Genomic DNA, 41,241 nt, shown 5'->3' with positions numbered 1-41,241 from the left:
CCTCCGGCGAGAGCCTGCAGGGCCTGTCGCCGGGCTCCGCGCCGCCGTCGGTCCCGACGTCCGGCGCCGGTCCGGCCACCGTCGCGCTCAGCGACGACGCGGCCGGTCACCCGGCCGCCACACTGGTGCTCGAGCAGATCCAGCTGTACTTCAACGCGATCAACAACCGGGACTACCCGACGTGGACCCAGGTCGTCACCGACGAGCGGGCGGCCCAGCAGCCCCGCGACGAGTGGCTGCGCGGCGTCGGCTCGACGACGGACGGCACGATCCGGGTGGACCGGATCACCGACCTCTCCCAGGGCCGCGTGCTCGCGCTGGTCCGGTTCGTCAGCGTGCAGAACCCCGCCGACGGCCCGGACGGGCTCAAGGTCGGCCGGATCTGCTGGCGAGCCTCGCTGCCGATGGCCGGCTCGCCGCCGCGCCTGGAGGTCGGCGAGGCCGGCAGCACCCTGGGCGCGCCCTGCTGAAACGCCGTGCGCGGACACCGCTGCCGCAGCAGAGATGTCCGCGCACGAGACGCCGGGCCCTCTAGACCTTGGTGAACAGCAGCGACGCGTTGTGCCCGCCGAAGCCGAACGAGTTGTTGATCGCCGCGGTGGCCTCGGTGGGACGCGGCTCCCCGGCCACGACGTCGAGCTCCACACCCGGGTCGAGGTTCTCCAGGTTCAGCGTCGCCGGGATCAGCCCCTGCGAGAGCGAGAGCATCGTGATGATCCCCTCGACCGCCCCGGCCCCGCCGACCAGGTGGCCGAGCGCCGACTTGGGCGCGGTCAGCACCGGGTGGTCGCCCAGGGCCTTGCGGATCGCCACCGTCTCCCCGACGTCACCGGCGACCGTCGACGTCGCGTGGCAGTTGACGTGGCCCACGTCGGCCGGCTCGAGACCGGCCGTGCGGACCGCCGCCTTCATCGCCCGGGACTGTCCCACGCCCTCCGGGTCGGGCCCGGTGATGTGGTACGCGTCCGAGGTGAGACCGACGCCGGCGAGCCGGCCGTGGATCGTCGCGCCGCGGGCCTTCGCGAACTCCTCCCGCTCCAGCACGACCACGCCGGCACCCTCGCCGAGCACGAAACCGTCCCGCCCGGTGTCGAACGGCCGGGACGCCTTCGACGGGTCGTCGTTGCGCTGCGAGAGCGTCCGGGCCTGCACGAAGCCGGCCACGGTGATCGGCACGATGCAGGACTCGGCACCGCCGGCCAGGATCACGTCGACCTCGCCGGCCTGCAGCAGCCGGTAGGCCCAGACCATGGCCTCGGCCCCGGTCGCGCACGCCGACGCGGGGGAGTGCACCCCGCCCTTCGCGCCCCACTCGAGGCTGACCATCGCGGCCGGGCCGTTCGGCATCAGCATCGGGACGGTCAGCGGGGAGACCTTACGCAGGCCGTGCTCCTCGAGCAGGTCGTCCTGCGCGAGCAGGGTCGGTGCCCCGCCGATCCCGGCGCCGATCACGATCGCCAGGCGCTCGCCCTCGACCTGCGGGCTCCCGCCCTCGGCGTTCGGGGCGTCACCGAGACCGGCGTGCGCCCACGCCTCGCGCGCCGCGACGACCGCCACCTGCTCGCAACGGTCCATCCGGCGGGCCTGCACCCGGGCCAGCACGTCGGTGGGCTCCACCGCGAGCTGTGCCGAGATGTGCACCGGCAGGTCGAAGCGTTCGGTCCACTCCGCCTTGGTGGTGCCGACCCCGGACCGGCCGGAGAGCATGCCCTCCCAGGTCGAGGCGACGTCGCCGCCGAGCGGGGTGGTCGCCCCGAACCCGGTGACGACGACTCCGGAACCGTCGCTCATGATGTCTCCTTCCCGGCTCCGCGCGGAGGAACGAACCGCAGACGCGTGCTCCGCGGGGGCGCCGCCGCGCCGGCGCCGGTCGGGCTCACTGGTGCTTGGAGATGAAGTCGACGGCGTCGCCGACCGTCTTGAGCTCGGCCAGCTGGTCGTCCGGGATCTTCGCGCCGAACTTGTCCTCGGCCTGCACGGCGATCTCGACCATGGACAGCGAGTCGATGTCGAGGTCGTCGACGAAGGACTTCTCGGAGGTCACCTCGGCGGTGTCGATGCCGGCGACCTCCTCCACGATCTCGGCCAGGCCGGAGAGGATCTCAGCGTTGTCAGCCACGGTGGTGCGCTCCTAGCGTTGTCGGGTAGTGCGTTCGTGTCTCGTACAGATGGTGGTGCGTGGGCTACGGGCAGATGACGACCTGTCCCGCGTAGGACAGCCCCGCGCCGAAGCCTACGAGCAACATCGTGTCGCCGGAACGTACCCGTCCGGCGGTGCGCATGTGATCCAGCGCCACCGGGATCGAGGCCGACGAGGTGTTGCCGGTCGTCACGATGTCGTCGGCGACGACCATGTCCTCGCGGGCGCCCTTGGCGCGCAGGCGCTTGGCGATCGCCTCGACGATCCGCAGGTTCGCCTGGTGCGGGATCAGCACGTCGATGTCGGCGGGTTCGAGGCCGGACCGGGCGATCGCGTCCAGGGCGATGGGGGCGATCTCGCCGGTGGCCCAGCGGAACACCGTCTGCCCCTCCTGGTGCAGCTTGTTCGTCGTCTCGCCGAGGATCCGGATCGTGGTGGCGTGGTCGCCCGCGCTGCCCCAGGACACCGGGCCGATGCCGATGTCGGCCTCGGACGCCGGTCCGACGACGGCCGCACCGGCCGCGTCGGCGAAGATGATGCAGGTCGAGCGGTCGTCCCAGTCGACCCAGTCGGACAGCTTCTCCGCGCCGATCACCAGCACGTACCGGGCCGTACCGGCCCGCACCATGTCGTTCGCGAGGCCCAGGCCGTAGCAGAACCCGGCGCAGGCGGTGTTGACGTCGAACGCCCCGACGCCGACCGCCCCGAGCCGGTCCGCGACCTGCGCCGCGGCGTTCGGGATCGGGTTGGGCATCGTGCAGGTGGCGACGACGACGGCGTCGAGGTCGGCGGGGTCCAGCCCGGCGTCGGTGAGCGCGGCCCGCCCGGCGGCGACCGCCATGTCCGGCAGCGAGGTGTCGGGCCCCGCGATGTGGCGCTCGGCGATCCCGACGCGGGACCGGATCCACGCGTCGTCGGTCTGTACCCGCTCGGCCAGGTCGTCGTTGGTCACGACCTGCTCGGGGCGGAAGCTCCCGAGGCCCAGCAGCCGTGCCCCGGGGCTCGTCGGCGGCGTCCGCAGCCCGGCGCTCACTTCTCGCCCCGGTGCTCGGCGACGAGCTCGGCGGCCTGGTCGAGCTGCTCGGGCGTCTTCACGGCCAGGGTCGGGGTGCCCTTGAGCGCGCGTTTGACCATCCCGACGAGGGTGGCGCCGGGCGGGAGCTCGAGCGCGGCGGAGACCCCGTCGCGGCCGAGCGTGGCCATGCAGGAGTCCCAGCGGACCGGGCGGGTGACCTGGGCGACCAGACGCTCCAGGGCCTGCGCGCCGCTCGTCACGGGCTCGCCGTCGGCGTTGGAGAGCAGGGTGCGGGTCGGGTCGGCGACGGTGACCGACCGGGCGTGCTCGGCCATCGCCTCGCCCGCGGCCGCCATGTAGCGGGTGTGGAACGCCCCGGCGACCGGCAGCGACCTGACCCGCGCCCCCTCCGGCGGGGTCGCCACCAGCTCCTCGATCGCGGGGGTCGCGCCGGCGGCGACGATCTGGCCCGCGCCGTTGCGGTTGGCCGGGTCGAGACCCAGCTCGGACAGGCGCGCCAGCACGGTGTCCTCGTCCCCGCCGAGCACGGCGGCCATCGACGACGGTTCGGCCGCGCAGGCGGCGGCCATCTCGCGGCCCCGGACGCCGGCCAGGGCGACGGCGTCGTCGTCGGTCAGGACGCCGGCGATCGCGCACGCGGTGAGCTCGCCGATCGAGTGCCCGGCCAGCACGACGTCGTCGGGCAGCTCGACGTGGGCGAGCAGCCGGCGTGCGGCCAGCAGCCCGAGCGCCACGATGAGGGGCTGGGTGACCGCGGTGTCGGTGATCTCGTCGGCCTCGGCGGTGGTGCCCAGCCGGACGAGGTCGAGCCCCACGGCGTCGGACCAGCCGGCGACGGTCTTCTCGGCGTCCGGGTCCTCGAGCCAGGGCGAGAGCATGCCGGGGGTCTGCGCCCCCTGGCCGGGTGCGAGCAGGGCGATCACCGGGACATCACACACCCCTGGGTGGTCGTGGCGGCATACCGGCACGCACGAACTCCGGCACCGATAATTGGAGGGATCCTCCAACGATACGGGTGTGACGTAGCGGACAACACCGAACCACCTGCCCTGGTCTTTGTAGGGTTCATCAAACTCTTGCCGTCTCGGAGTCGGCCCCGGGACCGTTCGTGGCCGGGGCCCCGGGCGTGTCGCGCGGCGTCGACGCCGGTTCGCCGGACCCCGGGACGGGGGCCGGCGCCGTCTCGATCGTGCGGTCGGCGACCAGCGCCGTCCGCAGCACGAACGCCTGCCGCGGGTCCGACGGTGTCCGGCCGGTGATCTCGCCGACCCGCTTGAGGCGGTACCGGACGGTGTTCGGGTGCACGAACAGCGTCCGCGCGCACCCCTCGAGCGCGCCGCCGCCCTCCAGGTAGACGGCCAGGGTGTGCAGCAGCTCGCCGCCGGCCGCGCGCAGCGGACCGACGACGTCGGTCACCAGCCGGGTCCGGGCCGCCGCGTCCCCGCACAGCGCGCGTTCGGGCAGCAGCTCCTCGCTGCCGACCGGCCGGGGCGCGGTGGGCCAGCCCGGCGCGGCGCGCAGCCCGTCGAGGGCCTCGGCGACCGCGGCACTCGCCCGGGCCAGGTCGGGGCTCGACGGCCCGGCGACGACGGCACCCGGCCCGAACTCGCCGGCGATCGTCTCCAGCACGGTGGCCGGGTCGACGCCGGCGCGACCGTGCCCGGACTCGTGCAGCAGGACGACCAGGCGCCGGCCCTGCACGCCGACCAGGATCTGGTGGCCCAGCCGCGCGGCCTGCCGGCGCAGGTCGGTGAGCAGCTCGGGCGACTCCGCGGGGGTCGACGGCGCCGGTGTCGACGGCGCCGGTGTCGAGGACGGGTCCGGGCTGCCACCGGTCTCGGGCGGGCTGCCGACCAGGCAACGGACCGGGGCGTCGGGGTCCCAGCCGAGGGCGGCCGCGCGGGAGACGAGCGCGCCGTCGGTGTCGCCGCGCACCACCCCGTCGACGACCAGTGCCTCCAGCCGGGCGTCCCAGGCGCCGCGGGACTCGGCCGCCCCGGCGTAGACGGTGGCCGCGGCGAAGGCGATCTCGCGACCGAAGCGCAGCACGGACTCGGTGAGCACGCGTCGCTCGCGGGTGTCGGCGGCCAACGGGGGGAGGTGCTGTTCGAACACGTCGGCCGCGATCCGCACCAGCTCGACGGTCTGGCGCAGGCTGATCCGCCGGGTCAGGTCGCGCGGGGCGATCCGGAAGGCCTCGGCGGTGAGCCGGATGGTCGCGCCCGGCTCGGCGAGCCAGGCCACGAAGTTGCTCACCCCGGTCTGGGTGACCAGCGCCACGGCGGCGCGCTGGTCCGCGGTCAGCCGCGCGAACCACGGCTGGCGCTGCTCCATCGCGGCCATGCACGCCGCGGCGAGCCCGCCCGCCGCCAGCTCCAGGCGGCGCAGGGTCGTCGCCGCGACCGGCAGTTCGGTGGCCACGTGCGGCAGCATGTCACGCCGCGAGGTTCCGGGGGAGGACCGGCGAACGCCGATGCCCCCGGCGAGGCACGGACCGGCTCAGGGCCGCTCCGTGCGGTGCTCCGGTCGACCTAGACGAGCGGTTCGACCTTGCTGGCCTGCGGCCCCTTCTGGCCCTGTTCGACGTCGAAGGTCACGCGCTGGCCCTCGTCGAGGGTCTTGTAGCCGTTGACCTGGATCGCCGAGTAGTGCACGAACACGTCCGCGCCACCACCGTCGGGAGCGAGGAAGCCGTAGCCCTTCTCGCTGTTGAACCACTTGACGGTGCCCTCTGCCATTCTTGCTCTCCTCGTGCCTGAACCCCGCAGCGCCTCGCCCCGGGTTCCACACCGGCCCTGCGCAACGGTCCGCGCCCCGGCCGGGAGGCCGGCCACGAGACCACGTGACCAGCATCGCAGCGGAGCCTATCGTGATCTGCGTCGCTCGATAAGACTCTTCGACGTGCGGATTCTCCGAAGCCGGGACGAACAACGCGGCCCGCCGGGGGCGCCGGCGGGCCGCGATGCTATGTCGTCGGGCGTGTGGTCGGGGATGCCGACTCAGGCGTCGCCGGACTCGCTCGTCTGCGGACCGGCGGCCCGCGGGTCGTCGATCCGGTAGCCGGCGGCGGCCTCCGCGGCGAGCTTGGTCGGCACCGCGCCCTGCTTGCCCAGCGCGGCCAGCGCCGCCACGGTGATCGACTCGGCGTCGACGGCGAAGTGCCGGCGCACGGCCGGGCGGGTGTCGGACAGGCCGAACCCGTCGGTGCCCAGCGAGCTGAACGGCGAGGGCACCCACTGCCGGATCTGGTCCGGCACCGCGCGCATCCAGTCCGACACCGCGACCACGGGCGCCTCCGAGCCGCCCAGCGCCGTGCTCACGTACGGCACCACCGGCTCGTCACCGGGGTGCAGCAGGTTGTGGTGCTCGGCCTCCACGCCGTCACGGCGCAGCTCGCCCCAGGACGTCACCGACCAGACCTCGGCGCCGACGTCCCACTCGTCGGCCAGCATCTTCTGCGCGGTCAGGGCCCACGGCACCGAGACACCGGAGGCGAGCAGCCGCACCTGCGGGCCGCCGGTCTTCGGCGCCTGCGCGTAGCGGTGGATGCCGCGCAGGATGCCCTCGGTGTCCACGCCCTCGGGCTCGGCCGGCTGGACGTAGGGCTCGTTGTAGACCGTCAGGTAGTACATGACGTTCTCCGGCGACTCGCCCACCATCCGGCGCAGGCCGTCCCGCACGATGTGCGCGATCTCGAAGGAGAACGCCGGGTCGTACGCCATGATCGCGGTGTTCGTGCTGGCCAGCAGCAGCGAGTGCCCGTCGTTGTGCTGCAGGCCCTCACCGGTCAGCGTGGTCCGCCCCGCGGTGGCGCCGACGAGGAAGCCGCGGGCCATCTGGTCGGCCGCGGCCCAGATCGAGTCGCCGGTGCGCTGGAAGCCGAACATCGAGTAGAACACGTAGACCGGGATCATCGGCTCGTCGTGCGTCGCGTACGAGGTGCCCGCCGCGGTGAACGACCCGACCGAGCCGGCCTCGTTGATCCCCTCGTGCAGGATCTGGCCCTGCTCGGACTCCTTGTAGGCCAGCATCAGCTCCGCGTCGACGGAGGTGTACTGCTGCCCGTGCGGGTTGTAGATCTTCTGCGTCGGGAACATCGAGTCCATCCCGAACGTGCGCGCCTCGTCCGGGATGATCGGCACGAACCGGCCGCCGATCTCCTTGTCCTTGATCAGCTCCCGGAGCAGCCGGACGAACGCCATCGTGGTGGCGACCTCCTGCTTGCCCGACCCCTTCTTGATGAAGTCGTAGACCTTGTCGCCGGGCAGCACCAGCGGCTTCGACGTCGTGCGGCGCGCCGGCAGCGGGCCGCCGAGGGCGCGGCGGCGCTCCTGCAGGTACTGGATCTCCGGGGCGTCCTGGCCGGGGTGGTAGTACGGCGGCAGGTACGGGTCCTTCTCCAGCGCCGCGTCGGTGATCGGGATGCGCTGCTCGTCGCGGAACTGCTTGAGGTCGTCGAGCGAGAGCTTCTTCATCTGGTGCGTGGCGTTGCGGCCGGCGAAGTGCGAACCGAGCCCGTAACCCTTGATCGTCTTGGCCAGGATGACCGTCGGCTGGCCGTGGTGCGCCGTCGCCGCGGCGTAGGCCGCGTGCACCTTGCGGTAGTCGTGCCCGCCGCGCTTGAGGTTCCAGATCTCGGCGTCCGACATCGGGTCGACCATGGCCTTGGTCCGCGGGTCGCGGCCGAAGAAGTGGTCGCGGACGTAGGCGCCGTCGTTGGCCTTGTAGGTCTGGAAGTCGCCGTCCGGGGTGGTGTTCATCAGGTTGATCAGGGCGCCGTCGCGGTCGGCGTGCAGCAGGGAGTCCCACTCCCGCCCCCAGACCACCTTGATCACGTTCCAGCCGGCGCCGCGGAAGAACGACTCCAGCTCCTGGACGATCTTGCCGTTGCCGCGCACCGGCCCGTCCAGGCGCTGCAGGTTGCAGTTCACCACGAACGTCAGGTTGTCCAGGTTGTCGGTGGCCGCGACGTGAATCAGCCCGCGCGACTCCGGCTCGTCCATCTCGCCGTCGCCGAGGAACGCCCACACGTGCTGGTCGGCGGTGTTCGAGATGCCGCGGTCGCCCAGGTAGCGGTTGAACCGCGCCTGCATGATCGCGTTCATCGGGCCGATGCCCATGGACACCGTGGGGAACTCCCAGAAGTCCGGCATCAGCCGCGGGTGCGGGTAGGACGGCAGCCCGGCGCCCTTGCCGCCGTGGCTGAGCTCCTGGCGGAACCCGTCCAGGCGGTCCTCGCTCAGCCGGCCCTCGAGGTAGGCGCGGGCGTAGACGCCGGGGGAGGCGTGGCCCTGGATGTAGATCTGGTCGCCGCCGCCCGGGTGCTGCTTGCCGCGGAAGAAGTGGTTGAAGCCGACCTCGTAGAGCGTCGCCGAGGACGCGTAGGACGAGATGTGCCCGCCCACGCCGATGCCGGGCCGCTGCGCGCGGTGCACGGTCATCGCCGCGTTCCAGCGGATCCAGCGGCGGTAGGCGCGCTCGGCCTCCTCGTCGCCGGGGAACCACGGCTCACGTTCGGTCGGGATCGTGTTCACGTAGTCGGTGCTGGTCAGCGACGGGACGCCGACGTGCCGTTCGCGCGCGCGCTGGAGCATGGTGAGCATCAGGTACCGGGCCCGCTGCTGACCGGCGTTGTCGAGGACCGAGTCGAACGACTCCAGCCACTCGGCGGTCTCCTCCGGGTCGATGTCCGGCAGGTGCGCGGCGAGTCCGTCGCGGATGATGTTCACGCGTCGTGGTCCGTCGCCGGCCTGGCTGCTCTGGGCGGTCAAGGGTTCTCCCTGCCTTCGATCGTGGTGGCCGGGTGTCCGGCCGTGCGTGGTCGTCGCGTCCCGGCCGTCCACCCGCCCGGCCACGGTCGTGGCGGGCGGTGATCCCCGGGGCCCGGTCCCATCGTGCCTGTTCCGCGCCGCGCTCGAAACTTCAGCTCGGTCACCGACGTGTCTGTCGTGTCTCCCGCGTCGTCGGCCGGTCGGGTGTGCACACTGCCCCGGACAGGACCTTCCGACTATGGTGGCGCGGAGTGTCGGGCAGGTGAGTGTTGCGCGCGGTCCGTCCCGCGTGTTCGGATTCCGCATCCGAACCGGCGGCTCGCGCGAGCCTCGCAGCCGGACGGCGAAGCGATGGTTGTGTGAGAGGGGAACGAGTGGTGGCCGCGGAAGATGCCGGACGCACGTCCGACATCGCGGGCAAGCTCGGCGTCGAGCCGGGCATGGTCGTTCAGGAACTGGGATATGACTCCGACGTCGACGACGCGATCCGTGCGGCCGTCGAGGAACGGAGCGGCGAGGAACTCCTCGACGAGGACGCGCAGGAGGTCATCGACGTCGTTCTGTTGTGGTTCCGGGAAGGTGACGGCGATCTCGTCGACACCCTCGTCGACGCGCGCACGCCGCTCGCCGACAACGGTGTGGTCTGGGTGCTGACACCGAAGACGGGCCGCGACGGGCACCTCGAACCGTCCGAGATCGCCGAGGCGGCGCCCACCGCCGGGCTGTCCCAGACCTCCAACGCGAGTGTCGGCGACGATTGGGCGGGCGCCCGGCTGGTCGCACCGAAGGCGGGCAAGGGCCAGAAGCGCTGAGCGTCGGGCCCCTCGGGGTGATCTAGGCTCGGGACGCGGTCGATACCGGCCGGATCCCGAGCGAGGAGATGCACCACGTGGCACCCGAGGTAGGAACCGACGCCCCCGACTTCACCCTGCCGGACCAGAACAAGCAGCAGGTGAGCCTGTCGTCGTTCCGCGGCGACAAGGCCGTCCTGGTGGTGTTCTACCCGTTCGCGTTCTCCGGGGTCTGCACCGGCGAGCTCAACGAGATCCGTGAGGACCTCGCGACGTTCCAGAACGACGACGTCCAGGTCCTGCCGGTCTCGGTGGACCACCCGTTCGCCCTCAAGGCGTGGGCCGAGGCGCGCGGCTACGACTTCCCGCTGCTCTCGGACTTCTGGCCGCACGGCGCCGTCGCCGAGTCGTACGGGGTGTTCAACTCCGACGCCGGCTTCGCCCTGCGCGGGACGTTCCTGATCGGCAAGGACGGCGTCGTGTCGTTCGCCGAGGTGAACGGACCGGGCGAGGCCCGGGACCAGGACGGCTGGCGCAAGGCCCTCGCGGCCCTGTAGAAACCCCTCCGAGGACGCCGGTCGGGTGACCACGATCTGATCGGCGACGGGCGCGTAGCTCAGCGGGAGAGCACTCGGTTTACACCCGAGCGGTCGCAGGTTCGAACCCTGCCGCGCCCACCACCTGACCAGCGCTCTCGCTCTTGCCAACAGCGCCCCGTCGGGGGTGCCGCAGCGTGACGGTTGGGGCCGGCGAGTCCTACGGGACGACTTCGCGAACTGTTGTTGCTGGGCGGAGCGGGGTGCGTGGCGCGCCGGTGGACAGTGGTCGGCGGGCCTGCTTCGACACGGATGGATCCGACGACGCCGCCTCCCACCCGCAGCGGGTGTCGGAGCGGCAGTGTCCGCGTGGCTCCCCAGACACGCGTACGAACCGGATCAGATCCTCGAGGGCCCGTTGCGACGGCGCTCCCGGGCCCGCCGACCACCTGTCCTCCTTCCTACCGCCGGGGGTCGAGGGACGGTGCGGATCGGGCGACATCGTCAGGCAGTCGTCAGGGGAGTGACGGCAGGTGGGCGTCGGTGGCCGGCCTCGGTCGTCAAGGGGTGCGATCGTCAGCGGATTGCCAGGTCCGCCGGCTCGTCCGTTCGGGAGAATCCATCGGCGTGGGAATCGAGATGAAGGCGACGACGGACGCGTCCGCGACGACCCGACCGTGCGGCGAGGCGATGCCGGCGATGGCGGCCATGCTCGTTCGCGAGTTCATGACCTCGGCCTCGCCCCAGGAGGTCTGTTCCGAGGTGCGCAACGCAGCCCGGGACCTGCACGGGCAGATCGCTCCGGAGTCGCTTCCCGAGATGGCGTATCGGCTCGTCCGGGGCCGGCTCCTGCGTCGCGTCCGGGGCGGGGACACGATGACGGCGCGGGGTGCGTGAACCGGGCGCCGTGAGCAGCCGACGGCGTCGTCCGCACGACACCGGTCAGCTGCCGGGGCCGGTGGGTGGCGGACGAGCTCCCGGCGTCGTCCCGGGGCCCGGTGTCCGAGCGGGGGTGCTCTCCGGCCTCACCGTCTGCGGCACGGGCGGACCTGTGGAGCTGTCGGGTACGACGGTGACCGTCGGTGTCGGCGGCGGTGCCGACGTCGGATCGATCCTCTCCGGTTCGTCCTCGGAGGTGACACCGCATGCGGCGAGCAACGGCGGGCACAGGAGCACGATGGCGACAGCGGCCGCGACCATGATCGGTGAACGGCGCCCGGTCATGCCGGGGCCCCGGGCAGCTCGATGATCACGCGCGCGCCGCCGCCGGGGCGTTGCTCGATCCATACCTCTCCTCCGTGGGACCGGATGTGGCGGGCGACCAGCGCGAGCCCGAGACCGCTTCCGCCGTCGTCGGCCCGTTGACCGGCCGACAGGCCACGCGCGAAGCGTTCGAACACCTCCTCGCGCAGCTCCGGCGGGATGCCGGGGCCTGCGTCGTCGACCTCCAGCCGGGCCCGCCCGTCCTGGCCGCTCACCGTGATCCGGACGACCCCGCCGGCGTGGGCGTCGGCGTTGTCGAGCACGTTGCCGATCGCGTGATCGATGCGCCGGCGATCGGCACGGATCGACGGAGGCCGGCCCAGCACCTCGACGGGAACGCGACCGCGACGTTCGAGGACGGCACGACGAACCAGATCGACGAAATCACAGAGATCGAGATCGCGTTCGTCGAGGCCGGATTCGTTGCGGGAGATCTCCAGGAGATCCACGACCATCCGGTGGAAACGGTGGATGTCTCCGTCGAGCAGGTCGACGGCCTGCCGTGCCGGCTCCGACAGCTCGCCGCGTCGCCGACGCAGCACGGCGACGGCGTTGATGAGGGTGGTGAGCGGGGACCGCAGTTCGTGGCTGACGTCGGCGGCGAAACGTGCATCGCGTCGGACGCGCTGCTCCAGGGCGTCGGCGGTGCGGTTGAAGGTGGTGGCCAGTGGTGCGAGGTCACCGTCACCGCCCTCGGGCAGGCGGGTCCCGAGATCACCGGCGGCGACGCGTCCGGCGGCAGCGTTGAGCTCGGTGAGCGGACGAAGGGCCTGCCGTGCGGCCCACCACCCGATCCCGAGACCGAGAACGGTGCTCGCCGCGACACCGCCGAGAAGGACGGCGCTGAGGAACCGCAGGGTGCGGTCGAGCTCGACGAGGGGGAACAGCTCCACGTAGAGGGCGTTCTGGGTGGAGATCGGCAGCCCCACGGCGAGAACCGGGATCCCGCCGGAGACGATGCGTTGACGGACCGCGGTGCCCGACCCCGCGAGCTCGACCAGCTCCGAGGGGAGCGAGTCGGGATCGAGCTGCCGGCCGCTGGTGGTCCAGTTGCCCTGCCTCCGGAGGGCGATGGTCGTGTCGGGGCCGCCGGCGATCCCGGTGAGGAGGTCGCCCAGACCCGCCGGCGCCCCGTCGGTGAGTGACTGCTCCACCAGCCGGACGTTCACCATGGCCTGACGGGTCGCGCTCTGCTCGCGCTGTGAGAGCAGGTAGTTCGAGGCCAGGTTCCACGTCGCGACGCCCAGGAGCCCGGTGACGGTCATCGAGACCAGCGCGAACGCGGCTCCCACTCGTCGGCGCAGGGTGAACCGGGGCGGCCGCATCAGCGGGGGGCGACCTTGTATCCGGCTCCCCGGACGGTGAGCACGACGGTCGGCGTGTCCGGGTCGGGCTCGATCTTGCGTCGGAGCCGACGGACGTGGACGTCGAGCAGCCGCGTGTCGCCGAGGTAGTCATAACCCCAGACACGCTGCAGCAGCTCCTCCCGCGTCACGACCCGGCCCTGCGCGGCGGCGAGCTCCACGAGCAGCCGGAACTCGGTGCGGGTCAGATGGATCTCCGCGTCCGAGCGGCGCACGGTCCCCTCCTCCGGGTACACCGCGATGTCGCCGAGTACGAAGCGCACCGTCGAGCTGCCGTCGCTCGGGCGCCGCCGGCGCAGCAACGCGCGGATGCGCGCGGTGAGCTCGCCGGCGACCAGCGGTTTGGTGACGTAGTCGTCCGCTCCGGCCTCGAGCCCGTCGATGACCTCGCCGGTGTCCGACCGGGCGGTCACGATGATGATGGGCAGGTCGCCCCGGGTCCGTAGCGTGCGGCAGACCGACAGCCCGTCGATGCCGGGAAGCATCAGGTCCAGCAGCACGAGATCGACCGGCGCGCCGTCCAGCCCGGCGAGTGCCTCCTCCCCGGACACGGCCGTGCGCACCGCGAAACCCTCGTCGTCCAGGGCGAGCGCGAGTGCCTGACGGATACGGGGGTCGTCCTCGACCAGCAGCACCCGGATACGCCCGGAGCGCGGAACCGTCGTGCTCGACCCTCGGCCGCTGTCGGGGCCTGAGGTCATGTCGTCGTCACCACGCGCGCCATCGTGCCCCGATCCGCGTTCCTACGATGCGCGACATCGCGGCGGTCGTCGTCGCGGTGGCCGTCACAGCTGTCGCACGCTGAGCAGGGTCCACAACAGGACCACGAAGGCGAGCACGCAGAGGACCGCCACCAGCTCCCTCTTCGTCTTCCCGCTCACGCCGTGCGCTCGGCGCCGGCGCGCACGATGCCCAGGAACACGGCAACGCCAAGCCCGAGCGCGCAGAGGGCTGCTGCCCTGTCCCGATGATCGAGGGCCGCCGCGCGGAGGGCCGGGCCCGCGTACGGCCCCGGTCGGTGGAACCGATCGGTGCGCGAGGGCAGCAGCAGTGGGTCGTACTGCGGGCCGGAACTGTGCACAGGTGTCCCCTCGTCTGCGATGCGGCGTCACCCGGCTGATCGGCGTGCAGCGGGACGGGGTTAGCGCTCGTTCCTGATCTGTCAGGCATTCGCAAGGTCGGGGCCGAGGCTCGCAGCCGTGGAGCAGGTCGGTCAGCGTCCGGGGGGTCTCAGCCGCAGCTCGACCATCGGCGGTGGGGCCCCGCCCGGTTCGATCGGCCCTCCGAGGGTGCGCTCGAGTACGGGCCCGAACCAGGCCCACGCCCGGCGATGCCGTTCGACGTAGCCGGCGAGCACGTACCGCGCCTCGGAGGCCTCGAGCGCCCGTGCGGTCGCCGGGAGCGCCCGGTCCCCGGACACCGACACCCGGACGTTCGGGTCCGCCCGCACGTTGCGGAACCACTGCGCCCGGCCGCCGAAGCCGGACACCACGACGTACCGGTCGCCGGCCGGCCTGCCGACGACCTCCAGGACGACCTCCCGACGGAGCCCGGAGCGGCGCCCGGTGTGCTCGAGCAGCAGCATGCGCGAGCCGAACACCCTCCCGAGCCCGAGCCGGTAGACGAGGATCGGCGCGCGCACCAGCGTCCGGGAGCGCAGCAGCCGCTCTCCGGCGCCGACGACCGCCCGGAACACCGGGGACGTGGTGACGGGCATCGGTCACCTCTTTCTCGCTCGTGCCGGCGGCCGGGGCGGCGTCCGGACAAGTCCGCAGGTAGCCTGCGCACTGCAGCAGAGTATGCAGGTAGCCTGCGGGAATGCAAGGGGAGCGAAGCGCGAGAGCGCACCAGTACGGCGACGAGCCGGTGCCGACCCTGATCTCGCTGTTCCGGCGCAGTGCCCGGATGATGGTCGACGAGCTGGTTCGACGACTCGACGCGGTCGGGTACCGCGGGATCACGCCGTCGGCCCATCTGCTGTTCGAGTCGCTGCCCCCCGACGGTGCCCGGCTCACGGCGCTGGCCACGCGGATGGGGATGACCCACCAGGCCGCCGGCGAACTCGTCTCCGATCTGGAGCGGCGGGGGTACCTCGTCCGACATGTGGACCCCGATGATCGCCGTGCCCGTCTGGTCACGCTCAGCGCCGCCGGCGCGGACCTGGTCCGGGTCGCGCTGCGGGAGATCGGCGAGATCGAACGCTCGTGGTCGGCCCGGCTCGCCGACGCCGGGCTGTCCGGCGACCTGCAGGCCGCCCTGCGCGGGGTCCTCGAACCGCCGGGCGGATCTTCCGCCGTCGGACGCCGGCCGACCGGACGTGCGACGACGGCGCGCCGGTGACCCAGCGCCGGGCTTCATTGTCTTCAAAATTGTTAACAATACGGCTACCATGGCGAGGGACCTGTTCGACGGAGCACCGCTCCGTGCCCGGAGGACTTCATGATCATCGATTGCCATGGCCATTTCACCACCGCGCCGCAGGCGCACACGTCGTGGAGGCAGGACCAGCTCCAGGCGTTCCTCGACGGACGCTCCGCGCCGGCGCGTCCGCGGATCGGTGACGACGAGCTCCGGGAGAGCGTGGAGGCGAACCAGCTCCGTCTCATGCAGGAGCGGGGCGCCGATCTGACGATCTTCTCGCCACGGGCGTCGGCGATGGCCCACCACGAGGGTGACCTCGCGGTCGGCGTCGAGTGGGCCCGCGCGTGCAACGACCTGATCGCCCGCGTGGTGGCGCTGTTCCCGGGGCGCTTCGCGGGGGTCTGCCAGCTCCCGCAGACTGCGGGTGAGCCGCTCGAGGCGGCGGTCGCGGAGCTGCGCCGGTGCGTGACCGAGCTCGGCTTCGTCGGCCTGAACCTGAACCCGGACCCGAGCGGGGGCCGGTGGACGTCGCCACCGCTGACCGACCCGTACTGGTTCCCGCTCTACGAGGCGATGTGTGAGCTCGACGTGCCGGCGATGGTGCACGTGTCGGCGAGCTGCACGCCGGTGTTCCACGCGACCGGTGCGCACTACCTCAACGCGGACACGACGGCGTTCATGCAGCTGCTGCAGGGCGACCTGTTCGGGCGGTTCCCCTCGCTGCGGCTGGTGATCCCGCACGGAGGGGGTGCGGTGCCCTATCACTGGGGCCGCTACCGGGGGCTGGCCGACATGCTCGGTAAGCCACCGCTGGAGGAGCACCTGATGCGCAACGTCTTCTTCGACACCTGCGTCTACCACCAGCCGGGGGTCGACCTGCTGCTCGCGGTCGTCGACACCGCCAACGTGCTCTTCGGCTCGGAGATGGTGGGCGCGGTGCGCGGCATCGACCCGCGGACCGGGCACCACTTCGACGACACCAAACGCTACGTCGACGCCGCCGCGCTCACCGACGAGCAGCGCAGGGCGGTCTACTCCGGCAACGCACTGACCGTGTACCCGCGGCTGCGGGCCGCACTGCCGGTGCGATCGGCCTGAGCCTGCGGGCCGGGCGTCAACCGCGGCGCCCGGCCCGGGGGCCGGGGTCCACCCGGGACAGCGCCTCGACGACGCTCTGCAGGTGCACCCGCATCGCCTGCTCGGCGGCGTCCGGGTCGCCGGCGCACAGCGCCTCGATGATGGCCAGGTGCTGGGGGAGTGATACCGACGGGCGGCCGGGCTGCATGGCGAGCCGGAACTGGTGGCGGACGTTCTGTCCGCGCAGCCGCTCGAGGAGCAGGCCCGCGGTGCGCTGGTCCGCGCTCTCCCGGACGAAGGTGTGCAGCTCGCTGTTGAGGCCGGAGTACCCGAGCAGGTCGCCCGAGGCGACGGCGTCCTGCATGGACGCCCCGATCTGTCGGAGGCGGGCGCGGTCGTCGTCGGAGAGCCGGGTGGCGGCCTTGGCGGCGAGGAGGCCCTCGAGGACCATGCGGACCTCGGTGATCTCGACGGCCTCCTCGACGGACACGGCCCGGACCCGGGCGCCCCGGTTCTGTACCCGCTCGACCAGACCCTCGCTGGTGAGCTCGACCAGCGCGGCGCGCACCGCGGCCCGGCTGGCACCGAACTGCTCGGACAGGTCCGCCTCGACGAGTCGCTGGTTGGGCGCGAAGTCGCCGCCGGCGATGGCGTCGCGGAGCGCGTCGGCGACCGTCCCGGCCGGCGCCGTGGTGTCCCGGCGCTCTGCTGAACTCATTGTCGACAACCTCCACGCCAGAACCGGCAACACTCGGGGACAACGATAGTCGCGGCGCCCGCGGAACCCGGCTCCCCGTTACGCCCGGGGCAGCGCGACACCGTCGAACAGTGCGCGTGCCGTGCGGACGACGGTCGAGCGCACCACGCGCGGCGGGTCACCCGCGTCGAGGTCGACGTCCACGTCGAGCGAGCCGGTCGGGTGCTCCACGGCGAGGGGCCCACCCGCACGACCCCCCGCACGACCGGCGAGGAGGTCGTGTCCCACGGTGCCCTCGAGCAGCGCCGAGGTCACGACGCTGACGGCACCGAGCACGCCGATCGCGGGGTGCGGCCGCACCGGGATGAAGGTGCGGGTGCTGATCGCGCCACCGTGCGCCGCCGGTGCCACGACGGTCGTCTTGGGGACCGGGGCCGAGCGGACGTCGCCGAGGCCCATGAGCTCTCCGGCGCGCACACGCAACGCGTCGACCCGGGACGCGAGCCCGGGGTCGGCGCCCAGCTCGCCCGGTGTCTCGTACCCGCTGAGGCCGAGGTCGGCCGCGCGGACGACGACGACCGGCATCCCGTTGTCGACGCAGGTCACCTCGACGCCGTCGATCCGGTCCACGGTCCGGCCGGTGGGCAGCAGGGCTCCGGTCGTGGACCCCTCGGTGTCGAGGAAGTCCAGCAGGACCGGTGCGGCCGTTCCGGGGACCCCGGCGATCGCGGTGTCGCCGGCGTAGTCGACCTGCCCGCCCGGCGTGGCGAACCGGGACACGGCGGTCGAGCCGCTGTTGACCATGCGGATGCGGACCTCGGTCCGCTCCGGGCCTGCGGTGACCAGCCCGCGCCCGACCGCGAACTGGCCGACCGCCGCGAGCAGGTTGCCGCAGTTCTGCCGGTCGGACACGGTCGCGGTCTCGACGCCGACCTGCAGGAACAGATAGTCGACGTCGTGGCCGGGGGTCTGCGACGGCGCGATCACGGCCACCTTGCTGGTCACCGGGGCCGCGCCGCCGAGCCCGTCGATCTGGGCGGGGTCCGGGCTGCCCATCAACCGCAGCAGCAGGTCGTCCCGGTCGCCCGCGTCGGCGGGCAGGTCGGAGGCGAGCAGGAACAACCCCTTCGAGGTCCCGCCCCGCATCAGCGTCGCGGGTACGCCGCTCATCGCGTCGCCTCGTTCCCGGCGGCGCTGACATAGCGGACACCCAGCCCGGCGAGCGTCTCGCGCAGGCCGTACCGGTCCAGGCTCAGCTCGCCGTCGGCGAACGCCTGCCGGGCCGCCTCCTCCTTGTCGAGCCGGGCCCGACCCGCGGCGACCGCCTCGCCGACCCGTTCCCGGGCGACGACGACGGCTCCGTCGTCGTCGGCGAGGACCGCGTCGCCGGGGTGCACGACCTCACCGCCGAGGACGACCGGCACGTTGACCGCTCCGGCGCTGGCCTTCACCGACCCCTGCGCGCTGACCGCGGCCGACCACACCGGGAACGCCATCGCGCGCAGCTCGGCCACGTCCCGGACGCCGGTGCCGGTGACCAGGCCGCGCACACCGCGGTGGGCCAGCGCGGTGGCGAACAGCTCGCCGAACAGCCCGTCGACGCAGGGCGAGGTCGTGGTGACCACCAGCATGTCGCCGGGGCGGCACTGCTCCACCGCGGCGTGGATCATCAGGTTGTCCCCGGGACGGCACAGCACGGTCACGGCGGTCCCGCCGGTGCGCACGCCGTCCTGGCGGGCGCGCAGGTCCGGACCCAGGTAGCCGATCCGGCCCATCGCCTCGTGGACGGTGGCCACGCCGTAGCCCGCCAGGGCCGTGACGGCGTCGTGGTCGGCACGCGGCGGATCGGTGACGATCACTCCGGTGCGGGGGGTCGTGCTCACATCGTTCCTTCCTGTCGGGGCCGGCGGCACCGGCGGGTCACGTTCCCGATCCCGCGGTCGCCGGACGGCGACGCGCGGCGGAGGGCCGGGTCCGGGCACCGAACACGGCGAGGACCAACGCCCCGACGGTCCAGGTCCCGGCGATGAAGAAGAAGACGCTCTGGTAGCCGGTCCCGGTGTAGAGCGCGACGATCACCAGGGGGCCGACCGCGTTGGACAGGCGCCCGATCCCGTAGGCCACGCCGGTGCCCAGCGAGCGACCACGGATGTCGAACAGCTCGGGGGAGTAGGCGTAGGCGAGCGCGGTGTATCCGCGTTCGAGCATGTTGACCAGGAAACCGAAGGCCACGATGAACACCGGGTCGAACGTCAGCCCGTAGAGCAGGCCGGACACCGCGATCGCCAGCCCGAACGCGACGAGCAGCCACTTGCGCTCGAACCGGTCGGTGACCAGTGCGGCGAGCAGCGATCCGAGCGGTGCGCCGACCGTGGTGAGCGCCACGTAGAAGATCGACTTCTCGACGCTGAGCCCCTCGGAGGCGAGCAGGGTCGGTGCCCAGCTGGAGTACCCGAAGAAGCCGATGGTCTGGGTCACCCACAGCACGGTGAGCACCGCGGTCGGCGCCAGGTAGCGGGGCTGCAGCAGCAGCCGCAACGGTGCCTTCGACGGTGGCCCGGCCGCGTCCGGCGGCGGGGCCGCGACGGGGGCGGGCAGCGTTCCGTGCTCCGCCTCGATCTCGCGCTCGAGGCGGTCGAGCACCTCCTCGGCCCGGGCGTACTCGCCGCGGCTCTCGTACCACCGGGGCGACTCGACCATCCGGCGGGAGAAGAACAGGAACACGATCCCCAGCGCGCCCCACACGTAGACGATCCGCCAGGACCAGTCGTTGATCGGGACCACGGCGCTGGCGATCAGGTTGGTCATCGGGGTGCCGCAGATGCCGAGCACGATCGCGTAGGCCTGGTACCGCCCCCGGACGGCGGCGGGATAGATCTCGTTGACGTAGATGACCGCGACGACGGTCATGGCGGCCAGACCCGCCGAGGTGAGTACGCGGCAGACCCCCATCGAGACGATGTCCCAGGTGAGGGCCGAGGCCATCGAGAACACCGAGAACCAGATCGTGGTGCCGATCAGCGTCGTGCGGCGTCCCCAGCGGTCCGCCAGGCGCCCGGCGACGACCGACCCGACGAACATGCCCACGAACGACAGCGACGTGACGTAGGCGACCTGGTTGACGGTGACACCCCACAGCCGGATCAGCTGGGGTGCGGTGGTCGCGAACGTGTTGATGTCGGCGAACTCGAAGAAGTACGCGAACGCCACCCCGATAAGAGTGATCTTGTGGAAGCGGCTGACCGGCAGCCGGTCCAGCCGGTTCGTGGCGTTGCTGTGCGCGACGGCGTCGGTGCCGCCGGGTTGGGTGCTCATGCGGACTCCTCCGGCCAGTAGAGGGCCATGGGGTTGTCGACGAGGAGCCGGCGCCGCAGGTCCGCGGTGCCGGCGACGTGCGCGACGTGGTCGACCAGGAGCCCGTCGTCGGGCATGTGGTCGGTCAGGTTCGGGTGCGGCCAGTCGGTGCCCCACAGCACCCGGTCCCCGAACTCCTCGACCACCCTGCGGGCGAACGGGACGACGTCGGCGTAGGCGTGGCGTTCGCCGTCGAGCGCGGCCGGTCCGGTGACGCTCAGGCGCTCCGAGCAGCTGACCTTCACCCAGCACCGGTTCCGGTCGGCGAAGCGCAGGAAGCGGTCGAACTCCGGGCCGTCGGGGTCACGCGTGACGTCCGGCCGTCCCATGTGGTCGATGACCAGCGGCACCGGCAGCGTCGCGAAGAAGTCCTCCAGGTCCGGTAGGTCCGCGGCCTCGAAGTAGACGACGACGTGCCAGCCCATCGGTGCGATGCGGGCGGCGATCCGGGCCAGCTCGTCGGTGGGTGCGGCGTCGACCAGGCGCTTGACGAAGTTGAAGCGCACGCCCCGGACACCGGCCTCGTGCAGGGCCGCGAGCTCGGCGTCGCCGATGTCCGGGCGGACGGTGGCGACACCGCGGGCCCGGCCGGCTGCGGACCGGACCGCGTCGACCATCGCACTGTTGTCGGCGCCGTGGCAGGTGGCCTGCACGACGACCCGCCGGGCGATCCCGAGCTGCTCGTGCAGCGACTCCAGTCGGTCCCGGCCGGCGTCGCACGGTGTGTACTTGCGCTCCGGCGCGAACGGGAACCGGTCGCCCGGGCCGAACACGTGGCAGTGGGCGTCGACGGTGCCCGCGGGCAGTTCGAGCGTGGGTGTCGACGGCGCCGGGTGCGGCGCCAGCCAGCCCGGGGTGACGGCGGGAACCGCCGTGGTGCTGTCGGTGGGCAACTCTGGCCTCCTCCTGCGAACTCCGACGTCTCGAGGACGTCCGGCGCGCAGGACGCTACGTGCCACCAGTCTGACGCACAAGATACGAACCAAAATTGTCAACAATGTGGGCGTGACGCGATCGGGCGGTCGGCCACGGCCGGTGTCGGCGCGATACGACCGGTGTCGTCGCGGAGGGAGCAACCTCGTCGCACTCCGGTCGTTGATCAGGATGCGGCGGCGAGGTAGCCGGCGCAGGGGAGGGGAACCGATGCGCCACCGCGGCGGGATCGTCGTCATCGCCGCGGTCGCGGTCGCCGTCCTGTTGCCGGCCACCGCGCTGGCGGCTCCGGGGGACCTCTTCGGGCCTTCCGGCACGACGGTGGTGACGCCCGAGGCGTCCAACCAGTTCGCCGGCACCTTCGACCGCGGTACCGGGTCCCGCGAGTTCTCCGATCGCCTCGGCGCCCCGCCGGACGGCGGGACCGGAGCGCTGGAACTGCGCACCCCCGCCGACGGCGACAAGGTCCAGTTCATCACCGACGAGGTCGCCGGACCGCTCGCGCGGTTCGCCGAGAGCAGCTACTGGGCCGTGCGGGACCCGGCGTCGACGGCGCAGGAGGGCCGTGCGCCGTCGTTCCAGATCGCGGCCGACGTCAACGGCGGCGAGCTGGGTCCGCAGGAGCTCTATCTGCTCACCTATCTGCCGGACGCCGGCCCGGCCGGCGAGTGGACCCGCTACGACCTGGGTGCGGGTCGCTGGTGCGTGACACAGCAGGTCGGCGCGGTCGACGCCTACCAGGACTGCCGCGCGGGCGGCGAGCGGCGGTCCCTCGACGAGATCATGGACAGCTACCCGGACATGTCGGCCTACGCCGCCGGGGCCAACCAGGGCGCCGGCGACGGCGGGCTGGTCGGCGCCGTCGACCTGATCCGGGTCGGCGACCGGACCTATGACCTGGAGCCGTCCGCCCCGTGACCGTCGGGGCCCGCCGACCCATGACGCGGCGTGGAGTCAGTCGCCGGACGGCACGGCACGGCCCTGCTGCACGGTGCTCGGACGGGCGAGACGCGCGGTGACCGACTCCATCTCCGTGGCGAACAGCTCGTCGGCGTCGACGTCCATCGCCGCGTAGGTGCCGCCGATCTCGAGACTGACGATGCCGTGCAGGCGTGACCACACGCGCACGACGTGGTCGACGTCCTCCGGGCGCGCGTCGAGGCGACTGCGGGTTCCCCCGTCGCCGAGCAGGCCGAGCGCGGGGCCGATGAGCATGGCGGACGCCTCGGCGATCGGTTCGCCGTGCGCGTCGTACCCGGGGAAGAGCGGCTTGAACAACAGCTCGTACCGATGGGGGTGCTCGAGGGCCCAGCGCCGGTAGGCGCGGGCCAGCTCGCGCATCCGCTCGGCCGGGTCCGGCAGGTCGGTGGTGGCGACCACCGCCTGGTCCATCGCGTCGCGCAGGTCGTGATAGGCGTCGATCACGATGTCGTCGAGCAGGTCGTCGCGCTTGGCGTAGTACCGGTACAGCGCCGGGCCGGAGACCCCGAGCTCCTTGGCGATGGCGTTCAGCGAGATCGACTGCGGTCCGCCCGCGGCCAGCTGCGAGAGGGCCACGCCCTTCACGTCGCCGCGGACCTGCTCGCGGAATCTCTCGTGCGTCGAGGAGCGGCGCTGTTCAGCGGTGATCACGGCCTCCTCCGTCCACGGTCATGCAGACCGGAAGTTACCACCGCACGCAGGCATTGACGGAGGGCTTGAACGTGAGCGATGCTCTACGAAGTTAGAGCTTCTAATTTATGGGATCGCTGCTCTCGATCGTGGAAGGACGACAGATGACCCACACGACGCCCCCCACTCCGACGCCCCCCGTCCCGGCAGGCACCACCTCGACGACCGCACCGCGGCAGGCTCCGCGCTGGCTGGCCATGTCGGGCCTGGCCGCCTCGCTGTTCCTGGTGGTCCTCGACGCCGCGATGGCGAACCTCGCCGGGCCGTCGATCCGCGAGGGCCTCGATCTCACCGCCGCCCAGCTGGCGGTCGTCGTCAACAGCTACCTGGTGGCGTTCGCCGGGCTGCTGCTGCTCGGCGGCCGTCTCGCCGACACGCTCGGGGGCCGGACGGTCTTCCTGTCCGGCCTGGGGATCTACCTGACGGCCTCGATCGTCTGTGCGCTCGCGGGCGGTGTCGAGGTGCTCGTCGCCGGACGGATCCTGCAGGGGATCGGTGCCGCGGTGGTGACCCCGGCCGCGCTCTCGCTCGTGCTGCGCCTCTACACCTCGGCCGGCGAGCGCACCCGGGCGATGGGCATCTGGGGGGCGGTGACCGGCTTCGCCAGCCTGCTCGGAGTCTTCCTCGGCGGCGCGGTCACGCAGGTACTGGGCTGGCAGGCGGTCTTCTGGGCCCCGGTGCCGATCGGCCTGCTGGCGGCGGTCGTCGTGTGGCGTACGGCGCCGCGGACCCGGGCCCGGCGGGGGCGCTTCGACCTCACGGGCGCCGCACTCATCACGGCCGGGATCTCCTCGCTCGCGCTGAGCATGCTCTCCGCCCCCGAGTCCGGGTGGACCTCGCCGACCACGCTCGGCGGCGTCGTGGTCGGGCTCGCCTGCATGGTCGCGTTCGTGGTCGTCGAGCGGCGGTCGGCGCAGCCCCTGGTGCCGCTCGGCGTCTTCCGCCGCAAGCCGGTCGTCGTGGCGAACCTCGTGATGCTCCTGGTCGGCGGGACCGTGACCAGCCTGTTCTTCTTCCTCCCGCAGTTTCAGCAGCAGGTGCTCGGGATGAGCCCCCTGACCGCAGGCCTCTCCCAGCTCCCGATCGCCGTCATGATCATCGTCGGCAGTGCCGTGGCGCCCCTCCTCGCAAAGTTGCTGGGGCTCTCCCGTGCGGTCCCGACCGGCCTGGCGGTCCTGCTCGCCGGCCTGCTCTGGCTCGCCACCGACCCCACCACCGGCGCGTTCTCCCTCACGCTCCTCGGCGCCTTCCTGCTGATCGGCGTCGGTCTCGGCCTCGGCCTGGTCAACGCCACCGCACTCGCGCTGCGCGACACCGGAGACGGGGAGGGCGGGCTGCTCAGCGGCCTGATCAACGCCACCCAGCAGCTGGGTGGGGCGATCGGGCTCGCCGCACTCGCCGGTCTGGCGATCGGCGCCGCCGGAGCCGGCACCGACGTGTCCTTCACGACCGCGTTCCTCGGTGCCGCCGCCCTCGTCCTGCTCGCCCTGGTGGTCTCGCTCGTGCCGACGTCGGACCGGGACCCGGCTCCCGCCGGCGCGCAGGCCCCCTGAGCGGTCCGGGCCTCCCGGCTCCGCCCGCAACCTCCCACCAGCCACCTCCCGCCCGGCTCGCTCCGGGCGGCCCCGAGAACGGACGACGACGATGACCACCACGACCCCCACCGTGCTCGTGACCGGCGCGACCGGCACCGTCGGGACCTCCCTGGTCCCCGCCCTGCGATCGCGCGGCGTCGACGTGCGCGCCATGACCCGCTCGCCCGAGCGCACGGTTCCCGATGCCACGAACGTCGTGGCCGACCTGCACGACCCCGACGCGCTCACCGCGGCCCTCACCGGCGTCGACGCCGTCTTCCTCAACAGCCCGTCGGCCGCGGACGCCGCCGAGCTCCAGATCCGGTTCGCCGACCTGGCCCGGCGCGCCGGCGTCACCCGGCTCGTGCTGCTCTCGCAGTACGCCGCGCGCGCCGAGTCACCGGTGCGCTTCCTGCGCTGGCACGCCGAGGTCGAGGCGCACGCGGCGACGCTCGGCATCGATGTCACGGTGCTGCGCCCCAACCTGTTCATGCAGGGGACGCTCGCCTTCGCCGCGACGACCGCCGCCCACGACTGGTTCGGAGCCCCGATCGGCGACGCCGCGATCAGCCTCGTCGACACCCGCGACATCGCCGACGCGGCCGCGACCGTGCTCACCGAGCCGGGACACGCCGGACGGACCTACACCCTGACCGGTCCCGACGCGCTCACCCACCACGACCTGGCCCGCGCGCTGTCGGTGGCCACCGCACGCGAGATCGCGTTCACCGAGGTCCCCGCCGAGCAGTTCGCCGCCATGGCGTCCGGCCTGCTGCCGCCGTGGCAGCTCGACGGCTTCCTGGAGGACTACGCGCACTACGCGCGCGGCGAGGCGGCCGAGGTGCACTCGAGCGTGCCCGACCTGACCGGGCGCCCCGCACGCGGCTTCCGCGCCTTCGCCCACGACCACGCCGCGGCGTTCGCGGTCGACCCGGCGCTCCGGTGACGGTCGGTCCGTCGAGCCGTCGAGCCGTCGAGCTACCGGGCGTCCGGTGGCTGGACGAACGCCCCGCCGATGGCGACCTCGTTCTCGCCGACCTCGAGGAACCTGATGCGCGTCCGCTCCGGGGTCGCTCCCAGGTGTGTCTCGGCGGCCTCGGTGACGGCTTCGGCGAAGGCCCGTCGTTGCTCGACCGTGCGGCCGCGCAAGATCTCGACGGTGATGTTCGGCATGGGGTCCTCCGGGGTCGTGGTGGCGTGCCGTCCGGTCCCGGTCGCCGCGGCAGGCTCACCGTCGGGCGGTGACGGTGTACGGGACGAACACGGTGTGATGCGATTTTCGTCCATGGACGCGAGAGAGTGCGCCACCGACACTCGACCGGTGGCAACCCGCCACCGCTTCCGCCGGAACCGCTGCTCTCCCCGCTGTCGAGACGGCGTCATCCGGTCGACCACCGATCGAAGGACGACGATGCTCCACCACGAAGGCCGGCCGAGCCGGTTCCACATCAGGGCGCAGGACCAGCCGGTCGTCGACCAGGGCGATGCCGCCGACGAGACCTGGATGGCGGCCGGGGGTGACCCGCGGGACCAGGGGCGGCTGGTGGAGCTCGTCTCGCAGGACCTGGTGGGATCGGAGCGCCTCATGGTCGGGTTGGCCTGGTTGCGCCCCGGCGAGGTGCACCTGCTGCACCACCATCCGCACGCCGACGAGTGGTACTACGTCATCCGCGGATCGGCGCAGTTCACGATCGGGGACGAGGTCGTCCGCGGCTCGCCCGGCTCGGCGTTGTGGATCCCGACCGGGACACCGCACGGCATCCACAACGACGATCCCGACGAGACCGTCGAGTTCCTGTGGGGGTTCGACAAGCCGCGTCTGGACGCGGTCGGCATCGTCTGGGACGCCTGACGGGCTGCATGGGCGTTCGCCGTCCGACGGAAGTAGGTACCGGCCCTGACGCAGGTCGGGACTGCGGGCGCGAAGGAAGTCGAGAGCCGGGACGACCCGGTTTTTGGTAGTACAGTCGCACTAGCAAAAGGGGAGTGATCCACCGACCGCGGGCTCCGCGGTGAAAGGAAGGTGCTCGGTGAGCGGCTATGTCTTCGGCACGACCGACCTCGTCGACGAGCAGCGCGAGTCCATGCAGCGGTGCCTGGACCCGATCACGTTCGCGCGGCTGGAGGACCTCGGAGTGGGGCCGGGCTGGCGCTGCCTCGACGTGGGAGGCGGTGGCGGCTCGGTCGCGGACCGGCTGGGCCGGATGGTCGGGGAGACCGGCTCGGTGCTGGTCACCGACACCGCGCCGGACGGCCTGTGCACCAGGGGGAACGTCGAGGTACGGCACCATGACATCGTCACCGACGAGCTTCCCGAGGCTGAGTTCGACCTGGTCCATGCCCGGCTGGTGCTGCTGCACCTGCCCGAGCGCCGTCGCGCGCTCGACCGGATGGTCCGGGCGTTGAAACCGGGCGGGTGGCTGCTGCTCGGGGAGTTCGACTGCACCTGGCTCCGGGTTCTGGCGGCACCGTCCGCGCAGGACGGCGCGGCGTTCTCGCGGTTCCACCGCGCGCTGTGCGCCGTGCTGGAGCAGGCCGGCGCCGACGTCGAGTGGGGTGTGCACGCCTACCGGGCGGTGCAGGAGCTCGGACTGGTCGAGATCGGATCGCTCGCCCATGCGGAGCCCTGGCCCGGGGGCGGCGACGGCGCACGCTGGCTGGAGATCAACTCTCGCCAGCTCGAGGAGCGGCTGCTCGGGACGGGACCGGTGACCGCCGGCGACCTCGACGGCGTGCGCGCCTCGCTGGGCGATCCGGCGTTCGTCGTGAGCTCCTACCTGACGATCTCGACCTGGGGCAGGCGCCCGGTCGACGGCTGGCAGGGGAGGGCCGGACGATGACCGGTACCGGTCACGGACCCGTGCCGCCGCCGCTGCGGCTCGCCGGGGTCTGTCTGGTCGCGCTGCTGGTTGTTCTGGCGGCGCTACCGGTGCTGATGGCGCTCGACCCCGCCGGCACCGCCGCCTCCGTCGTGCGCCAGGAGCCGTCGCTGAGCCCCGCCGACGTCGAGTTCGGTGTCTCGGCGGCGATCGCGTACGCGGCGGTGCTGCACCTGCTCTACGGCGCCGTCCTGTCGTGGCTGTGGTTCATGGTGCTGAGGCGGCGTCGCTGGGCCCGTATCGCGCTCACCGTCGCGCTGGTCCTGGCCACCCTCAACAGCATCGACTCGGCGACGGCCGGCCCGGAGTACCTCTGGTGGGCCGTCGCGGGCGACGTGCTCCACGTCGGAGTCATCGCCTTGCTGTGGTGGCCACGACCGGCCCGCGAGTACTTCGCCCCCACCCGGCCGACCAGCGTGACGGCGCAGTGACGTGCCCAAGCTGATCGACCACGACGAACGCAGGAGGCAGCTGGCCGAGGCGACGTGGCGGGTGATCGTCCGGGACGGGGTCGCCGCGGCATCGGTCCGCACCGTCGCGGCAGAGGCCGGCGTGTCCGCGGGGTCGCTGCGGCACCTGTTCGGCACCCACTCGGACCTCCTCGTCTTCGCGCTGCAGTTGGTGATCGACCGCGCCGTCGCGCGGGTGGCGTCGATGCCGCCGCAGCCGGATGCGGTGCGGGAGGTGGAGGCCGTCGCCGCGGAGCTGTTGCCCCTGGACCGGGAGCGCCGTGCCGAGACCGAGGTCTACCTCGCCCTGTTCACCGCAGCCGGCACCGACGACGACCTGCGCAGTACCCGCGACATGGCCCGACGGCAGATGCAGGACGCCTGCCGTTGGATGGTCGGGCGGCTCGCCGAGGGGGCCGCCCTCGACGCCGGGGCCGATCGGGAGCTCGAGGCACTCCGGCTCTACGCCCTGCTCGACGGCCTCGCCGCGCACCTGACCTACGACGCCGCCGACGCGGATCCGGAGTGGGCGCGCCGGGTACTCCGGCGTCACATCGGGTCGCTCGCGACGTCCGGTCCGCAGCCGTCCGCCGCCCCAGGGCCGCCGACACCGCCACCCACGACCGGGGATCGAGACCGATGAGACGCCGTCCGCGCAGTCCATGGCTGCTGGCCGTACCGGCGCTCGCGTTGAGCGCGGCCCTGCTCGCGGTGATGCCCGCCGCGACGCCCGCCGCGACGCCCGCCGCGACACCCACCGGGGCGGCCGGTCACCGGCCGCAGGTCGACGACGAGACCCTCGGCGCCCTCGTGGACGACATCGTCACGCGTCAGCTCGCCGAGGACCGGATCCCCGGCGCGGTCGTCACCGTCGTCGCCGACGGGAGGACGGTGTTCGGCAAGGGGTACGGCGTGGCCGACGTCGAGCGGCGCACGCCGGTCGACGTGCACGGCACCGGGTTCTTCCCCGCATCGACGGTGAAGCTGTTCACCGCCACGGCCGCGAGCCAGCTGATCGTGGCGGGAAGGATCGACCCGGACGCCGACGTGAACGAGTACCTGAGCTCGTTCCGGATCCACGACGTGTTCCCCGGCCGTCCCGTCACGATGAACCACCTGCTCACCCACACCGCGGGGTTCGACCAGGACTTCGTCGGGCTCAACAGCGCGACCGGCGACGACCTCGCCACGCTCGGGGGCACCCTCGCCGACCTGCAACCCGCGCGGGTGCGTCCACCGGGGACGACGGTGGCCTACGACAACTACGGGTTCGCCCTCGCCGGACACGTCGTCGAGGAGGTCTCGGGCGTGCCTTTCGAGCAGTACGTACGTCAGCACGTCCTCGAACCACTGGAGATGACCGCGACGACGCTGCAGCAGCCCCACCCCGACGGGGTCGATACGGGCCTGGCCACCGGGTACCGCCCGGCGGGGGCGGGCTACACGGCCGCCCGCGGCCAGTACGGCCCGTGGACGCCGACCGGCGCCGGCGCCGTGACCACCGCGGCCGACATGACCCGCTTCGTCACCGCGCAGCTCGACGGGGACGCCCGCCTCGGCCAGGGGGTGACCGACCTGATGCAGCTCAGGCACTTCGCGCAGGATCCGCGCGTGCCCGGCATGGGCTATGCCTTCGCGGAAGGCCGGCGCGGCGGTGAACGCCTCCTGCTCAAGGACGGCGACCTGCCGGGTTTCCACAGCAACCTGGCGCTGGTGCCCGAACGCGGCATCGGGGTCCTCGTCGTCTACAACGGCGACGGTGCCGACGGTGCGGCGTTCGGCGACGCGAAGGACCTGACGCTGCGGATCGTCGATCACTACGTCCCGCCGTCACGACCGGGGCCGGCCACGGCCGCGGCGAGCGACCCGACCGTCCACACCGGGACCTACTGCGCATCGACCACGAGCCGGCACTCGCTGATGAAGGTCGCCGCGTTGACCTCGCCGGTCACCGTCGAGGCCGACGCCGACGGCGGGCTCGTCACCCGCGGACTGGCGCCGGACCCGGCAACCGGTGCCCAGCACTGGGTACAGCAGGGACCCGGCCTGTTCGTCTCCGACGGCGGGCAGGAACGGCTCGCCTTCGACAGGAACGGGATGCTGATCGGCCCCGGCCCCGAAGCCACCGCCTACGAACCGATGGCGTGGTACCAGGATCCCGCCGTGCACCTGGGCGTCCTGGGCCTCGGTGCGGCCGTCCTGATGATCTCGTTCGCGTGGTTCCCGGTCGCGGCGCTGATCCGGCGCCACCGGCACCCGCGCCCTCCCCGTGGGCTCCGGTTCGCGCGAGCGTGCGGCTGGGCCAGTGCCGCCCTCGCGGTCGCCTTCACCGGCGGCTTCGCCGTGGTGACCGCGGACGGGAACGCGATGATGGAGGCGGGCGTGATGGGGTCGCCGCTGCTCACCGTCCTCCCGTTCGTGTCCTCCGCGATGATCCTGACCGGCGCCGGCGTGGTCGTCGCGACACCGATCGCCTGGCGCCGGAGATGGTGGTCGACGCCCGGGCTCCTCGGGTACTCCGCGCTCGCCGTCGCCTCGATCGCCTTCCTCTCCGTCGTGATCACCTACAACCTCGCCGCCCTCGGTGACCTACGGGGCTCGTGAGGCGGCGCGCCGCGGTCACCCGGGTGCAGAATGCACGCACGGCGTGCACGGAGGTGGAGTCGATGGCGATCGACACGAAGGAGCTCGGGCGGTGCCTCGGGCACTTCACGGCCGGCCCCTCCGGCGACGGCCCGGTCAGCGTCGCGTTCCACGCCGGGGCGGGGGACGGTCGATGAGCGAGCTGGAGCAGAGGCTCGCCCGGCTGGAGGCGCGGGAGGCGATCCGCGACCTGGACGCCCGCTACTGCCGGGTCCTCGACGACGGCGACTGGGACGCCCTGGTCTCGCTGTTCACCGACGACGGCGAGTTCGTCGGCCTGTCCCGCGCCCGCGGGCACGCGGAGCTGCGCGCGTTCTTCGCCGGGCTCGCCGGGGCCGGTCTCACCGCGTTCTGGCACCACGTGACCAACCTCGAGATCACCCTCGACGGCCCGGACACCGCGAGCGCGCGATCGTTCCTGTGGCAGCCCTGCGTGCAGGGCGGCGTGCCGCACATCGCCGCGGGCCGCTACACCGACGCACTGCGCCGCGTCGACGGCGTCTGGCGCTACGTCACCAAGCAGGTCTCCTTCGACTACTTCGTGCCCCTGGCCGACGGCTGGGACCACGGTCGTTTCACCGTCGCCTCGGCCGCCGCCACCTACCCCGGGAGGCCGTTCGCCTGACCCCGGATCGCGTCGATCAGGGTGCGCACGAGTTCTTCGCTGCCGACCTGCCACTTCTCCTTCGACAGGTGACCGCTGAGCTCCATCCCCGCTATCCCGTGCGCGCTCGACATCACCAGTGCGCCGTAGTGCAGGGCGCCCGGTTCGCCGACCACGTCGGCGACGAGGGCGAGGAACTCGTTCTCCAGACGGCCGGCGGACCCGGCGGCCTCCGGGTCGTCCGCCGGCGTGCCGAACATCAGCGCGTACCGGTGCGGATGCCGACGACCGACCTCGATCAGCGCCAGGACGGCCCGCTCGAGCCGCGCGTCCGGTGTGCAGCCCGGGTCGGCCCGCAGCCGTTCCACCTCGTCGGCCAGTGAGGTCCACGTGTCGATGGCCAGGCGGGTCAGCAGGTGTTCCTTGTTCTCGAAGTGCCCGTAGGGCGCACCGCGCGAGACTCCGGCCCGGGCTCCCACGGCGCGCAGGGTCACCGCGTCCGGTCCCCCCTCGTCGAGCAGCTCGGTCGCGGCACGGACGAGTGCCCGCCGGGTCCCTGCAGCAGCTTCGGTCCGCGTCACCACGGCGCCAGTCTACTTGACAGCGTCACATGGAAGCGGCACCGTAGTTCACATGACACAGTCATATGAAATTGCCACGACGGACGACCGCGTTCGACGCCTGCTGGACCGCGCCGAGATCAGCGACGTCCAGCTCCGCTACGCCACGGGCACCGACTCCCGTGACTGGGAGCTGTTCGGCAGCTGCTTCACCGACGAGATCGAGGTCGACTTCAGCGACGGGTTCGGCATACCGGTCTCCCGCATGTCCGTCGACGAGTGGGTCCGGGCCACGGCGCCGAGGATGGAGTCCTTCACCGCGACCCAGCACATGATCACGAACCAGGTGATCACCTTCGACGACGACGACCACGCCACGGGCGTCGCCTACGTCCGGGCCCGCCACCACAAGCCGAACAGCACCGGCGGCAGCGACCAGACCGTGTACGGCTACTACACGAACCGGTTCGAACGGACCCCGGTCGGATGGCGGATCGCCGGGCTCAAGTTGACGGCACTCTGGATGACCGGCAACTTCGGCATCTTCCAGACGGCCCTCACACCCGACGGCGCGCCCGCCGGCTGAGCCCGTCCCACCGGGCCCGCGGCCGCGCGGTCGAGGGGGCACGTGCTCAGCCACGGATCGGCAGGCCGTGGATGTCCGCCCGGATCCGGGCCACTCTCGGCGGCACACAGCCGGGCGTCCTCGGGACGGTCGGGACCGCGCTGCCTCCCGCCCTGCACGCCGCCACGTCCCCGGACGCCCGCGCCGGGCTGCTGTACGGCCCGGACGGCATCGGGCATCTCAGCGGTGCCCCCGCCGAACAGCCCCTCTACAAGCCCCTGCGCAGCACCGAGGACGCCGCGCGCATCTGGCGCGTGTCGGAGGAGCTGACGGCGCTGTCGTTCCCGGTGGTCGGGGTGCCGCCGCAGTCGCATCCGGTGGCGCGGCCCGACGTCGGCGCGTAGTCGAACCGGCCGTTCGTCAGCACCCGGGAGCCGTCGAGGTGGAACTGCGTGGTTCAGGCTCCTGTCGTCGGCAGCCGGCGCACGAGGTAGGCCCAGGCGGCCTGCACGGCGCGGTCGTTGTAGATGTGGTCCCGCTTGGCCAGTGACTCCTCCGGCGGTGACCAGGTCGGCCATCCGCCGGCGGCGTGGGTGCGCAGCTGCTGCTCGCATGCCTGCTCGAGCAGCACCGCGGCGACGGTCGCGGCCGGGAGCGACTCGCCCACGGCCACGATCCCGTGGTTGACCAGGAACACCGCCCGTGCGTCGCCGAGTGCGAGAGCCACCGAGCGGCCGAGGTCGGGGGTGAGGACGAGGTCGGCGGTGTCGGTGAAGCGCGGGACCGTCGGCGGCACGAAGTAGTTGGCCGCGTGGCTGACCGGGCGGAGCTCCTGCCCGCTGGCGGCCAGGGCGACGGCGTGCGGCGGGTGCGTGTGCACGACGGCGCCGACGTCCGGGCGGGCCGCCATGATCTCGGTGTGGATCGGGTACTCGCTGTGCCGGGCGCCGTCGCCGTCGAGCACGGCTCCGGACGGGTCGACCAGGTGCACCCGGTCGGGGGTGACCTCGTCGAGGCCCCACTCCGCGGTCTTGAGCCAGACGCCGCGGCCCCGTGGGTCGCGGACCGAGGCGTGGCCCCAGATCAGGTCGTGGTGGCCGGTGGCGGCGAGCACCCGGCACGAGGTCGCCACCAGCTCGCGGAGGTCGGTCGTCGTGGCGGTTCCGGACTCGATGGTCATGCGGGTGCGGTCTCCGATCGTGTGGACGTCGATCGCCCCACGAGGTGGAGCGCTAGAGCAGGAGCTTGTCGATCTCCTCGGCCGCGGCGGCGAGCTGCGCGAGGACGGTCTTGCGGGCCGTGGCCGTCATCCGGCTGACCGGTGCGGAGGCCGTCACGGCGAGCGGCGTCGGACCGGAGGACAGGGCGACGGCGAGGGAGCTCACGCCCTCCTCGCTCTCCTCCTGGCTGGTCGCGAACCCCCGGCTGCGGACCTCGGCGAGCTCGCTCACCAGGTCGGTGCGGGTGCCCACGGAGTTCGGCGTCAGCCGGGGCAGCTCCTCGTCGGGAAAGAGCCGGAACAGCTCCGCCTCGGTGAGCGTGGCCAGCATCGCCTTGCCGTTGGACGTGCAGTGCGCCGGCATCGTCCGGCCCAGCCGGCCCCCGACACGCAACGCCCGGCCACTCTCGATCGAGTCGATGAAGTGCACCTCGTTGCCCTCGAGCCGGCCCAGGTGCACGGTCTCGTTGAGCTCGGCGTTGAGTCTCTCCAGCACCGGTCGCGCGCGGGTGCGCACGTCCAGCCGCCGCAGCACGCCGAAGGCCAGGCCGTCCAGCGTCGGCCCCGGGACGTAGCCGCGGGTGCTGGCCTCCTGCCGCACGAAGCCGCGGTACTGCAGCATCATCAGCAGCCGGTGTGCGGTCGAGGAGGCGACGTCGAGGTACTGGCTGACGTCGGTGAGGCGCAGCCGCGGCCGCTCGCCGAGCAGCAGCAGGATCCGCAGGGCGTTGTCGACCGACTCGATCGGATACCGCGGCGTCTCGCCGTACTCCGGTGTGGGCGGAAAGCCCTCGACCCCGTCCATGGCACGACCCTACGCGATGTCTGCTGTGCAGAGAGCTGTACTCGACACGGGCGGTCGCCGACCTCGAGCACCGGTATCCGCGCATGTCAGGCCAGCCTCGCGAGCTCGTGTCGCCACGCCGTGTCGTGGTTGAACGCCCCACCGAGGTCGGGCAGTTCGGCCATGTCGGCCTCGGGCACGTCCTGCAGCCGCCCGCCCGCGGAGACCACGGCCAGTGACAGCCGCGCGATCCGCTCGACCGACACCGCGTTCAGTACCGCGTCCGGCACGCCGGCGCCGGCGCTGGTCAGGCCGTGCCCCCGGAGCAGCACGACCGGGCGGCCGCCCATGGCGGCCACCATCTCCGCGGCCAGCGTCCGGTTTCGCACCAGGACCGCCCGTGGGTACACCGGCACGCCGCCGTGGGCCAGCTTCGTGCCGGGCATGTCGAACGCGCCGACGATCGGGCGGATGCCCAGTCCGGCCAGGTCGGCCGCGACCACCGACTCCGGGTGCGCGTGCACCACGGCCGCGATCTCGGGCCGGGCCCGGAGCACCTCGGTGTGCAGTGGCAGCTCGTTCGGCGGAATCCACCCCTGTAGCTCGCCGGGAGCACCGGGCTCGCCGTCGAGCGTGACCAGGTGCACGTCCCGCGCCGACGTCGCGGCGAGACCGCGCTCCTGCGGACCCCGGCAGCGCACCAGCACCCGACGCGCGTCGATCCGCAGACTGACGTGCCCGAGATAGCCGGGGGCCAGGTCGCGGGCGGCCAGGACCCGGCAGGCGTCGGCAACCTGTCGACGCAGCGGGGCCAGCTCCGTACTCGGGTCGGTCATCGCGTGCTCGCCGCGCGCCGGGCCGGGAGGTCGGCGAGCCGGGATACGGCGTCGTCGAATGTCGCGGCGGCGCCCATCAGCGTGCGGCAGATGACCAGGGCCTTCGGCCAGTTCACCGTGACCGCGCCGCGGAGCAGTCCGCTGTCGTCGGTGTAGACCGCGGCACCGCGCGCTCCCGCGCCGTCGAGGTCGCCGAGCAGCTGGTGCCGCGTCGCGGTGCCCGGCCGCCCGACGATCTGGACCCGCCAGTCGTACTGGTCGCTCCACACGTACTCGACCGGCCGGTGCGCGCGGAGGTCGTCGGGGCGCACGACGTTGTGCGCGACGACCGCGGCCTGCTCGACGGCGTTGGTCCAGTGCTCGACGCGGACGTGCTCGTCGTGGTCGGGGTGGTACCAGCGGGCCACGTCGCCCACGGCGTACACGTCGGGTGAGCCCTCCGCGCGGCCGTGCCGGTCACAGACGACGCCGTCGTCGATCAATAGGCCGGAGTCCCGCAGCCAGGCGTCGTCCGGGACCGCACCGATCCCGACCACCACCGTGCCGGCGCCGAGCTCGGTGCCGTCGGTGAGCCGTACCCACAGGTCTCCGGCACGCCCGCGCACGTCCTCCACACCCACCCCGAAGCAGGTGGCGACGTCGTGCCGGTGGTGCAGCGCGGTGAAGTGCTCCGCGACGGCGCCGCCGATGACCCGGCCGATCGGAGCCGGCAGCGGATCGACGACGGTCACCTCCCGGCCCAGTGTGCGGGCGGTCGCGGCCACCTCGGCGCCGATGAACCCGCCGCCGATGACGACCACGGGGCCGTCTACGTCGAGGTCGCGGCGCAGCGCGGTGGCGTCGGCGAGCGAGCGGAGCACGTGCACCCCGGACTCGGCGATCCAGGGGGAGGGCCGGGCGCCTGCCCCGGTGGCGAGGACCACGGCGTCGTAGCCCAGCGCTGCGCCGTCGGCGAGCTCGATCCGCCGGTCGGCGGTGTCGAGCCGCGCCGCGCCGACGCCCAACCGCAGCTCGATGCCGGCCGCCTCGGCGGCCTCGGTGCCGAGCAGCGTGATCCGGTCGGTGTCCCAGGACCCGGCCAGGAGCTGCTTGGACAGCGGCGGCTTGTCGTAGGGGAGATCGGCGTCCCGCCCCAGCAGCACGATACGGCCGGTGAACCCCTCGGTGCGCAGCGCCTGCGCGGTGCGTACGCCGCCGATGGAGCTGCCGACCACGACGACGGTGCCGGTGGCGCGCGTCATCAGTCCTCGATGCTCAGCGCGTCGACCGGGCAGCTGCGGGCGGCTTCCTCGACGCGCGGCCGGTCCGCGTCGTCGATCTCGGACCGGAGCAGCACGACCTTGCCGTCGTCGTCGATGTCGTAGACGTCGGGCGCACCGGTGATGCAGTTGCCGTATCCCTGACATGCCTCGAAGTCGGCCAGCAGCCGGGCCATGGCAGTCCTCTCCGTCGGGTGTGGGTGGTTCATCACGAACGTTTTCTCGGTGCGGAGACGCCGGTCCCGCCGTCCGGGTGCACCGCGCCACCGGTGATGCCGCGAGCGCGTTCCGAGGCCAGGAACACGTAGCTCCAGGCGTGGTCCTCACCGGACAGGGCGACCCGCAGCGGCACTCGGGCAGCCAGCTCGTCGGCTCGTCCGGGGATGTCGCCGAGGCTCCGGTCGGCGGTGCCGAGGCTCGGCAGCCCGCGCAGGTCGGTCCCCACCGTGCCGCCGGGGGCGACGCCGTTGACCCGGACCTCGGGCGCCAGGTCGTGCGCGAGCGCGGTGACCAGTCCGCGGACGGCGAACTTGGACGACATGTAGAGGACGCCGCCGCGGCCGGGGGAGTAGGACGAGGTCGACTCGGTGAGCAGAACGACTCCGTTGCCGGACTCCTGCAGGTGGGTCAGCGCCGCCTTGACCGAGTGCAGGTGGCTCAGGACGTTGGTCCGGAACATCTCGTCGAAGGCGGTGTCCAGGATGTCGGCGTCGAGCTCGGTGATGCTGCGGTAGAAATCGAACACCCCGACGCAGTTGACCAGGACGTCCAGCCCGCCGAACGCCTCCACCGCGGTCGCGACGGCGCGGTCGTTGTCGTGGCGGCTCGTCGCGTCGCCGACGGTGACCGGCACCTCGGGCCGAGCCGCCGCGAGGGCGGCCGACTTCCCGGCGTCCCGCTCGAGCACGGCGACCCGGGCGCCCTCGGTACGGAACGTGTCGACCACCGCGCGGCCGATGCCCGACCCGGCGCCGACGACCAGGGCGCGGCGGCCCTCCAGCCACCCGGTCACGAGTCGGCCCCGCTCGGTGCGGGTTCCGGCCGGTCATCGTCGGGAATCAACGGAGCGAACGGAGTGCCGATCATCGCGGAGAACGTGGCGGTGTTCTGCCAGGTCAGCGCCTCGAGCTCGAGCGGGCACAGGGTGACCCACTGCCCGGACTTGGGCGACTCGACCAGTAGCCGTGCCCCGTTGCGGGTTCGGGCCAGGCGCACCCGGACCTCGGCGAACTCGTTGGCCACCGTGATCGGCTCGCCGGCCGCGTTCTCCAGCAACTCGGCGTGCTCGGCCGCGGCTCGGCGCGCGGCGGCCGCGTCGGCGTCCTCGCCCTCCCAGCGCAGCGTCACAGGAAGATCGCCAGGTTCTGCATCCGCATGACCGAGTCGTCGACCAGGATCGTGCGGCGGGCCAGCTTCCAGCCCTCGGGTGTGGAGCGCAGCAGGTCCTCGCGCCCGGCGGAGACGAACGAGCCCTCGCGGACGTCGCCACGGTTGCGGAACAGCAGGGTCGCCGACTCCACCACCAGGTGGTCGGGGGCGTCGGCGGCGAACGTGCGCACGTTGCTGAGGTGGTGGCGCAACCGCGACGGGGGGTCCTCGGTCCAGGCGTGCTCGGTGAGGAACCGGGCCACCCGGCGCGAGAGCGAGTACTTGTCCTCGTCGAAGTGGGCCATCCCCGGCGAGGTGTCGTAACCGGCGCCCAGTGCGGTGGTGACCCGGACCGGCATCAGGTAGTGGATGTCGTCGGTGAGCAGGTCGAGCCACTCGCTGTAGGCCTGGGCGTCGAGCAGCCACGCCTCGTCGACCAGCCACTGGTGGGCGATCAGGTGGCGCTCGTCGCCGAAGGGGATGGTGGTGCCGGTGCGCTGCACGCGGGAGGCGTGCCCGCCGAGGGCGGACCGCGACGAATGTGTTGTCGGAGTCGGAGGGTCGGTCGGCGTGGTCGTGGTCGGGTTGCTCATGCCGGGGTCACCGCCTCCGGCTCGCCGACGGTGAGGGTGCCGGCGGCCGCCTGCGGGGTCGCCAGGTCGTCGGCCCAGCGGCGCAGCAGCGCGCGCTGGTTGTACTCGCTGTAGCCGGTGTGGGCCGAGCCCGGGCCGTGGAACTGCTCGGCGGTCAGCTCGGGGACGACCTCGGTGTCGTCCTCGAGGATCCCCATCCGGCTGTTGAGCTGTAGCCGCCGGGCCATCGAGCCGGCCGCGGTGTTGGTGAGCGAGACCCAGTTCTCCACGTCGTCCTGCTCGAACATGCCGGTCGAGCCGAAACACATCAGGTACGCCTTGTAGGACAGCGCCTTGAACTCCTCCGGGGCCTCGGCGTCCACGGCGAACCAGGACAGCACCTCGGTCTCGTCCTCGCTGATCGGCTGCCACTGCCGGATCGAGATGAACGGCAGCACGTCGTCCGACTCGGCCACCCGGGGCCAGTTGTGCACGAACGACAGGTTCGGGTAGATCGACGCCGCGCTGATCATGAAGCCGTCGGTGCCGACGACGTCGCGCTGGTCCTGCGACCACTGCTGCGTCATCCGGTCGACCATCTCCTGGGGGTAGCCGACGTAGCGCAGCCTTTCGTCCAGGGTGCCCGGCGGGAGCTTGTAGGTCGTTCCGCCGCCTGCCCCGGCCCAGTAGGTGGCGCCGTCCTTGCGCTTCTCCGCCTTGGGCTCGCGGAACAGGCCGATCTCCACGACCGAGGTGTGGGTCTGCGGCGTGTGGTACATGTCGCCGGCGAAGTTCTCCGCACCGATCTTCCAGTTGGCCTTGACCCGCCACCGCTGCGGCCCGCGCAGCTCGATGCCGCTGGCGCTCTGCTTGGTGTAGTAGTCCAGGTAGAAGCGGAAGTCGCCGAGGAACTCCTCCAGCGGAGGGGCCTGCGGGTCCATGCTGAGGAAGATCATGCCGTTGTAGGTGGCCAGGTTGGGGGCCGGGAGCAGCCGCTGGCCCTTGCGCTTGAACCCGGCCTCGCCGCCGTAGGCGTCCTGGTGGAACGGCAGCCCGACGATCCGGCCGTCGTTGCGGTAGGACCACCCGTGGTAGGGGCAGCGGAAGTGCGACGCGTTGCCCATCTCGGCGCGGCAGACCTGCATGCCGCGGTGCAGGCACATGTTGAAGTGCGCGCGGATCTCGCCCTTCTCGTCCCGGGTGACGATGAACGAGTCCTCCAGCACCCGGCGGACCACGTAGTCGCCGGGGCGGGCGATCTCGGACTCGTGCCCGACGAAGACCCACGCGCGGGAGAACACGCGCTCCTTCTCCAGCTCGAAGATCTCCCGGTCGTTGTAGACGTGCGCGGGGATCATCCCGCGCCGCACGGCGTCGAGTACGTCGGTCTGGTCGGTCATCGATCCGTCCCCTCGGTCGCCTCGATGGGCGCCCTGGTGATTCTTCTGTTGAGAAGAGAAGCTCTCTGTTCAGTAGAGCAAGCCGGTCTGGTGGTCGTCAAGGCGGGTCACCGCTCCAGGACGACCGTCACAGCCTTGGTCTCGGTGTAGGACAGGAGTTCCTCGACGGACTCCTCGCGACCGACGCCGGACGACTTGACCCCGCCGAACGGCAGCCCCCAGTAGTGGCGCGAGCTGCCGTTGACCCAGACGTAGCCGGCCTGCAGCCGCCCGGCCATCCGGTGCGCACGGGTGACGTCGCTCGTCCACACCCCCGCGGTGAGCCCGTACTCGGTGCGGTTGGCGATCTCCAGCGCCTCGGCCTCGTCGGCGAACGTGAGCACGGACAGCACCGGTCCGAAGATCTCCTCCATCGCGGCCGGGTTGTCCGGCGCCACGCGGGCGAGCACGGTCGGGGCCACGTACCAGCCCTCCTCGCCGACGGTGTCGGGCCGGCCGCCACCCGCGAGCACCTCGGCACCCGCGCCGGTCGCGGCGTGGATCGCGGCGAGCGTCTTGTCGTACTGCCTCCGGTCGATCACCGGCCCCATCTGCGTCCCGTCGGCCAGCGGGTGCCCGACCCGGACGGCGCGCACCTGCTCGACCACCGACGCCAGGACCTCCTCGGCGATCGACTCGTGCAGCAGCAGCCGGCTGGTCGATCCGCAGGACTGTCCGGCGGTCGCGGTGAAGTTCATCCCGGCCACTGCGCTCGCCGCCGCCGCGTCGAGGTCGGCGTCGGGCATGACGATCAGGGCGTTCTTGCCGCCGAGCTCCAGGCTCACGTACTTCACCCCGGACTCCGCGGCCTCGCGCTGGATGAGCCGCCCGGTGCCGGGTGCCCCGATGAAGCCGATCCTGCGGATCAGCGGGTGCCGGACCAGCGCCTGCCCGCTGACCGCCCCACGGCCCGACACGACGGCGCACAGGTCCGGTCCGAACACCTCGGACGCCAGCTCGGCCATCCGCAGCGACGACAACGGCGTCTGGTCGGGCGCCTTGAGGACGACGGCGTTGCCGGCCATCAGGGGAGCGGCGACCTTGCCGGCGGCGAAGAACAGCGGATGGTTGAACGGAACGATCCGGCCGACCACGCCGTACGGTTCCTGCAGGCTGTAGTGCAGGTTCCCGGAGAGCGGGTAGGTCGCCCCGCCGAGAGCGAGCGCATGGTCGGCCATGATCTCCAGGAGGGTCGCCGCCGCGTCGACGTCGGCCCGCATGACCGGCAGCGGGAACCCGGCGTCGAGCGCGTCGAGAGTGGCCAGCTCCTCGGTATGGGCCCGCAGTAGTGCCGCGAACTCACGGACCTTCGCGGCGCGAGCCCTGGGCGGAACCGACCCCCATACGTGCTGTGCGCCGGCCGCGGCCCGGACGATCCGGTCGACGTCCTCGGCCGAGCAGTCCGGGGCGTCGGTCAGGACGCCGCCGGTCGTCGGGTCCTCCACCTCGTAGCGCGCCACGTCGGGGACCGGTCGGCCGCCGAGGAGGACGTCGAA

The 41,241-nt window shown here is 72.5% G+C and carries 45 protein-coding genes and 1 tRNA gene; 18 read left to right on the top strand and 28 right to left on the bottom strand.

The annotated features are described in order from the left end of the window. The coding region (locus I4I78_RS05040; protein WP_218610003.1) for a catalase at nucleotides 1–470 on the top strand (470 nt) is incomplete at its 5' end. 61 nt (nucleotides 471–531) lie between these two features. Here the strand turns inward: I4I78_RS05040 and I4I78_RS05035 are convergent. The 7 genes from I4I78_RS05035 to aceE all read right to left on the bottom strand — a co-directional run bounded on the left by I4I78_RS05035 (nucleotide 532) and on the right by aceE (nucleotide 8,947). Continuing rightward, nucleotides 532–1,791, bottom strand: coding sequence for a beta-ketoacyl synthase (locus tag I4I78_RS05035; protein WP_218610002.1), 1,260 nt, complete (start codon nucleotides 1,789–1,791; stop codon nucleotides 532–534). 85 nt (nucleotides 1,792–1,876) lie between these two features. Beyond that, the gene (locus I4I78_RS05030; RefSeq protein ID WP_130289438.1) at nucleotides 1,877–2,119 is read right to left on the bottom strand and encodes an acyl carrier protein; all 243 of its coding nucleotides are present in this window, start codon (nucleotides 2,117–2,119) and stop codon (nucleotides 1,877–1,879) included. 64 nt (nucleotides 2,120–2,183) lie between these two features. After that, nucleotides 2,184–3,173 carry a beta-ketoacyl-ACP synthase III gene (locus I4I78_RS05025; RefSeq protein WP_308251907.1) on the bottom strand — a complete coding sequence of 330 codons (990 nt, stop codon included), beginning with the start codon at nucleotides 3,171–3,173 and terminating at the stop codon, nucleotides 2,184–2,186. Further along, nucleotides 3,170–4,099: an ACP S-malonyltransferase gene (locus I4I78_RS05020; protein WP_218610001.1), complete on the bottom strand. Its 930-nt coding sequence runs from the start codon at nucleotides 4,097–4,099 to the stop codon at nucleotides 3,170–3,172. The genes I4I78_RS05025 and I4I78_RS05020 overlap by 4 nt, the downstream gene beginning before the upstream one ends. A gap of 145 nt (nucleotides 4,100–4,244) precedes the next feature. Next, complete coding sequence (locus I4I78_RS05015) at nucleotides 4,245–5,597, bottom strand: helix-turn-helix domain-containing protein (RefSeq protein WP_308251906.1); 1,353 nt, start codon at nucleotides 5,595–5,597, stop codon at nucleotides 4,245–4,247. A 110-nt stretch (nucleotides 5,598–5,707) separates the two neighbouring features. Beyond that, nucleotides 5,708–5,914 (bottom strand): cold-shock protein, encoded by a 207-nt coding sequence (locus tag I4I78_RS05010; RefSeq protein ID WP_130289442.1) that lies wholly within the window; start codon nucleotides 5,912–5,914, stop codon nucleotides 5,708–5,710. A 261-nt stretch (nucleotides 5,915–6,175) separates the two neighbouring features. After that, a complete protein-coding gene (gene aceE, locus I4I78_RS05005; RefSeq protein WP_218609999.1) occupies nucleotides 6,176–8,947 on the bottom strand; it encodes a pyruvate dehydrogenase (acetyl-transferring), homodimeric type in 2,772 nt (923 codons plus the stop codon). 374 nt (nucleotides 8,948–9,321) lie between these two features. Between aceE and I4I78_RS05000 the strand changes: the two genes are divergently transcribed. From I4I78_RS05000 to I4I78_RS04985, 4 genes are all read left to right on the top strand, one after another. Further along, entirely contained in the window at nucleotides 9,322–9,759 is a 438-nt protein-coding gene (locus tag I4I78_RS05000; protein ID WP_218609998.1) for a DUF3052 domain-containing protein, read from the top strand. Nucleotides 9,760–9,836: 77 nt separating this feature from the next. Continuing rightward, a complete protein-coding gene (locus I4I78_RS04995; RefSeq protein ID WP_308251905.1) occupies nucleotides 9,837–10,295 on the top strand; it encodes a peroxiredoxin in 459 nt (152 codons plus the stop codon). 48 nt (nucleotides 10,296–10,343) lie between these two features. Next, a tRNA-Val gene (locus I4I78_RS04990) sits at nucleotides 10,344–10,418 on the top strand. A gap of 483 nt (nucleotides 10,419–10,901) precedes the next feature. Then, the gene (locus tag I4I78_RS04985; protein WP_218609996.1) at nucleotides 10,902–11,171 is read left to right on the top strand and encodes a hypothetical protein; all 270 of its coding nucleotides are present in this window, start codon (nucleotides 10,902–10,904) and stop codon (nucleotides 11,169–11,171) included. Nucleotides 11,172–11,494: 323 nt separating this feature from the next. Here I4I78_RS04985 and I4I78_RS04980 read toward each other — a convergent pair whose 3' ends face one another. From I4I78_RS04980 to I4I78_RS04970, 3 genes are all read right to left on the bottom strand, one after another. Beyond that, nucleotides 11,495–12,862 (bottom strand): HAMP domain-containing sensor histidine kinase, encoded by a 1,368-nt coding sequence (locus tag I4I78_RS04980; RefSeq protein WP_218609995.1) that lies wholly within the window; start codon nucleotides 12,860–12,862, stop codon nucleotides 11,495–11,497. Continuing rightward, a complete protein-coding gene (locus tag I4I78_RS04975) occupies nucleotides 12,862–13,602 on the bottom strand; it encodes a response regulator transcription factor (protein WP_218609994.1) in 741 nt (246 codons plus the stop codon). The genes I4I78_RS04980 and I4I78_RS04975 overlap by 1 nt, the downstream gene beginning before the upstream one ends. A gap of 512 nt (nucleotides 13,603–14,114) precedes the next feature. Beyond that, the gene (locus I4I78_RS04970; RefSeq protein ID WP_218609993.1) at nucleotides 14,115–14,618 is read right to left on the bottom strand and encodes a nitroreductase family deazaflavin-dependent oxidoreductase; all 504 of its coding nucleotides are present in this window, start codon (nucleotides 14,616–14,618) and stop codon (nucleotides 14,115–14,117) included. Nucleotides 14,619–14,719: 101 nt separating this feature from the next. On the opposite strand from I4I78_RS04970, the gene I4I78_RS04965 reads away from it, so the two are divergent. Beyond that, complete coding sequence (locus tag I4I78_RS04965) at nucleotides 14,720–15,241, top strand: MarR family winged helix-turn-helix transcriptional regulator (RefSeq protein WP_218609992.1); 522 nt, start codon at nucleotides 14,720–14,722, stop codon at nucleotides 15,239–15,241. A gap of 99 nt (nucleotides 15,242–15,340) precedes the next feature. Further along, nucleotides 15,341–16,360, top strand: a complete 1,020-nt coding sequence (locus tag I4I78_RS04960; protein ID WP_218609991.1) for an amidohydrolase family protein — start codon at nucleotides 15,341–15,343, stop codon at nucleotides 16,358–16,360. 16 nt (nucleotides 16,361–16,376) lie between these two features. On the opposite strand, the gene I4I78_RS04955 is transcribed toward I4I78_RS04960, so the two are convergent. From I4I78_RS04955 to I4I78_RS04935, 5 genes are all read right to left on the bottom strand, one after another. Next, nucleotides 16,377–17,057, bottom strand: coding sequence for a GntR family transcriptional regulator (locus tag I4I78_RS04955; protein ID WP_218609990.1), 681 nt, complete (start codon nucleotides 17,055–17,057; stop codon nucleotides 16,377–16,379). Nucleotides 17,058–17,135: 78 nt separating this feature from the next. Continuing rightward, complete coding sequence (locus tag I4I78_RS04950) at nucleotides 17,136–18,206, bottom strand: 4-oxalomesaconate tautomerase (protein ID WP_218609989.1); 1,071 nt, start codon at nucleotides 18,204–18,206, stop codon at nucleotides 17,136–17,138. Beyond that, a complete protein-coding gene (locus tag I4I78_RS04945; RefSeq protein ID WP_218609988.1) occupies nucleotides 18,203–18,919 on the bottom strand; it encodes a 4-carboxy-4-hydroxy-2-oxoadipate aldolase/oxaloacetate decarboxylase in 717 nt (238 codons plus the stop codon). Before I4I78_RS04945 ends, I4I78_RS04950 begins: the two co-directional genes overlap by 4 nt. A 37-nt stretch (nucleotides 18,920–18,956) precedes the next feature. Then, nucleotides 18,957–20,351, bottom strand: a complete 1,395-nt coding sequence (locus I4I78_RS04940; RefSeq protein ID WP_218609987.1) for an MFS transporter — start codon at nucleotides 20,349–20,351, stop codon at nucleotides 18,957–18,959. Further along, the gene (locus tag I4I78_RS04935; protein ID WP_218609986.1) at nucleotides 20,348–21,283 is read right to left on the bottom strand and encodes an amidohydrolase family protein; all 936 of its coding nucleotides are present in this window, start codon (nucleotides 21,281–21,283) and stop codon (nucleotides 20,348–20,350) included. Before I4I78_RS04935 ends, I4I78_RS04940 begins: the two co-directional genes overlap by 4 nt. Before the next feature lie 250 nt (nucleotides 21,284–21,533). Here I4I78_RS04935 and I4I78_RS04930 point away from each other — a divergent pair, with 250 nt between their 5' ends. Continuing rightward, entirely contained in the window at nucleotides 21,534–22,241 is a 708-nt protein-coding gene (locus I4I78_RS04930; RefSeq protein WP_218609985.1) for a hypothetical protein, read from the top strand. Nucleotides 22,242–22,277: 36 nt separating this feature from the next. On the opposite strand, the gene I4I78_RS04925 is transcribed toward I4I78_RS04930, so the two are convergent. Beyond that, on the bottom strand, nucleotides 22,278–22,955 hold the full coding sequence (locus I4I78_RS04925; protein ID WP_218609984.1) for a TetR/AcrR family transcriptional regulator: 678 nt from the start codon (nucleotides 22,953–22,955) through the stop codon (nucleotides 22,278–22,280). A 143-nt stretch (nucleotides 22,956–23,098) separates the two neighbouring features. On the opposite strand from I4I78_RS04925, the gene I4I78_RS04920 reads away from it, so the two are divergent. After that, the gene (locus I4I78_RS04920) at nucleotides 23,099–24,547 is read left to right on the top strand and encodes an MFS transporter (protein WP_218609983.1); all 1,449 of its coding nucleotides are present in this window, start codon (nucleotides 23,099–23,101) and stop codon (nucleotides 24,545–24,547) included. Nucleotides 24,548–24,638: 91 nt separating this feature from the next. Beyond that, the gene (locus I4I78_RS04915; protein WP_218609982.1) at nucleotides 24,639–25,514 is read left to right on the top strand and encodes an NAD(P)H-binding protein; all 876 of its coding nucleotides are present in this window, start codon (nucleotides 24,639–24,641) and stop codon (nucleotides 25,512–25,514) included. Between the two features lie 32 nt (nucleotides 25,515–25,546). On the opposite strand, the gene I4I78_RS04910 is transcribed toward I4I78_RS04915, so the two are convergent. After that, nucleotides 25,547–25,741, bottom strand: coding sequence for a tautomerase family protein (locus tag I4I78_RS04910; protein WP_218609981.1), 195 nt, complete (start codon nucleotides 25,739–25,741; stop codon nucleotides 25,547–25,549). Nucleotides 25,742–25,979: 238 nt separating this feature from the next. Between I4I78_RS04910 and I4I78_RS04905 the strand changes: the two genes are divergently transcribed. From I4I78_RS04905 to I4I78_RS04880, 6 genes are all read left to right on the top strand, one after another. After that, nucleotides 25,980–26,420, top strand: a complete 441-nt coding sequence (locus tag I4I78_RS04905) for a cupin domain-containing protein (protein ID WP_218609980.1) — start codon at nucleotides 25,980–25,982, stop codon at nucleotides 26,418–26,420. Between the two features lie 178 nt (nucleotides 26,421–26,598). Beyond that, nucleotides 26,599–27,408 (top strand): class I SAM-dependent methyltransferase, encoded by an 810-nt coding sequence (locus tag I4I78_RS04900; RefSeq protein ID WP_218609979.1) that lies wholly within the window; start codon nucleotides 26,599–26,601, stop codon nucleotides 27,406–27,408. Beyond that, entirely contained in the window at nucleotides 27,405–27,878 is a 474-nt protein-coding gene (locus tag I4I78_RS04895; RefSeq protein WP_218609978.1) for a hypothetical protein, read from the top strand. Before I4I78_RS04900 ends, I4I78_RS04895 begins: the two co-directional genes overlap by 4 nt. 1 nt (nucleotide 27,879) lies before the next feature. Further along, the gene (locus tag I4I78_RS04890; protein WP_218609977.1) at nucleotides 27,880–28,539 is read left to right on the top strand and encodes a TetR/AcrR family transcriptional regulator; all 660 of its coding nucleotides are present in this window, start codon (nucleotides 27,880–27,882) and stop codon (nucleotides 28,537–28,539) included. Continuing rightward, nucleotides 28,536–30,500, top strand: coding sequence for a serine hydrolase (locus I4I78_RS04885; protein ID WP_218609976.1), 1,965 nt, complete (start codon nucleotides 28,536–28,538; stop codon nucleotides 30,498–30,500). Before I4I78_RS04890 ends, I4I78_RS04885 begins: the two co-directional genes overlap by 4 nt. Before the next feature lie 172 nt (nucleotides 30,501–30,672). Next, a complete protein-coding gene (locus I4I78_RS04880) occupies nucleotides 30,673–31,164 on the top strand; it encodes a nuclear transport factor 2 family protein (protein ID WP_218609975.1) in 492 nt (163 codons plus the stop codon). Here the strand turns inward: I4I78_RS04880 and I4I78_RS33690 are convergent. After that, nucleotides 31,140–31,727 carry a TetR/AcrR family transcriptional regulator gene (locus tag I4I78_RS33690; RefSeq protein WP_308251904.1) on the bottom strand — a complete coding sequence of 196 codons (588 nt, stop codon included), beginning with the start codon at nucleotides 31,725–31,727 and terminating at the stop codon, nucleotides 31,140–31,142. The genes I4I78_RS04880 and I4I78_RS33690 overlap by 25 nt on opposite strands. A 49-nt stretch (nucleotides 31,728–31,776) precedes the next feature. Here I4I78_RS33690 and I4I78_RS04870 point away from each other — a divergent pair, with 49 nt between their 5' ends. Beyond that, entirely contained in the window at nucleotides 31,777–32,289 is a 513-nt protein-coding gene (locus tag I4I78_RS04870) for a nuclear transport factor 2 family protein (protein ID WP_218609974.1), read from the top strand. Nucleotides 32,290–32,360: 71 nt separating this feature from the next. Then, nucleotides 32,361–32,672, top strand: a complete 312-nt coding sequence (locus I4I78_RS04865) for a hypothetical protein (RefSeq protein WP_218609973.1) — start codon at nucleotides 32,361–32,363, stop codon at nucleotides 32,670–32,672. Between the two features lie 53 nt (nucleotides 32,673–32,725). Here the strand turns inward: I4I78_RS04865 and I4I78_RS04860 are convergent, their stop codons facing one another. The 10 genes from I4I78_RS04860 to I4I78_RS04815 form a co-directional block, all read right to left on the bottom strand. Next, nucleotides 32,726–33,448: a class II aldolase/adducin family protein gene (locus I4I78_RS04860; RefSeq protein WP_218609972.1), complete on the bottom strand. Its 723-nt coding sequence runs from the start codon at nucleotides 33,446–33,448 to the stop codon at nucleotides 32,726–32,728. A 52-nt stretch (nucleotides 33,449–33,500) separates the two neighbouring features. Then, a complete protein-coding gene (locus tag I4I78_RS04855; protein WP_218609971.1) occupies nucleotides 33,501–34,292 on the bottom strand; it encodes an IclR family transcriptional regulator in 792 nt (263 codons plus the stop codon). A gap of 86 nt (nucleotides 34,293–34,378) precedes the next feature. Next, the gene (locus I4I78_RS04850; RefSeq protein WP_218609970.1) at nucleotides 34,379–35,107 is read right to left on the bottom strand and encodes a class II aldolase/adducin family protein; all 729 of its coding nucleotides are present in this window, start codon (nucleotides 35,105–35,107) and stop codon (nucleotides 34,379–34,381) included. Continuing rightward, nucleotides 35,104–36,348 carry an NAD(P)/FAD-dependent oxidoreductase gene (locus tag I4I78_RS04845; protein WP_218609969.1) on the bottom strand — a complete coding sequence of 415 codons (1,245 nt, stop codon included), beginning with the start codon at nucleotides 36,346–36,348 and terminating at the stop codon, nucleotides 35,104–35,106. Before I4I78_RS04845 ends, I4I78_RS04850 begins: the two co-directional genes overlap by 4 nt. Then, nucleotides 36,348–36,542: a ferredoxin gene (locus tag I4I78_RS04840; protein ID WP_218609968.1), complete on the bottom strand. Its 195-nt coding sequence runs from the start codon at nucleotides 36,540–36,542 to the stop codon at nucleotides 36,348–36,350. The genes I4I78_RS04845 and I4I78_RS04840 overlap by 1 nt, the downstream gene beginning before the upstream one ends. 32 nt (nucleotides 36,543–36,574) lie before the next feature. After that, nucleotides 36,575–37,378: a 3-(cis-5,6-dihydroxycyclohexa-1,3-dien-1-yl)propanoate dehydrogenase gene (gene hcaB, locus I4I78_RS04835; protein WP_218609967.1), complete on the bottom strand. Its 804-nt coding sequence runs from the start codon at nucleotides 37,376–37,378 to the stop codon at nucleotides 36,575–36,577. Continuing rightward, nucleotides 37,375–37,713 (bottom strand): hypothetical protein, encoded by a 339-nt coding sequence (locus tag I4I78_RS04830; RefSeq protein WP_218609966.1) that lies wholly within the window; start codon nucleotides 37,711–37,713, stop codon nucleotides 37,375–37,377. The genes hcaB and I4I78_RS04830 overlap by 4 nt, the downstream gene beginning before the upstream one ends. Beyond that, a complete protein-coding gene (locus tag I4I78_RS04825) occupies nucleotides 37,710–38,327 on the bottom strand; it encodes a 3-phenylpropionate/cinnamic acid dioxygenase subunit beta (RefSeq protein WP_218609965.1) in 618 nt (205 codons plus the stop codon). The genes I4I78_RS04830 and I4I78_RS04825 overlap by 4 nt, the downstream gene beginning before the upstream one ends. Next, complete coding sequence (locus I4I78_RS04820) at nucleotides 38,324–39,706, bottom strand: Rieske 2Fe-2S domain-containing protein (protein WP_218609964.1); 1,383 nt, start codon at nucleotides 39,704–39,706, stop codon at nucleotides 38,324–38,326. Before I4I78_RS04820 ends, I4I78_RS04825 begins: the two co-directional genes overlap by 4 nt. A 107-nt stretch (nucleotides 39,707–39,813) precedes the next feature. After that, the coding region (locus tag I4I78_RS04815; RefSeq protein WP_218609963.1) for an aldehyde dehydrogenase family protein at nucleotides 39,814–41,241 on the bottom strand (1,428 nt) is incomplete at its 5' end.

This window comes from Pseudonocardia sp. KRD291 (assembly GCF_019263595.1).
GTDB lineage: Bacteria > Actinomycetota > Actinomycetes > Mycobacteriales > Pseudonocardiaceae > Pseudonocardia.
The sequence above is the reverse complement of the archived record's forward strand: the minus strand, read 5'-3'. Positions and strand labels throughout refer to the sequence as shown.

What these genes read in the sequence shown, in the direction of transcription:
- I4I78_RS05035 (WP_218610002.1), bottom strand. Translation starts at nt 1,791, where the DNA reads ATGAGCGACGGTTCCGGAGTCGTCGTCACCGGGTTCGGGGCGACCACC.
- I4I78_RS05010 (WP_130289442.1), bottom strand. Translation starts at nt 5,914, where the DNA reads ATGGCAGAGGGCACCGTCAAGTGGTTCAACAGCGAGAAGGGCTACGGC.
- I4I78_RS04980 (WP_218609995.1), bottom strand. Translation starts at nt 12,862, where the DNA reads ATGCGGCCGCCCCGGTTCACCCTGCGCCGACGAGTGGGAGCCGCGTTC.
- I4I78_RS04975 (WP_218609994.1), bottom strand. Translation starts at nt 13,602, where the DNA reads ATGACCTCAGGCCCCGACAGCGGCCGAGGGTCGAGCACGACGGTTCCG.
- I4I78_RS04970 (WP_218609993.1), bottom strand. Translation starts at nt 14,618, where the DNA reads ATGCCCGTCACCACGTCCCCGGTGTTCCGGGCGGTCGTCGGCGCCGGA.
- I4I78_RS04965 (WP_218609992.1), top strand. Translation starts at nt 14,720, where the DNA reads ATGCAAGGGGAGCGAAGCGCGAGAGCGCACCAGTACGGCGACGAGCCG.
- I4I78_RS04960 (WP_218609991.1), top strand. Translation starts at nt 15,341, where the DNA reads ATGATCATCGATTGCCATGGCCATTTCACCACCGCGCCGCAGGCGCAC.
- I4I78_RS04955 (WP_218609990.1), bottom strand. Translation starts at nt 17,057, where the DNA reads ATGAGTTCAGCAGAGCGCCGGGACACCACGGCGCCGGCCGGGACGGTC.
- I4I78_RS04950 (WP_218609989.1), bottom strand. Translation starts at nt 18,206, where the DNA reads ATGAGCGGCGTACCCGCGACGCTGATGCGGGGCGGGACCTCGAAGGGG.
- I4I78_RS04940 (WP_218609987.1), bottom strand. Translation starts at nt 20,351, where the DNA reads ATGAGCACCCAACCCGGCGGCACCGACGCCGTCGCGCACAGCAACGCC.
- I4I78_RS04930 (WP_218609985.1), top strand. Translation starts at nt 21,534, where the DNA reads ATGCGCCACCGCGGCGGGATCGTCGTCATCGCCGCGGTCGCGGTCGCC.
- I4I78_RS04920 (WP_218609983.1), top strand. Translation starts at nt 23,099, where the DNA reads ATGACCCACACGACGCCCCCCACTCCGACGCCCCCCGTCCCGGCAGGC.
- I4I78_RS04915 (WP_218609982.1), top strand. Translation starts at nt 24,639, where the DNA reads ATGACCACCACGACCCCCACCGTGCTCGTGACCGGCGCGACCGGCACC.
- I4I78_RS04910 (WP_218609981.1), bottom strand. Translation starts at nt 25,741, where the DNA reads ATGCCGAACATCACCGTCGAGATCTTGCGCGGCCGCACGGTCGAGCAA.
- I4I78_RS04905 (WP_218609980.1), top strand. Translation starts at nt 25,980, where the DNA reads ATGCTCCACCACGAAGGCCGGCCGAGCCGGTTCCACATCAGGGCGCAG.
- I4I78_RS04895 (WP_218609978.1), top strand. Translation starts at nt 27,405, where the DNA reads ATGACCGGTACCGGTCACGGACCCGTGCCGCCGCCGCTGCGGCTCGCC.
- I4I78_RS04885 (WP_218609976.1), top strand. Translation starts at nt 28,536, where the DNA reads ATGAGACGCCGTCCGCGCAGTCCATGGCTGCTGGCCGTACCGGCGCTC.
- I4I78_RS04880 (WP_218609975.1), top strand. Translation starts at nt 30,673, where the DNA reads ATGAGCGAGCTGGAGCAGAGGCTCGCCCGGCTGGAGGCGCGGGAGGCG.
- I4I78_RS04870 (WP_218609974.1), top strand. Translation starts at nt 31,777, where the DNA reads ATGACACAGTCATATGAAATTGCCACGACGGACGACCGCGTTCGACGC.
- I4I78_RS04865 (WP_218609973.1), top strand. Translation starts at nt 32,361, where the DNA reads ATGTCCGCCCGGATCCGGGCCACTCTCGGCGGCACACAGCCGGGCGTC.
- I4I78_RS04860 (WP_218609972.1), bottom strand. Translation starts at nt 33,448, where the DNA reads ATGACCATCGAGTCCGGAACCGCCACGACGACCGACCTCCGCGAGCTG.
- I4I78_RS04855 (WP_218609971.1), bottom strand. Translation starts at nt 34,292, where the DNA reads ATGGACGGGGTCGAGGGCTTTCCGCCCACACCGGAGTACGGCGAGACG.
- I4I78_RS04850 (WP_218609970.1), bottom strand. Translation starts at nt 35,107, where the DNA reads ATGACCGACCCGAGTACGGAGCTGGCCCCGCTGCGTCGACAGGTTGCC.
- I4I78_RS04845 (WP_218609969.1), bottom strand. Translation starts at nt 36,348, where the DNA reads ATGACGCGCGCCACCGGCACCGTCGTCGTGGTCGGCAGCTCCATCGGC.
- I4I78_RS04840 (WP_218609968.1), bottom strand. Translation starts at nt 36,542, where the DNA reads ATGGCCCGGCTGCTGGCCGACTTCGAGGCATGTCAGGGATACGGCAAC.
- I4I78_RS04825 (WP_218609965.1), bottom strand. Translation starts at nt 38,327, where the DNA reads ATGAGCAACCCGACCACGACCACGCCGACCGACCCTCCGACTCCGACA.
- I4I78_RS04820 (WP_218609964.1), bottom strand. Translation starts at nt 39,706, where the DNA reads ATGACCGACCAGACCGACGTACTCGACGCCGTGCGGCGCGGGATGATC.